48 protein-coding genes (1 of these 48 cut by a window edge) are annotated in these 55590 nt (G+C 34.2%); 30 read left to right on the top strand and 18 right to left on the bottom strand.

The genetic code is table 11. The features are described 5' to 3' along the window. Positions 1 to 314: 314 nt before the first annotated feature. Together E0W68_RS12450 and E0W68_RS12445 are read right to left on the bottom strand one after the other, a co-directional pair. Positions 315 to 1166, bottom strand: a complete 852-nt coding sequence (locus E0W68_RS12450; RefSeq protein ID WP_135219766.1) for a hypothetical protein — start codon at positions 1164 to 1166, stop codon at positions 315 to 317. Positions 1167 to 1354: 188 nt separating this feature from the next. Beyond that, positions 1355 to 2191 carry a universal stress protein gene (locus tag E0W68_RS12445; RefSeq protein WP_135219765.1) on the bottom strand — a complete coding sequence of 279 codons (837 nt, stop codon included), beginning with the start codon at positions 2189 to 2191 and terminating at the stop codon, positions 1355 to 1357. Positions 2192 to 2408: 217 nt separating this feature from the next. Between E0W68_RS12445 and mnmE the strand changes: the two genes are divergently transcribed. From mnmE to E0W68_RS12415, 6 genes are all read left to right on the top strand, one after another. Then, positions 2409 to 3806, top strand: coding sequence for a tRNA uridine-5-carboxymethylaminomethyl(34) synthesis GTPase MnmE (gene mnmE, locus E0W68_RS12440; RefSeq protein ID WP_135219771.1), 1398 nt, complete (start codon positions 2409 to 2411; stop codon positions 3804 to 3806). 618 nt (positions 3807 to 4424) lie between these two features. After that, positions 4425 to 5507 carry a tyrosine-type recombinase/integrase gene (locus E0W68_RS12435; protein WP_135219764.1) on the top strand — a complete coding sequence of 361 codons (1083 nt, stop codon included), beginning with the start codon at positions 4425 to 4427 and terminating at the stop codon, positions 5505 to 5507. 48 nt (positions 5508 to 5555) lie between these two features. After that, the gene (locus tag E0W68_RS12430) at positions 5556 to 6356 is read left to right on the top strand and encodes a hypothetical protein (protein ID WP_135219763.1); all 801 of its coding nucleotides are present in this window, start codon (positions 5556 to 5558) and stop codon (positions 6354 to 6356) included. Positions 6357 to 6524: 168 nt separating this feature from the next. Continuing rightward, the gene (locus tag E0W68_RS12425; RefSeq protein WP_135219762.1) at positions 6525 to 6830 is read left to right on the top strand and encodes a helix-turn-helix domain-containing protein; all 306 of its coding nucleotides are present in this window, start codon (positions 6525 to 6527) and stop codon (positions 6828 to 6830) included. Then, entirely contained in the window at positions 6827 to 7714 is an 888-nt protein-coding gene (locus E0W68_RS12420; protein ID WP_135219761.1) for a hypothetical protein, read from the top strand. Before E0W68_RS12425 ends, E0W68_RS12420 begins: the two co-directional genes overlap by 4 nt. Before the next feature lie 12 nt (positions 7715 to 7726). Next, positions 7727 to 8986 carry a VapE domain-containing protein gene (locus E0W68_RS12415; protein ID WP_135219760.1) on the top strand — a complete coding sequence of 420 codons (1260 nt, stop codon included), beginning with the start codon at positions 7727 to 7729 and terminating at the stop codon, positions 8984 to 8986. A 70-nt stretch (positions 8987 to 9056) separates the two neighbouring features. Here the strand turns inward: E0W68_RS12415 and E0W68_RS12410 are convergent, their stop codons facing one another. Continuing rightward, on the bottom strand, positions 9057 to 9296 hold the full coding sequence (locus tag E0W68_RS12410; RefSeq protein WP_135219759.1) for a helix-turn-helix domain-containing protein: 240 nt from the start codon (positions 9294 to 9296) through the stop codon (positions 9057 to 9059). Between the two features lie 107 nt (positions 9297 to 9403). Between E0W68_RS12410 and E0W68_RS12405 the strand changes: the two genes are divergently transcribed. From E0W68_RS12405 to E0W68_RS12370, 8 genes are all read left to right on the top strand, one after another. Continuing rightward, positions 9404 to 10261: an energy transducer TonB gene (locus E0W68_RS12405; RefSeq protein WP_135219758.1), complete on the top strand. Its 858-nt coding sequence runs from the start codon at positions 9404 to 9406 to the stop codon at positions 10259 to 10261. 19 nt (positions 10262 to 10280) lie between these two features. After that, positions 10281 to 10772 carry a hypothetical protein gene (locus E0W68_RS12400; protein ID WP_135219757.1) on the top strand — a complete coding sequence of 164 codons (492 nt, stop codon included), beginning with the start codon at positions 10281 to 10283 and terminating at the stop codon, positions 10770 to 10772. Between the two features lie 202 nt (positions 10773 to 10974). Beyond that, the gene (gene dndC, locus E0W68_RS12395) at positions 10975 to 12315 is read left to right on the top strand and encodes a DNA phosphorothioation system sulfurtransferase DndC (RefSeq protein WP_135219756.1); all 1341 of its coding nucleotides are present in this window, start codon (positions 10975 to 10977) and stop codon (positions 12313 to 12315) included. Continuing rightward, positions 12315 to 14417, top strand: a complete 2103-nt coding sequence (dndD, locus tag E0W68_RS12390; RefSeq protein ID WP_135219755.1) for a DNA sulfur modification protein DndD — start codon at positions 12315 to 12317, stop codon at positions 14415 to 14417. The genes dndC and dndD overlap by 1 nt, the downstream gene beginning before the upstream one ends. Continuing rightward, entirely contained in the window at positions 14389 to 15948 is a 1560-nt protein-coding gene (locus E0W68_RS12385) for a DndE family protein (protein WP_225990300.1), read from the top strand. The genes dndD and E0W68_RS12385 overlap by 29 nt, the downstream gene beginning before the upstream one ends. A gap of 12 nt (positions 15949 to 15960) precedes the next feature. After that, positions 15961 to 16407 (top strand): hypothetical protein, encoded by a 447-nt coding sequence (locus tag E0W68_RS12380; protein WP_135219754.1) that lies wholly within the window; start codon positions 15961 to 15963, stop codon positions 16405 to 16407. Beyond that, positions 16358 to 17713, top strand: a complete 1356-nt coding sequence (locus tag E0W68_RS12375; RefSeq protein ID WP_162845839.1) for a DGQHR domain-containing protein — start codon at positions 16358 to 16360, stop codon at positions 17711 to 17713. Before E0W68_RS12380 ends, E0W68_RS12375 begins: the two co-directional genes overlap by 50 nt. A 59-nt stretch (positions 17714 to 17772) precedes the next feature. Then, complete coding sequence (locus tag E0W68_RS12370) at positions 17773 to 18441, top strand: RipA family octameric membrane protein (RefSeq protein ID WP_135219752.1); 669 nt, start codon at positions 17773 to 17775, stop codon at positions 18439 to 18441. 213 nt (positions 18442 to 18654) lie between these two features. On the opposite strand, the gene E0W68_RS12365 is transcribed toward E0W68_RS12370, so the two are convergent. From E0W68_RS12365 to E0W68_RS12345, 5 genes are all read right to left on the bottom strand, one after another. Further along, positions 18655 to 19371 carry a LytR/AlgR family response regulator transcription factor gene (locus E0W68_RS12365; protein WP_235831834.1) on the bottom strand — a complete coding sequence of 239 codons (717 nt, stop codon included), beginning with the start codon at positions 19369 to 19371 and terminating at the stop codon, positions 18655 to 18657. Continuing rightward, positions 19361 to 20122: a sensor histidine kinase gene (locus E0W68_RS12360; RefSeq protein ID WP_162845838.1), complete on the bottom strand. Its 762-nt coding sequence runs from the start codon at positions 20120 to 20122 to the stop codon at positions 19361 to 19363. The genes E0W68_RS12365 and E0W68_RS12360 overlap by 11 nt, the downstream gene beginning before the upstream one ends. Before the next feature lie 317 nt (positions 20123 to 20439). Then, on the bottom strand, positions 20440 to 20745 hold the full coding sequence (locus E0W68_RS12355; RefSeq protein WP_135219750.1) for a DUF4907 domain-containing protein: 306 nt from the start codon (positions 20743 to 20745) through the stop codon (positions 20440 to 20442). 18 nt (positions 20746 to 20763) lie between these two features. Further along, complete coding sequence (locus E0W68_RS12350) at positions 20764 to 21750, bottom strand: Kelch repeat-containing protein (protein WP_135219749.1); 987 nt, start codon at positions 21748 to 21750, stop codon at positions 20764 to 20766. A gap of 3 nt (positions 21751 to 21753) precedes the next feature. Then, positions 21754 to 22635, bottom strand: a complete 882-nt coding sequence (locus E0W68_RS12345) for a DUF6268 family outer membrane beta-barrel protein (RefSeq protein ID WP_135219748.1) — start codon at positions 22633 to 22635, stop codon at positions 21754 to 21756. A 219-nt stretch (positions 22636 to 22854) separates the two neighbouring features. On the opposite strand from E0W68_RS12345, the gene E0W68_RS12340 reads away from it, so the two are divergent. The 10 genes from E0W68_RS12340 to E0W68_RS12295 all read left to right on the top strand — a co-directional run bounded on the left by E0W68_RS12340 (position 22855) and on the right by E0W68_RS12295 (position 40027). Then, a complete protein-coding gene (locus tag E0W68_RS12340; RefSeq protein ID WP_135219747.1) occupies positions 22855 to 24183 on the top strand; it encodes a DUF4270 family protein in 1329 nt (442 codons plus the stop codon). Next, complete coding sequence (locus E0W68_RS12335) at positions 24173 to 25414, top strand: hypothetical protein (RefSeq protein ID WP_135219746.1); 1242 nt, start codon at positions 24173 to 24175, stop codon at positions 25412 to 25414. The genes E0W68_RS12340 and E0W68_RS12335 overlap by 11 nt, the downstream gene beginning before the upstream one ends. A gap of 215 nt (positions 25415 to 25629) precedes the next feature. Beyond that, positions 25630 to 26520 (top strand): GLPGLI family protein, encoded by an 891-nt coding sequence (locus E0W68_RS12330; protein WP_135219745.1) that lies wholly within the window; start codon positions 25630 to 25632, stop codon positions 26518 to 26520. A 47-nt stretch (positions 26521 to 26567) separates the two neighbouring features. Continuing rightward, a complete protein-coding gene (locus E0W68_RS12325; protein ID WP_135219744.1) occupies positions 26568 to 29321 on the top strand; it encodes a TonB-dependent receptor in 2754 nt (917 codons plus the stop codon). A 488-nt stretch (positions 29322 to 29809) separates the two neighbouring features. Continuing rightward, complete coding sequence (locus E0W68_RS12320) at positions 29810 to 31057, top strand: HEAT repeat domain-containing protein (RefSeq protein WP_162845837.1); 1248 nt, start codon at positions 29810 to 29812, stop codon at positions 31055 to 31057. A gap of 61 nt (positions 31058 to 31118) precedes the next feature. Then, positions 31119 to 32573 (top strand): glycosyltransferase family 2 protein, encoded by a 1455-nt coding sequence (locus tag E0W68_RS12315; protein ID WP_135219742.1) that lies wholly within the window; start codon positions 31119 to 31121, stop codon positions 32571 to 32573. Continuing rightward, positions 32566 to 35454, top strand: a complete 2889-nt coding sequence (locus tag E0W68_RS12310; protein WP_135219741.1) for a tetratricopeptide repeat protein — start codon at positions 32566 to 32568, stop codon at positions 35452 to 35454. The genes E0W68_RS12315 and E0W68_RS12310 overlap by 8 nt, the downstream gene beginning before the upstream one ends. A gap of 16 nt (positions 35455 to 35470) precedes the next feature. Then, a complete protein-coding gene (locus E0W68_RS12305; protein ID WP_135219740.1) occupies positions 35471 to 37603 on the top strand; it encodes a DUF4838 domain-containing protein in 2133 nt (710 codons plus the stop codon). A gap of 25 nt (positions 37604 to 37628) precedes the next feature. Next, entirely contained in the window at positions 37629 to 38195 is a 567-nt protein-coding gene (locus tag E0W68_RS12300; RefSeq protein WP_135219739.1) for a DUF1573 domain-containing protein, read from the top strand. A gap of 59 nt (positions 38196 to 38254) precedes the next feature. Then, a complete protein-coding gene (locus E0W68_RS12295) occupies positions 38255 to 40027 on the top strand; it encodes a MutS-related protein (protein ID WP_135219738.1) in 1773 nt (590 codons plus the stop codon). A 21-nt stretch (positions 40028 to 40048) separates the two neighbouring features. On the opposite strand, the gene E0W68_RS12290 is transcribed toward E0W68_RS12295, so the two are convergent. The 6 genes from E0W68_RS12290 to E0W68_RS12265 form a co-directional block, all read right to left on the bottom strand. Next, positions 40049 to 40873 carry a toll/interleukin-1 receptor domain-containing protein gene (locus E0W68_RS12290; RefSeq protein ID WP_135219737.1) on the bottom strand — a complete coding sequence of 275 codons (825 nt, stop codon included), beginning with the start codon at positions 40871 to 40873 and terminating at the stop codon, positions 40049 to 40051. Positions 40874 to 41004: 131 nt separating this feature from the next. After that, complete coding sequence (gene dnaN, locus E0W68_RS12285; protein WP_135219736.1) at positions 41005 to 42123, bottom strand: DNA polymerase III subunit beta; 1119 nt, start codon at positions 42121 to 42123, stop codon at positions 41005 to 41007. 95 nt (positions 42124 to 42218) lie between these two features. Then, positions 42219 to 43922, bottom strand: a complete 1704-nt coding sequence (gene gldG, locus E0W68_RS12280; RefSeq protein ID WP_135219735.1) for a gliding motility-associated ABC transporter substrate-binding protein GldG — start codon at positions 43920 to 43922, stop codon at positions 42219 to 42221. Further along, on the bottom strand, positions 43922 to 44647 hold the full coding sequence (gene gldF, locus E0W68_RS12275; RefSeq protein ID WP_135219734.1) for a gliding motility-associated ABC transporter permease subunit GldF: 726 nt from the start codon (positions 44645 to 44647) through the stop codon (positions 43922 to 43924). Before gldF ends, gldG begins: the two co-directional genes overlap by 1 nt. Positions 44648 to 44737: 90 nt before the next feature. Continuing rightward, positions 44738 to 45034: a putative quinol monooxygenase gene (locus E0W68_RS12270; RefSeq protein WP_135219733.1), complete on the bottom strand. Its 297-nt coding sequence runs from the start codon at positions 45032 to 45034 to the stop codon at positions 44738 to 44740. 40 nt (positions 45035 to 45074) lie between these two features. Further along, positions 45075 to 45902 carry an SAM hydrolase/SAM-dependent halogenase family protein gene (locus tag E0W68_RS12265; RefSeq protein WP_135219732.1) on the bottom strand — a complete coding sequence of 276 codons (828 nt, stop codon included), beginning with the start codon at positions 45900 to 45902 and terminating at the stop codon, positions 45075 to 45077. A 104-nt stretch (positions 45903 to 46006) separates the two neighbouring features. On the opposite strand from E0W68_RS12265, the gene E0W68_RS12260 reads away from it, so the two are divergent. From E0W68_RS12260 to E0W68_RS12250, 3 genes are all read left to right on the top strand, one after another. Then, positions 46007 to 46954: a PhoH family protein gene (locus E0W68_RS12260; protein ID WP_135219731.1), complete on the top strand. Its 948-nt coding sequence runs from the start codon at positions 46007 to 46009 to the stop codon at positions 46952 to 46954. A gap of 147 nt (positions 46955 to 47101) precedes the next feature. Then, positions 47102 to 48052, top strand: coding sequence for a phosphoribosylaminoimidazolesuccinocarboxamide synthase (locus E0W68_RS12255; RefSeq protein WP_135219730.1), 951 nt, complete (start codon positions 47102 to 47104; stop codon positions 48050 to 48052). A gap of 226 nt (positions 48053 to 48278) precedes the next feature. Beyond that, positions 48279 to 48662, top strand: coding sequence for an ankyrin repeat domain-containing protein (locus E0W68_RS12250; protein ID WP_135219729.1), 384 nt, complete (start codon positions 48279 to 48281; stop codon positions 48660 to 48662). A 75-nt stretch (positions 48663 to 48737) separates the two neighbouring features. Here the strand turns inward: E0W68_RS12250 and E0W68_RS12245 are convergent, their stop codons facing one another. Next, on the bottom strand, positions 48738 to 49829 hold the full coding sequence (locus tag E0W68_RS12245; protein WP_135219728.1) for a M42 family metallopeptidase: 1092 nt from the start codon (positions 49827 to 49829) through the stop codon (positions 48738 to 48740). Positions 49830 to 49910: 81 nt separating this feature from the next. On the opposite strand from E0W68_RS12245, the gene E0W68_RS12240 reads away from it, so the two are divergent. The 3 genes from E0W68_RS12240 to E0W68_RS12230 all read left to right on the top strand — a co-directional run bounded on the left by E0W68_RS12240 (position 49911) and on the right by E0W68_RS12230 (position 53422). Continuing rightward, a complete protein-coding gene (locus E0W68_RS12240; protein WP_306786161.1) occupies positions 49911 to 50573 on the top strand; it encodes a DUF4294 domain-containing protein in 663 nt (220 codons plus the stop codon). Positions 50574 to 50670: 97 nt separating this feature from the next. Next, positions 50671 to 51027 carry a hypothetical protein gene (locus E0W68_RS12235; RefSeq protein WP_135219727.1) on the top strand — a complete coding sequence of 119 codons (357 nt, stop codon included), beginning with the start codon at positions 50671 to 50673 and terminating at the stop codon, positions 51025 to 51027. A 181-nt stretch (positions 51028 to 51208) separates the two neighbouring features. Continuing rightward, the gene (locus E0W68_RS12230; protein WP_135219726.1) at positions 51209 to 53422 is read left to right on the top strand and encodes a DUF7619 domain-containing protein; all 2214 of its coding nucleotides are present in this window, start codon (positions 51209 to 51211) and stop codon (positions 53420 to 53422) included. Positions 53423 to 53480: 58 nt separating this feature from the next. Here the strand turns inward: E0W68_RS12230 and E0W68_RS12225 are convergent, their stop codons facing one another. The 3 genes in view from E0W68_RS12225 to rlmD are tightly spaced (at most 21 nt apart) and all read right to left on the bottom strand, a layout consistent with a single transcriptional unit that may run on beyond the window. Continuing rightward, on the bottom strand, positions 53481 to 54218 hold the full coding sequence (locus tag E0W68_RS12225) for a DUF6048 family protein (protein ID WP_135219725.1): 738 nt from the start codon (positions 54216 to 54218) through the stop codon (positions 53481 to 53483). Further along, positions 54199 to 54729 (bottom strand): DUF6452 family protein, encoded by a 531-nt coding sequence (locus tag E0W68_RS12220; protein WP_135219724.1) that lies wholly within the window; start codon positions 54727 to 54729, stop codon positions 54199 to 54201. The genes E0W68_RS12225 and E0W68_RS12220 overlap by 20 nt, the downstream gene beginning before the upstream one ends. 21 nt (positions 54730 to 54750) lie before the next feature. Next, positions 54751 to 55590: the 3' portion of a 23S rRNA (uracil(1939)-C(5))-methyltransferase RlmD gene (rlmD, locus tag E0W68_RS12215; protein WP_135219723.1), read on the bottom strand. 573 nt of this gene lie beyond the right edge of the window; only the last 840 of its 1413 coding nucleotides appear in the window; its start codon lies beyond the right edge, outside the window; its stop codon occupies positions 54751 to 54753.

The raw sequence follows: 55590 nt of genomic DNA, 5'->3' as shown, positions 1-55590 counted from the left end.
CCATAGTTAACTTGGTTCAATGAAAAGCCCCTGCATTGCAGGGGCTTTTTTTTATATACGATATACAAAAATGGTAACAGCTTTTAATTAGACTGTTTTTTTATTTTTTGATAAAGAGTACTGCATTATGAAACAGCTTCTTATCTTGTTTTTATTAATGTATGGAAGAGGTTAACAATTTAACTATCATTAGATATAAAATAAAAGTCTCCGCAATTGCGGAGACTTTTATTTTATATTGTTATTATTCAAGATATTTTTTAGTAGTGTGTAGAATCAGAAATAGGTTTGTGTTTTAATAGTATTTTTTACTTTTAGTTGAAACTAAAATCTATTAGATCTGTAAACATCATTTGCCATTTGCTTTTCTTTTTCCAAATGCTGTTACGCATTGATTTTACCAATGGAATATAAGGTTTTATTTTCTCTGCTTTTTGAGATTTTTCTTTTTCGAAAGTAATATTGGCAACATTCGTATCAGGAAATTCAATAAGTGTATATAGTGTATATTCTATTTCTTTGAAAATTCGTCCTGACAGTAGAGCATTAATATTGGTTTCTCCGTTATAGACAGGTATTTCAAAAATATTTAATATATTCCATATTCTTTTATTTTGGAATGTTTCGAATAAAGAATTTAAATAATTTTTCATTGATTTTTTTGCAGCAAGATCAAAATGAGAAGCAACTACCATGTATTGTTCATCAATAATTTCTGAAAAAATTAAATCATTGAATGTATATATGGTTTTATTCATAAAATTTTTAATCTTTTCTACTTTAAGGCTGCCCTGATTTTCGATTTTGTCAAGCGGGTCAGACTGGATAACACTTACTACCGATGATGTACGGGTATTATGGTTGTATATTGAATATACATTGTAATTTACGGCATAAGAAAACCCGTCTGAGGATTTATAGTTTTTAGCAAAAGAACTGTAGGTTAACAATAATCCATCATCAAAACGGTGGATTACATTAAGGCTTTCGTTTATCGCATTGCCTTCTAAATCAAGAACGGTATAAAAAATACTTCTATCTTCTTTGGCTAATACATATTTGTCGCCAAAGTATGAAACATCATTAAATAATGTTTCTTTAGTTTTCCCGAACTTGTCAACCAATAATAATCTGTTATTAGTTGACATTTGTGTTGTAAAGTTCATGCGCTACTTATATTAATAATTAAAATATTAAGTGATAGCACAGCCAATTGAGGCGTTTATTAGTAAATAATTGCGGTACGTGAGGGATGTGGGGGAGGAAGCGGTTTTTAATAATTTATTTATTTTTCATAGATGTTTATATAAAATTAATAATTAGTTAAGTTATTTTTAATAATATTTTATTTTTTTTAACATTTAAAAACGAGTATTGGTACTTTGCTGTGGTATGCCATCTTTTTTGTAAGGCTGCGATGAAAAAGGCTTTCAAAGAAACTTCTTTTATGTTTTAGCATTGCTACCATATCAATTTGTTGGTTTTCTATAAAATCGAGAATTGTTTGCTCTATATGATCTCCCGATATATTAAAAAAATCAATATTTTCATTTTTATAAAGCATTTTCCATTCATTTATCTTTTCGTCTATATCAGACGGGTCATCATCATTTTTAATATGTAGGCATGAAATATTTGCTCCAATTCTTTTTGCTATTTCTACTAATTGCTCAAGGGCTTCGCCATCTTCTTCTTTATACTGTGTTGTAAACACTATATTTTTTATTTGATGATGAAACTCTGCTTCTACAGGAACACCTAAAACAGTTGTCTTGGCATTTGCTATTACTGTTGCGGTATTGGAGCCTAAGAAAATTTCTTTTATTCCGCTTGCACCTGTTGTTCCCATTACTATCAAGTCCACATTTTCATCGTTGCAAACCTCATTGATGCTGTATGTAAGATCGCCACCCATAAGTATATTACGTAACTTTATTCTTTCCGGTTTTATTTTTTTTGCAATTTTTTCCAGTTTCTTTATTTCTTCTTCAAATTTCTCTTCCTGATTGTGCGCTACAATATCAAAAACTTCTTTAGCGGCTCCGGGCAATACAGGTGGTTCAACTATAGGAAGGCTATATACATGCAGTACGATTATATCTGCTTCAAAAATATCTGCAAATTTGAGTGCATAGGTAAATGCAGCGTTTGCAGTCTCAGAAAAATCGGTGGGAAAAAGTATATTTTTCATATAAAAGCGTATTTTTTGATTAAAATTACGAAATAAGGTTATTAACAATACTTAGTTTTCTTACAATTTCATGTAAATTAACCTAACCGTAATCTAATTCTGTTATGTTTACACCTTAAATTTACAATTTAAAAATGTATTTGGGGCTTTGAAGCCTAAAGTATATAACAAATGCATCATTAATTACTATACCTTATATTTGCAAAAAAAAATGTCAATGATCTTACAGGATACCATAGTAGCACTTGCAACACCTTCGGGTTCGGGGGCAATCGCGGTATTGCGTCTTTCAGGTTCAGATGCTGTTACTATAGCAGCGAGGATATTCCGTCCATCTACTAACAAAGATATTAGGTTGGTTAAATCGCACACAATTCATCTGGGAAATATCGTTGAAAATGATAAAATATTCGACCAGGTACTACTCTCTGTTTTTAAAGGATCTAATTCATATACAGGGGAGAACGTTGTAGAAATTTCGTGCCATGGCTCTATGTATATACAGCAACAAATAATTCAGTTACTTTTACGCAATGGATGCAGAATGGCAAATCCCGGAGAGTTTACTTTACGGGCTTTTTTAAACGGAAAACTCGATCTTTCACAGGCAGAGGCAGTAGCTGATTTGATAGCCAGTGATAATGAGGCTTCGCACCAAGTGGCAATGCAACAGATGCGCGGTGGGTTTTCGAGTGAGATAGCGAAACTGCGTGAAGAATTACTCAATTTTGCCTCGTTAATAGAGCTTGAACTCGATTTTGCTGAGGAAGATGTTGAATTTGCCGATCGTACGCAGTTTAAAGAATTATTGAATAGGATAATATTTGTTTTAAAAAGGCTGATAGACTCTTTTGCTGTAGGTAATGTTATTAAAAACGGAATTCCTGTAGCCATTGTGGGTGAGCCTAATGTGGGTAAATCGACTTTGCTAAATGCTTTGCTAAATGAGGAGCGTGCCATAGTATCGGACATTGCCGGGACTACCCGGGATACTATTGAAGATGAGCTTGTAATAGGGGGGATTGGGTTTAGGTTTATCGATACTGCCGGTATTCGTGAAACGCAGGATGTTGTGGAGAGTATTGGTATTAAAAAGACTTTTGAAAAAATAACACAGGCTCAAGTTGTTATGTATCTTGTGGACAGCTATCAACTGGTAAATGATGCGGAGCAATTATCACGTTTAAAAATTGAGATTGCAAAAATAAAAGAGCAATTTCCGTTGAAACCTTTACTTGTTTTAGCCAATAAGGCAGATAAACTTGATGATATTCAAAAAGAGATTATTTTAAGGGAAATTGACAATGTATATCTGCTGTCAGCAAAAGAAAACACGGGATTAGACGAACTTAAAGCAAAGTTGTTATCTTTTGTTAATACAGGTGCTTTACGCAATAATGAAACTATTGTTACTAACTCAAGGCATTATGATTCACTACTAAAAGCTCTGGAAGAAGTACAAAAGGTACAGTTTGGGATGCAATCAGGTATTTCTGCCGACCTTATGGCGATAGATATCCGACAGGCGCTATATTACTTTGGAGAGATTACCGGTCAGGTTACTAATGATGAGTTATTGGGGAATATTTTTGCTAATTTCTGTATCGGAAAATGACTATTGAAAACATCGGATAGAAAAAGAAAGAAAAAGCACTGTATATCAGTTAGTTAAAAACAATTAATTTTCTGAAATTTTCACATTTATAGTTGTTGTGTCAAAATAATTGTTTAATTTTGGACACAAATTTAATGGTGTGCCATTTTTTGTGACAGTATTGGTTTTTATAAAACAGCTTTGTCCACTTATGTCCCATCTGTATCGTAACTTGTCCGATTCTTATGCTTTTAACTGGCAAAACGTATAATAAAATATGCCTATTCTGTAGGAAAGAATTTGAAGCACAAAAAAGGACTACTAAATATTGTAGTCATCAATGTAATTCAAGGGCGTATAAAGTGCGGAAGCGTGATGAAAAAGATGTTGAGGTTAATTTTGAAGAATTTGTAAAAAGGGAACTACAATACCAACGTGAATTAATGAGTCAAATTCAGGTTACGTTGAGTGAACTTATCGAATCTCAAAAATTTTCTTCAAAAGATTTTATCACACCTACTGAATACTGTAATCATTATGGTATCAGTAGGAAAACTTTAAGCCGATATATAAAAGATAATAAGGTAATCGTACATAAGCTCAGTAATCGGAAATTTTTAATTAAAAAAACATCTTATTATGACAGTAAGAACGTATTACCGTGAAACAAAAGACGGTAGAAAAGTAGTTTATGTGGATTATTCCATTGATGGCAATCGAAAAAGAGAACGAACAGTAATGTTTTATTACTCACAGCCAAAAAACAGTTCGGAACGTGAACACAACAAGGAAACAAAAAAATTAGAAGAAAATTATGTTTCTAAACTGACTTTGAAAATTCAAAGTGGAGAGTTGGGAATTCAAGTTTCAAAACACAAGAACAAAAATTTTATTGAATTTTTCAGCTACCTGACTCAAAAGCGTGAGAATACCGATAAAAATTATAGTACTTGGAGGTCTGCATTAAAACATTTAAAAGAATTTTGTCCAAACGGATTAAGTTTTAAACAGATGGACAAACATTGGTTGGAAGATTTTAAACATTTTTTGAGTGTTACACAAGGTTTGAAAAGTTCATCAGCCAATAATTATTTTAATGTGGTAAAACATGGTATTCACGATGCTTTTAGGGAACGATTAATCCCTATTGATTTTGCTACTTTGGTTTCAGCACCAACAGTTGAACACGCAATTAGAGTGTTTTTAACTCATGAGGAAATCCAAAAATTAAAAGAAACTGAATGTAAAAATCCAATACTTAAAAAAGCATTTCTTTTTTCTTGCATGACTGGAATGGCTTATGCAGACATCAAAAAATTAGAATGGAAAGATTTTAGAAAAGATGATGAGGGCAATTTCTTTATTGATTTTCATCGTAAAAAAACAAAAGGGTTACAAAATCATCCAATTTCTAAAGAAGCAAGAGAATTTTTGGGTGTTGCAAGTAAATTGCCAAACGAAAAAGTTTTTAGAGAATTGAACTATAACAGTTGGATGAATATGCAATTACGAGAATGGGTTTATAGTGCTGGAATTCAGAAAACCATAACGTTCCATTGTGCAAGACATAGTTATGCAACGCTACTTTTACACAAAGGAGCAGATATAACTGCGGTAAAAGAACTTTTAGGGCATAATGATTTGAAGACAACGATGATTTATGCTAAAGTTATGGATATTGACAAACGAAATGCAGCCGACCTTATTCATTTCGGAATTTAATTTTTTGGGCTTTTTTTACATATAGTTAAATGGATAAAATGAACAAAAATGAGTCAAGACATAAATAACATTAACAGATTCCTCGATAGCTTATGCTTCGAGGAGTCTTTAATATACAAGTTCCTTTTTAGCGATAGAAGTGCAACAAGTTTTTTTAGTGATGTATTATCTAATTTAAGAAGTGATGTTGAAAGAATAAAAACCTTAAACCAACTCTTATTTTTACTAAATGAAAACAGTCAAGACAGAATTATTGAATTTTTTCATCAAAATGAGTTGAGTTTAATTCCTATACAACCTAACAAATACCTAACATCATCATTTACTTTTGAAGAAGAAGAAGCATATAACCATGAATTGATGATAAACGCTTTGTCGAGAAAAGAAAATGAACTAATAAAACTAAAGGAAGATAACATTCCAAAATTAATACAAACCTATACTAAAGACAACAAGAATTCAGTAGTAAAGGGATTAAATTATGTTGGAAATAAGGTAAATCTATTGAATTTTAGAAATTATTTAGTTGATAAAGGACTAATAGAAAAAGCTGATGATGAAACCTTCTTCAATATTTTTAGTGAAGAATTCACACCTAATAGCAAACTAATTCATTGGAATGCAAGTGTAAGTGAGTTTAAATATTTTATTAAAAAAATTAAAGAATCAAAAAGATGTTCATTACCAAAGCGGTTTACAATAAATTTATGTTACATGTTTAGTTGGCGAAATAAACATACTGGTATAAAAGCACCTATTACAAAAGAAAATTATACAAATCACAATGAACGAATTAATAAAAATATAAAAACATTTATTGATAATTCTATTAAGCACATACCAGATTAGTTTAGTCCCTACCAAAATTTGAAAAATTTAAAATAATTTTTCGTTTAAACTTTAGATTTTATAGGAATAATCAAAGATTGGAGCTACCTCGTAAAAGGGGTAGCTCCTTTTTTTGTAGCTTATTTTCAGAGCTTTGAATCAAATTTTAACAAATAAATATTTTAAATTATGTTACAAGAAGAATTAAAAAAAGAGTTTGAAAGTATGAAAGAAATGCTTTCAGAAATGAGTTTAAACACTAAAGAATATTTAGATGTAGAAGAAACAGCAAAATTTTTACATCTGTCTGTATCTTCTGTGTACAAATTGACTCATAGGTCAATTTTAAGGTATTCAAAATCAGGAGGTAAAAAAATCCTTTTCAAGAGAAGCGATTTAGTGGAATATATTGAGAAAGGATTTTCCTCGACTAGTGAAGAATACCAAAAACTAACGGATAAAATGATTGATAGAACATTCAAAAACCGTAGATGATATGTTATACCAGTTTATTTGCAATTATTCAAGACTATAAGGAATATTTAAGTAGTAATGAGGTAGATTATATAGAGGGTATTGCTCATCAATCAAAAAAACCATTAGAATATTTTTGGCATTACAACAAAAATACACATGGAGAAACCAGAATAGGTTACAATCAATGGCTGTCGCATAAAGTTTCGTTAGCTAAACATTTTTATCATAATAATTATTGGGATTTAACTTATTCTGACCTTGGTTGTGCAATCTATGATTTGGCTGATAACCTAAAATTACGCCCAAACGAGCTGAAAATAAGATCGATTGAAATGGGATTGAATTTACCCATGACTTTTGATTTTGATGCTCTTAAACTCACTACTATGATGCTCAACTTTAAAAATAGATTTTTTGAGGATATGACTAAAAGTAATACAAAAACAAGTGTAGGTAAAGAGTGCCTTTTGCAAGAATACATCATAAAAATGTATAGTAAAACTAAAGAAGCAGACCTTGATTGGGAATTATTACGCTATGAAATTCGAGTTAAAAAAATGAATTATCTACAAAACTCGACAATCAGAACCCTCGAAGATTTATTGGACAAAAGAAATTTACTCTACTTAAAGGACAAATTAGTCGAGAACCTTGAAGAAATAGTGTTTTTTGATAATACAGTTCCTATTTCGGAGTTGAAGCCAAGCGAAAGAGAAATTTACATGAATTGGCAAAGTGAATTTTATAGAAAAGAATTATTTGAAGCTGATTCACGACACCGAAAATTTAATTACCAAAAGCAAAAGTTTGAAGAAATTATTGAAAAACACGGAGAACATAAAATTAAACCAACGCTTATTAATCAAGTTTCAGAAACTTGGCAAAATTTATTAGAATCTTAAAATAAATACATCATGCAACAAATTGACCTTTTTAAAAATTATCTAAACAATCATTACAACTTTAGATTTAATGAAATTAGTAGTAAAGTAGAGTTTAAACCAATAAGCAGAAGTGATTTTAAATATATGACAGACAGAGATTTGAATTCATTATTACTCGAAATGAATCATCAGCGTCTTAAAATTAAATTCCTTGATTTGAAAACAATTATCGAATCCGATTATGTTCCAATTTTCAATCCAATTAAAGATTATTTTAAATCCTTACCTCAAATGACTGGAAATGAAAATATCAAAAAATTATTAATGACTATAGACACTCACGATAATGATTTTTTTGAGTGGGCATTTACAAAATGGTTGGTGGCTTGGGTGGCTTGTATGGTTGAAGATAATGCAATTAATCAACAATGTGTAATATTAGCAGGAAATCAAGGTATTGGTAAAAGCACTTGGGTTGAAAAATTGATACCGAACGAATTAATGCCATATTATTTTGCAGGAAATATTAGATTGGGAAATAAAGACACGCTTGGTTTTCTTTCAGAAAAATGCTTAATCAATTTAGACGAATTGGCGAATATGACGTACTCCAATGTTGCCGAATTAAAAGAATTGGTAACAAAAAGTAAAATCAGTTTTCGTAAAGCGTATGCTCAATATACAGATAATTTTATACGGAGAGCATCGTTTATAGGTTCAGTAAACGGAACAGAGTTTTTGTATGACCTTACAGGAAATCGTAGATTTTTATCATTTGAAGTAAGTCGTTTTGAAAACTACGGCAATCATAAGGTTGATATGAATTTAGTATTGGCAGAGGTTTACAGTCTTTTTAAATCAGGGTTTCAATATTGGTTTGATGCAAACAACCAAAAAAGAGTTGAGAAAAACAACGAAAATTTCAGAGTAATTTCTCCCGAAGAAATAAAGATTTTAGAATTATTTTCATGCACTCCATTAGAAGAAAATGTAATTGAAAGCATTAAAGAAAAACATTTAAACTCTTTAAGAACCAGTTGTTATGTACCCTCGGAAGATTTTAATAATCGGAAAAAGAAAATGGAAGAAGAAATAATGAGTTTAAAATATCCGAAATCAAAATTGACCTTCGAACTTTATCAACTCACAACAAAAAAAACGCCAACACAAGGCGAATTAGTAAAGTTTGGTAAAATCCTTACCAAAAACGGATTTAAAAGAAAACGAGCAAATAATGGAACTTTATACGAAGTATATTATTTAAAACCTGACTTATCAAATTTAGATTAGTGTAAGATGTGTAAGAACTTCAACACAACTTTTTAAAAACTCTATTGTTAAACAAAACAGTAGAGTTTTTTTATAGAGGTTGTTCAGGCAAAAAATCCTTTGGCGAACATTCTAAAACATCAGCCAATTTATTCAAATGTGAAATATTGTACTTTGCTCTCGATTTTGGACTTTCAACATCGCCAATAAATCCGATGGATAAATTCAACATAAAAGCAAGGTCTTTTTGAGAAATACCTTTTTCCATTCTTATTTTTCTAACAGTATCAATAACATATTGTTCAATTGGCTCTAACTCAATATTTTCCATTGTTTAAAAATTTTGAGTTAAATTCCCTTATTAAGCACAATAATTCACTCGCACAGGTACGAGTGTTTTTGATTTTTTGTTTAGATTTGCTTCATAAAAAGCAAATTATGACAACAAAAACCTTAAAATTTCTAATTCTTCTATCGTTTTCAATTACAATCAATGCTCAAAACGATACAACCCAAAGCAACGATTCTATTCAAATTTTAGAATGGAAAGCACCAGTAAAAAATTATGCTCCTTCAATTAAAAAAGAAGAAAAAGAAGCATTAACCGAATTTGTGAAATTTTGTAAAACACAATTTGAAATTGATAACCTTTACAAAGACAATCAACATTATTCAGTAATAATTTTGAATGCTTTGGGTTATGATACAGGTGCGATTAATGTAACAAAAAATGAAGTTTTCAAAAAATTAGATGAAGTATTAAAAAATGATGAAGCAAGAAAATCATTCTTGTCATTCTTTGCTAAAATTGGAAACAACGATTACAATCTTGTTTATTTTTCAATAAAACCTGCAACAAATAGTTATTACCGAAGTAAAATTGAGTTAAGTGCAAAAAATGCAGATATTTTAACTTCATACATTATCAACCACTACTATTACATTCCAGAAACGCCGAAACAAGCCGAATCCGACAGTAAAAAGCAAGAATCAATAAAATATATTGCAATTGAAAAAGAAGCGGTTTTTAAAGGTGGAGATAAAAAGCTACAAGAATATATTTTTCAAAACCTCAATATTCCCGAATCTGCACAAAATTTTTCGGGAAAGGTTAATGTGAGCTTTGTAATAATGGAAGACGGTAGCATTGATAACATAGGTATTAAGCCAAATGTTCCCAATGAATTACAAACAGAAATTGAAAGGGTTTTTAAAAATATGCCGAATTGGACACCTGCACAATCACAAGGAACAAATATAAAAATGAAAAAATCATTTCCTCTAACTTTCAGATAATCAATTAAAATAAAGAAAAATGAAACAATTCAATTTACTATATTTCTTCATTTTAGTGAATCTAATCTCATGCAAACAAAATGAAAAGCAAAATGAAAACAATATTATTAAAAATGATACTTTAATAACAACTCAACAAAATACAATATCAGTCAAAAATGAAAATGAGACCACCGATTTAATCGGTAAATACTTTTATGTATGCACTTCTTTAGATAGCCAATTTGTTAATTTTTTTAACGAAAATGAATACTATAATGTGTTATTTTTTAAAGATGAAAAAACGGTTGTACATTTCATGAATACTGGGGAATGGACACCTGCAAGTGAAGGAATTTATGATTTTTCAGAAAATAATTTATCTTTAGAAATATCAAGTCTTACAAGTGGACATTCAATTTTGAAAGGAAAATTACAAAAATTGACAGATAGCAACTTTATTCTAATTGATTTAGGAGTAAGTGGACAAGAAATCGAAAAATTAAAATTAAAACACTTTATTCCTGACTAAGGTTAAGTCGTGTTATTTTAAAATTTGAGGTATAGAAGAAATTCTGTACCTTTTTAGCATAAAAATAATTTTAAAATATTTTTTTTAACACACTTGCTAAAAGTTAAAAATCACTATATTTGGCGGTTTAGGGTTTAGTAAAAAAAGTCCTAAATATTATTCACAAAAATCATTTCAAATTATCTTGAAATGCAAATCAAAAATGAGCAAAAGAATAAATTATATAATAGAAGAAATCGCTGACCAATACTCTATTGACGATAGCAATAGACCTTGGATTATTGGTTTTAGTGGTGGAAAAGATTCTACCGTTTTACTTACTCTTACTTGGTTGGCTCTGCTAAAAATTAAAACCGAAAGAGGAAAATCGTTTTTAAAACGTGAAGTATATGTAGTATGTAATGATACGTTGGTTGAAAATCCAATTATTACGAATTATGTAAATAAAATTTTAGAGAAAATCAAAGAGGGTGCTTTAAAACATTCACTTCCCGTTTTTGTTCAAAAAACAATACCAAGATTAGAAGATTCTTTTTTTGTTAACCTAATAGGAAAAGGTTATCCAGCACCTAATAATAGTTTCAGATGGTGTACAGAAAGGTTAAAAATAAAACCAACTGCTAAATTTGTAACCGAAATTGTTAAAAGTGAAGATAACGACCACCACGAAGCAATTATTTTAGTTGGAACTCGAAAAAGTGAAAGTTCTTCAAGAGCAAAATCAATTAAAAAGCACGATATTAAGGGAAAACGTTTAACAAAACACCCATTACAAAATAATGTTTTTGTTTATTCCCCAATAAAAGAGTTGCAATTAGAAGAGATTTGGTATATCATCAATACTTTTCAATCGCCTTGGGGTGCAAATAATAAAGAATTGTTTGATATTTATTCAGATGCAAGTGCAGATGATTACGAATGCCCCACAATGGTATCAGATAAAGAGCATAAATCTTGTGGACAAAGTCGTTTTGGTTGTTGGACTTGCACCGTTGTAAAACAAGACAAATCAATTTCTGCACAAATTGAGAACGGACAACAATGGTTAATTCCTTTAAGAGATTTGCGAAATTGGATTCAAGAAGAAAGAAATAAACCCGAAAATCGTTCGCATTTCCGAAGAAACGGACTTGAAGCAACAATCCCTCACGGTGGTGTTGTGGAATTGAAACATAGAGCTGAAATTCTTGAAAAAGTTTTTGAAGCACAAAAACAAATTAATGAGTTGGGTTATGAAGTTGAGTTAATAAACAAACAAGAATTAATAGCAATTCAAGTTATTTGGTATCGTGATTTATTTTTTCAATACACGGTTTCAGATATTTACAATAAAGTATTTAATAAACATCTTGATATGAAACAGCACAATGAACTCGTAAAAAAAGAAGAAGAACTTCTGTTGTCTGCTTGTGAAAAGGATAAAAAACAATTCACTTTAATACAAGACTTGCTAAAATTAGAAAAGTCTAAAACTATTATGATGAAACGAAGAGGATTGATTGAAGATATTGAAAAACGATATAAACAACATATTTCAGCATAATGACAATTAAAGAAATTGAATTAAATAACTTTAGAATTTATAAAGGTTATAACAAAATTGATTTATCTGTTAATAATGATGAAAACATTGTCATTGTTAGTGGTAAAAATGGTTATGGAAAGACAACATTTTTGATGTCATTGGTTTGGTGTATGTATGGACGACAAATGAGTGATGTCGATGAAATCTATAAAAGAGAAATCGAGAGCAATGGTAACTATAAAAAATACATCAAGAATAGTTTAAATCGTCAAGCAGAGTTTGAAGGTAATACCACATTTTCTGTTTCGGTTGTATTTGCTAATGTTACGACAATACCCGATATTACTTGTAATGAATTAAAAATTACAAGAACATACCACACAGAGGGAAACAAAGAAGAAGAATTAGAAATTTTAATTGATGGTATGGAAAGCGAGTTAGCCGAAGAAGTTGGAAAAGAAATATTTATCCGTGATTTTATCATGCCGAAAGAAATTGCGAAATTTTTCTTTTTTGATGCGGAAAAAATAGTTTCACTTGCGGAAATTCATACTGCGGAACAAAGAAAAGATTTAAGTCAAGCATATATAGAAGTTTTAGGTATTAAACATTATCAAGATTTAAAGGAAGATTTAGAAAAATATCTGAATGATTTAAAGGAAAAAACAGCAAGTACAAAAGATAAATCAAATTTAGAGCGAATTAAAAGAGAGTCTTTGGATAAAGAAGAAGAAAATGTTGATTTTCAAAGCCAAATTGACAATTTTAATGAAGATGCTTCTGCTTTAAAGTTCGATATTGCTAAACTTCAAGAAAAATTAATTAAAAACGGTAGTGTAATTACAGTTGATGAATTAAACGAACTTCGTAATAGAAAAGAAGATTTAGATAAACACGTTAATCAAATTCAAATAGAATTAAAATCATATTTTGAAATAATACCTTTTGCTATTGCAGGAAAACTACTTACCCAAGTTTTTGAACAAATTATTGATGAAAGAAATTTTATCAACAGAAATTTTGATAAAAATAAAGTTGATGATATTTCTACAAACATAATCAACGATTTAATCAATTTACCAAGACCAAAAGATATTTTAATTACTCATGAAGTTCAAGAATATTATATTAAGAGTTTTAAAGAATTAGTTAAAAAGCACCTTGGAGAAGAAGAAACGCAAAATAATGAAGATGTTGAACTTATACACAACTATTCAGAATCTGAAAAAGCTGAATTAGAGCAATTTATAAATAATATTAGGTTATCATTCAAAGAGAAATTCAGTAGAATAAATACGGATTTCATACGCTCAAAAAATGAACTAAATGATATTAATAAAAAAATAAAACTTGCTGAAGAAAAATCTGAAGATGCTTTAGTTGTTGCCGATAGGAAAAAGAAAAGTGAACTTGAACAACAATATGAAGGAATTCAACAAAGAATTGGCGTATTAAAACAAAAAATAGAAGAAAATGAGAATACACTTATTCAGCATAGAAAAGAAATTAATAGAATTACCGAAAGACTTGATTTAGGAAAAGAAAATATTGAAATCGGTAAAGAAGTTGAAAATACAATAAAGACTTTAAAGCGATTTATTATAGATTTCAAAAACGAAAAATCAAAATCACTTTCAGAGCGAATTAAAAACGGTTTAGATACTTTGTTGCATAAAAAGTCTTTTATTAAAGATGTAAATGTAGAAATCATCGGAGAAGATATTGATATTAACTTGATTGATTCAAGAGGTAATATCATCAATAAAGATTCACTTTCCAAAGGAGAACAACAGATGTATGCTACTGCTTTATTAAAAGGTTTGGTTGATGAGTCTAATATTAGTTTTCCTGTTTTCATTGACTCGCCAATGCAAAAATTTGATGTAGACCATTCAAATAGTATTGTGAAACATTTTTATCCGAAAGTATCAGAGCAAGTTATCATTTTTCCATTGCTTAAAAAAGAAATGTCAGAAGATGAATTCAATATTTTATTACCAAATATCAGCAAAACCTATTTGATAAAAAATATTGATAATGAACAATCTGCATTTGAAAAAGTAGAGAACAAAGAGGAATTATTTAAAATATTTGAACGAGATTATCAAGATGCAATTTAATATTAAAACTTCATCAGAACTTGTTAAGAAATTAACGAATAGAATGCAATTAGGCGAAGAAAATCATATCGCCCGAATTTCATTAGCGTATTCATTAGCAAAAGGTGCAACTTACACTTCTGAAAGTAATTCAACTTCTGAAAAGCAAAAAGAGTATAAAGACAATACCTTATTTGGAAACTATAAAGAGTATTACATTTCTTTAATTTGTCAAAAATATCAAATACATAAAGACGATACCGATGTTAGAAAGTATCTGAAATGGCATATTGATAGCGGTTTAGAAATGATAAACCTTTATTTTGAAGAAAACAAAAATGTATCAGGTATTGAGTTTTTATTAGACCATATCGAAATTGGAATTGATGCAATAAATGAAAATGAAACCAATTTTGATTTTGTTAAAAACAAAAATAATTCTCTTAAAGAAAAAGAAAGTTATTTAGCACCTATTAAAGTATTAATTGGAGAATATAAAGGGAAAGATATTTATTTCACTCCAAACAATACATCAATGTATGGAAACTGTCATATTGCCATTGCAGGACAATCAGGAGCGGGAAAATCTTATTTTGCAAGAAAGTTTTTAGAAAGAATTATTACAGAATCAAAAGGTCAGGTCAATTATCTTTATTTAGATTTTAAAGGAATGACTGAAAGTGATAAATCTAATAAAGATTTCAAAGAATTTTTTAATAATACCAATGCAAAATTAATTGATACACCAACGGATTCATTCCCAGTTAATCCTCTATCATTTATTAACAATGTAAATGAACGAGATAAAATTGTTGGAATAGGTCGATTTGTTGATATTATAGTTAAGTATGCTAATTTAGGAAATGTTCAAAAACAACACTTAAAAGATGCAACAAGAAAAGCATTTGAAGATAAAAAAGACGGTAGTTACCCAACATTGTCAGATATATTAGAAAATGTATATGAGATTGCCGGAGATAAACCTACATCATTAACGCAAATATTGATTGGTTTAACTGAAATAGAATTGTTTGATAATAATAAATTAGGCGATTTTATTAATGAAAATTACTATTTAAGTCTTTCGGGAGATTTAAGTAAAGAAGTGCGTTTTACAGCCACATTTTTAGTTATTTACTACTTGTACAATATATTTATGAATATGGATAAAGTGCCTATTGAAGACAATTATAGCGGTCTTCGATATGTATTACTTATTGATGAGGCACATAATGTATTCAAGGAAAAGAAATCACAAGAAATATTGGAAAAACTATTGCGTGAAGTTCGTTCACAAGGTGTTGCAGTAATGTTAGTTTCACAAGGAATTGAAGAATTTAACCAACCAACTTTTGATTTTTCAGAAATGTGTCAATCAGCATTTTTAATGCAAATTAAAGACGGTAATAATTGGAAATCTATCAGTAAATTTTTAGGTGCTGGAGAAAAACAAAGAAGTAAAATAAATCGTTCAATGGAATCCATCAATCCAAGACAAGCAATATCAAATATTCGTGAGTTTGAGTTTGGAGAAATTTTTAATACGAAGTAAAAAAATCTAAATATGTTTAATTTTAAATCGATTAGAACAAAATATTTTTGGATAGCGATAATTTGTATAGGAACTATTGGAATTTGGCTACCATTTATATTAGGTGATAAAATAGGACCAAAAGAATTACCTATTTTATTTACAACATATTATGTTTCAATTTATTTTTCAGGGTGTTTGGATAGTGTTTTAAGTAAAATAAAGAATTTTCAAGATTCTAATCGTGAAGAATTAATTAAAAATTTCCTTGATGTCATTGGTTTAATATTACTCTCCATTGCATTAGTAGTTTCTACAATTTTACTAAATAAAGAATCATATCACAAAATCGCTTTAGTTTTATCTTTAATTGGTTCACTTATAGGACTACGTTTATGGTGGGTAAATAATAATGATAAACCTACTTTTAATGAAGTTATTAGACAAGAAAGTAATGAAACTCATGGAAACAACTGGTAAAATAGAAGCAATTGCTGTTAGGCAAAATAAACAAGATTTTCTAATAGGTGTATATTCTATTCAAGAAATTTTAAAATTCACAAAATATACAAAACGCCTCATTGTTAGTTATGATGAAGATGATGAACCAATTTATAATGAGCAAATTCAAAGAAATATTGAAAATCCGAGAGTTCAAAAAATTGCGGATTTTTTAATTAATGACCCTGATGCTACTTTTCCAACAAATATAGTGCTTCATATTCCTATTGAAGTAATTGATGAATATTTTGTTGATGAAAGAAAAAGAGTTAGTATTACACTTAATCCAAAGGTGTTTTCTGAACTAAAAAGAGAGAATGGTAATATATTTATTTCTATAATAGACGGACAACATAGAGTTAAAGGAATTGAAATTGCAATTGAGAGATTGAAAAATGAAATAGATTTTCTTATTAAAAACTTAAGAACTAATAAAAGTGAATCTCTTGAAGAAAAATTAATTTTTTATCAAGATAGATTAAATGACTTATTAAACATTCAATTAGTTGTTACATTTTTCATTGACAAAACTTTAGAATATCAAGCTATGATATTCTCTACAATAAACAGAACTCAAAAAAGAGTATCACAAAGTTTGGTTTATAGTTTGTTTGGTTTAGATACCGATGACACTCCTCAAAAAACTGCTTTAGAAATAGTTTTAAGACTAAACGGACATAAAAATTCTCCATTCTATAAAAGAATAAAACTATATGGTGCCTCATATAGTAAAAATGATACACCTCCTTTATCTCAAGCAACAATGGTAAAATCTATTGTAAATTTAATTTCGGAAAATTTAAGAGAATCAGAAAACGATAGGTACAAAAAAAGAAAAGAATTACAAAATCGTAATCCAAGTTCAACGAGATTTCTACCTTTTAGAAAATATTATGCTAATGATAGAGATAGTTTAATTTCAGATATAATGTTTTTCTATTTTTATGAAGTAAAAAATATTTTTCAAGGATTATGGGATTTTGAAGAAAATAATAAGCCAACTAATATTTTACATACAACTGTTGGATATGAATCATTATTAAAAATTTTGGTGGATATTCTAAAAGAAGAAAGAAATATAGAAAAGCTTAACTATGAAATGTCTAAAATAATATTTAGAGATAAATATTTAAAATTTATTCAAGATATGGATATTTCTAATATTAACCGCTATTCTTTTAATCAACGAGGAAAGAAATATTTTTATTTAGATATGAGTTTAAGAATTTTTCCACCTTCAAACAATGATGATTCAAGATTGATAGAATTGAAAAATTTAGAATAATTTATTATTCAATTTTGATAATATCAAATGATATTATCAAAACAACATATAATAATATTATGGCAAGTAAAAAAAACAAAAATAAGTATCAAAAAGAGGATTTGATAAATACACTTAACAAATTGTATAAATGTCGAGATTTGGAAATTTCTAATCTTTGGCAAAGGTCTATTTTTTTATCTGTTTTTCTAATCCTTTGCTTTACTGCCTACGGATATTTAATGTTAGATTTAGTCAAAGTAAATTATAATGTGAATATTCTAAATAAGTATAATATTGCTTGTTTGTTACTGTCTTCAATAAGCATAATTTTTTCGGTAATATGGATATTAATGGCAAAAGCGTCAAAAGCTTGGTATGAAGTTTATGAGTCTGCAATTTCAAAGTTTGAATATCAACATTTTAAAAGAATAAATCTTCCTTATGAAAATATTATGGGAGAAATGATATTTCAAAAAGACCAAAGAAACGATAGTATTTTTACAACAAAAGGCGGTGCGTTTTCGCCATCAAAAATAAATATTGCGATTGGACAAATTAGTTTGATTATTTGGATTATCGTAATGATTTCACATTCAGTATATAATTTTACTCTCATACATTTAACAGGAAATCATATAATTAATACAGTTTTGACAATAGCATTACCTTTAATTACAATTATAATTGTATTGTATATTAACTTGTCAAAATATGTAAAAAGTGGATTTTTAATACATAACGAGTAGTTCATATTTTGACCAATATTTTCGCCTATTTTCAAAGCTTTTGACAATCATTTGGCACACGAACCCTTATAACGCTGAAAATTTCAAAATAATGCAAATTTTGTATCGTAAAGTAAAGTTGATAGCAATTGCTATTACAGATAGTAAAATAAATCAACAAGTTTTTATAATTGGTGACTTACAAGTCATATTGCAAGACAGTATCGGGAGTAATTATATATTGATACGTTCAAAAAAACTCTTTTTGTATGACTCGCTGATTGGTATTCTATACTCATCAATCACTATGCGGTTACGCTGTACGGAGGTTATGTACTTGAGGTTAACCACATAAGAGTTATGTACTCTGATGAATGTTTTTTCAGGTAGTTTATCCATCATGTTCCTGAAGTTGGATAAGGTAAGGATGTATTTACCATTACTCAAGTTGACTTTAAGATAGTCTTTAAGCCCCTCTATATATTTAATTTCGGAGATGAATACTTTTATACTTTCGTGTTCTGACTTGATAAACAAAAAATTATCCTCGTTATTGCTTGTAAATGTAGAGGTGTTTACGGTAAACGATTGATTTTGTCTTGTTTTGTTTACTTTATTAAAAGCTTTTAAAAAACGAATATACGATATGGGTTTTATAAGATAATCGGCTGCTTCAAGTTCAAAACCATCTATCGCAAATTGAGGATAGGCAGTGGTAAAAATAAACTGGCATTTTAATTTTAGAGCATCTATAAACTCAATGCCTGAGAGCAACGGCATTTCGATATCAATAAAAATAAGGTCAACAGGATTTTTATTAATAAAACCCATTGCCTCTACAGGATTGGTAAAACAGTTAAGAACTTCGATGTCCGAAATGGTATCGCAATAGTTTTTTATAACATCTATTGCCAGCGGTTCGTCATCTATTATAACTGTTTTAATCTTCATTAAGTTTTAGGTTTAAATCAACATAAAATTTGTTATCCTCCACATACGTTTTTAAGGTATGACTTTCCGGGAAATAAAGAGCTATCCTTTTCAGGGTATTTTCCATACCAAGACCCGAAGCTTCGTCGCTTTTTGGCTGTTTATTTATATCGTTAACGATAAAAAAGTTTATTTCTTTTTTAGAGATATTAAATTTAATGTAAATTTCGCTATTTGTTGCTGTACTTATACCATGCTTAAAGGCATTTTCTATAAACGAAATAAAAAGCAGCGGGGGTATTGTTACGCCATTTGGGTTTCCTGTTACCTCATATTTTATTTTGTTGTTCTCTGTGAGGCGAAGCTTTTGCAGTTCGATATAATTTTCTATATACAAAAGCTCTTCGCTAAGTAATACTACTTCTTTATTGGTTTCATAAAGCATATAACGCATTAGGTCAGATAGGTTGAGGACGGCAACCGATGTTTTATCTGATTTTTTAATCGCCAGAGAAAAGATAGTATTGAGCGAATTGAAAAAAAAATGTGGATTTAGCTGTGCTTTCAAAAAGTTGAGTTCGGATATTTTTTTCTCCGTCTCGGCTTCTTTTTGTTTTTTAAAACTATCATTCCATTCTACATATATTTTAAACATTGCACTAAAGGCAAGGTGTAATATAATCATTACCACATTAGGAAAAAACCGCATAAAGAAAAGTCCTCTCTCCGGTTTTTTCATTCGAGGTAGTCTCTTCTCTATTATTTCTTTCATCTCTTTAGGGGGGCTAAAATGATCGAAATAGTTTGAAAATATGAAAGTAAAAACTACGAGTATAACAGTTACAACAATAAAATACAGCAGCAACTTTCTTTTCAGCAAAAGCCTGGGAACCAATATGAAATAATTAAGGTAAAATATACCGAAAGAAAAAATAGTTTTAATAAATATGTCAGCCGAGGAATCACGATTCCCCACAAAATAATTTGCTAAGGGCAGAAACAGAAATAAAAGCCAAAAAAAGAAATGCAGCAGGAAAAACCTGAACGTAATGGATTGTTCTCCAATAGTAAAGTGATATGGGATTTTTTTTAGCATTTCGTTTTTATGTTTAGCGCTGTCAAATCAGCCTTAGTGATAGTAGGCGATTTTTTATTTTCAATTAATTTCCTTACAAAATTGGCTGTTTTTACAGCGTCAATACTATCGCAAAAAACTTTATTACCTTCAATACCCGGCATATAGGCTTGGTTAATGAGTATTTTGTTGTTATATGTTATTTTATAGCCATACCCGTTTTCTACAGGATATACAACACTTTGCAAACCCTTTTCCTTTTTAGTATTGCACGAGCATACCAACAACAAAATAAGCACTATTTTATAATAAAATTTCATTAAGATAAAATTTAAAAATTAATCCTCGTCGTCATATTCTTCAAATGGTCTAAACTCATACATATCATCAAAGTAATAGTTACCATATTTACCTAATAAAACAAATGCTCGAGAATCAGTATTAAATGCTGTACCATCCTGTCTTAACGTTCCTTCAAAGTTAGTCTTTTCATCCCATTCATCAGTACTTGGGTCATACTCCCATACACTATTCCCATCGCCACCTGCAATATAGCCATAACTACCTATAGAAAATCCTACGGCACTGGACCGTTCTACAGAATAATTATCGTTGTCGTCTAAGTCTTTCAGCTTAGTCCATACTTCTGTATTGGTATCAAAAACCCAAAAGTCATCAACATTCAACCCGTTAGATGAGCCTGTACCAAAATATACATTAGTACCTATCGCAAAGGTTACACCCTCTCTTCTTTTATTACCGCCAAAACCAAACATCTCTTCCCAAGTATCAGTATCGGGGTTATATTTCCAAAAATCTTTTTTGTCGTTATCCCCATCAAAACCTGAACCTACATAGCCGGTTGTAGCCGAACCAAAGCCTACTGCCGCACGTCTTGTGGTTCCGCCAAAATCGGCTATTGGTGTCCATGAATTATCCGTAGGGTTGTATTTATAAAAATCGCCCAGCTCATCAGTACCGTTATAGCCTGTGCCAATGTAGCCTGAATTGTTTACAGAAAAACCTACGGCAGAGCTTCTGCCTTCGCCGGGAAAATCAGCCTTTTGTACCCAGTAACCCCCGTTAATGTCATATTGCCAAAAATCGTTAAGGTAATCATCCCCATCATAGCCTGTTCCTACATAGCCATAATCACCTATCACGAAAGATACCGCACTGCTTCTGGGAGCACCGTCAAAAATGGTTCCTGTAACCCAGTTGCCTATTGTAGAGCTGTCATCATCAGAGCAGCCTGTTACAAGTGTTGCACATAGCGCCAAACCGAAAAGTATTGTGTTATTTTTTCTTAAAAAGTACTTCTTCATAATTTAATTAAAATTTATATTATATATAAAACCTACTGATATTTTTATATCATTATTAAAACCTATTTCATGTTTTTTATCCTGCCCGTCAATAGCATCAAGACTGTTATATAAGTTATGACCTACCTTAAAGGAAGCTATCCAGTTGTCATCTGATGTATAGTTGTACTCAACACCTCCCGTAACCATAACCATTTGCAGGGCATCAATTTTAAGTTCGGTGCTTTGCCCAATGTTATAGAAATAATTATCTCCTCTTATTCTGGAGTAAAAACCATCGGCTGTAATTTCTGATTTTATACGGTGCTTTTGGTTTATGGTATAGCTAAGGCTTGTGGCAGGAATACCTATAGTATAAAACAGTTTTTCGTTTACTTTTCTACTAAAGTTTACTATGGGCAGTAGCCTGTATTTACCAAAATAACCTTTGTATCCTGCTCCAAAAGTTAAGTGCGATTTTTTATCACTTGTTGTATAGCCTGCTCCTGCAAAAAAACCGGGATATATATCCTTTAATGCAATACCGCTCTCAAAATCGGCAACAACCTCGGGGGTAACAGCAGCTATAATGCTCCAGTTGTTGCCTGTTTTTTGAGTGTAGGTTATACCAAGCTCTAATGAGTTTATATTTTCTAATCCTGCAACAGTAAAAGGCACATCAGCCATAGCATATTCAAAACCATAAGCATTAAAAGTGCCGGTGTAGGCAATACTGCTTTTGGAGAAGTTTTGCTTAAAGTTTGCTACTGCATTATGGTTTACTAATGTTGTTGAGGAAGCATCATAAAAAGCACTATAATTATATTTTATTGCACTTGCCGTTTCCTGTGAATAACCTTGCATTGCAAAAACCAATAAAATCAGAACAGCAAATAATCTCGACATAGTAACAAAATTTCACACAAACATATCTTGATTTTAATGGGTTGGAAACAAGAATATACCAATACCTGTTTTTAGACTGCAAAATGCTGAATGTTATCTACGGGTTGAATTAAAGGCATTAGTAGTCTAAAAGAGCCATTTTATAGATGTATGTATATCAGTTATATATATCTTTTTTTACGACATACGAATAAGGGTACTTTCGGTGTTTAATTTTTTATGATGAACAGATTATATCCTATTATTTGTTGTTTTTCCATATTTACCGCATTGATTTTTATATCGTGTAATAATGATGCACTTGATGATGCTTATGACCCCGGCACTGGTTTTACCGAAAGTAATGTTAGGGTAGTAGCCATAGATACCTTTGCAGTAACAATGAGTACTTTTCGGTATGACAGTATCGTAAACCAAGGGCAAAGCAGGGTTTTGGTAGGGCGGTATTCCGACCCTTATTTTGGTATAGTAAAAGCCACCGCCTTTGCCGATTTTACTCCTGCAACCTACAGTTTGGACGAGGAGGCTGTTTTTGACAGTATCGTGGTTAGTTTAAAGTACGACGGGTTTTATTATAACGATACCCTGCTGCAAAAAACAATAAAAATACAAGAGCTTGCCAAAGAGATACGATTCAGGAACAACCAAAGTTATTTTTACAATACATCTGATGTGGAGGCGAACAGCGCTATAATAGGAGAGAAAACATTTTATCCCAGAATAAGCAACGACTCCTTAACTATACGACTTACGGATGCTTTTGGGCAAAACCTTTTTGATAAGATACAGAGTAATATAGTTAACGACCAAGAGCAGTTTACAGATTATTTTAAAGGGCTGAAAATAGCTCCTGATGATACCGAAGACGCCTCTATAATAGGCTTTAATATTGAAGATACTTACATAAGGATATACTATTCGTTTCCGGACCAGTCGAGTTCCGAAAGTGAGTATATGGATTTAAACTACAGATCCGATTCAGATAAAAAGTTTTTCAGTAAAATAGAGAGTGACAGGAACGGTACTCCCATACAAAATGTAAGCGGTCAGGAAAACGAGTCCTCTTCCGGAAGCTTAAACAACCTAACCTATATACAGTCAGGCATAGGGATAACTACAAAAGTTACCTTTCCCAACATTCGGGATATTCGGTATATAAACAATAACAATGGCTCTATTTTTAAAGCCAACCTTAAAGTGAAACTCAATAACACGTATTATAATAAAAAGTTGTACCCGGGAGATTCACTTTATGTATATGTGCTGGATCAGAACAACGATATACTTACGCCATTGTATAACGCAGGAGGGGACCAAGTAGCGGGGTATATAGATTATAGTAACGAGGAGGTAAACCAAGTATATCTTTATGTGCCTGTCGAAGACTTTTTAGAAAAGGTAATTACAAACAGTACCTATCTTAACTACGGGTTGGCATTTATTCCGCGACATTTCAATTCTACAACAGAAAGGCTCATTTTAAACGGCGAAAATAACAGCGATTATAAATCGAGACTGGAATTAACTTATATTATATATGATAAATAAAATAACAGTGCTGAGTTTACTGTTTTGTACTGCCAAAATATTTTCGCAATCAAACAACCAAACAAGTTCGCCCTATTCCCTTTTTGGTTTAGGCAGGCTAAATGAGGCGGGAGTAGGCAAAACAAATGCGCTGGGCAAAAGCGGTATTGCCTATTCCAGCGAAACAGAGCTTAATAATCTCAATCCGGCATCATATGCCGGCATCCTTAAAAACTCATTTCTTTTTGATATAGGAATAAAGGGAGAGAAAAATAATATGGCAACTATTGATGACCAAAAAACCACCACAACGTATAATTTTTCGAATATCAGCATGGCATTAGGGCTTACCGATAAATCGGCAATAGGATTTTCGTTGTCCCCTTATTCAGATGTTGGTTATTTTTTACAGGGCGTAACAGGAACAGTAGAAGGAAATACAGACGTTTATTCCAGTGATATAGAAGGTTCCGGAGGGCTTAATAATGCCATGTTAACCTATGGAAGAAAATTTAATAGTAAGCTCAACTTGGGCGTTAATGCAAGTTATTACTTTGGTAAAATAGAAGAAACCGAAGTGATAACTATTAATAACGACTACCTGTCTATAAACGAAAAAAGTTATTACAGAGGCATCCGATTTGGTGTTGGTGCCCAGTATAAAGTAAACGAAAAATTAGATGTGGCAGCGGTAGTAAACCTCCCGGTATCGCTCTCAGGCAAGCAGGACAGGCTGGTAAACAAAATAGTAAATTACTATGGTGCGCAAGTTGAGGATACCGAAGGCAGAGATATTTCAAGTTTTAAACTCCCGCTCGAGTTTACCATTGGTGCTAAATATGTATTTGAAGAAGTCCTTACGGTAAATGCCGATTATAAACATTCATTTTGGAGTGCTGCCAATATGGAAGATAATTTGGGCAGTTTTACAGACCAAGACTTTATAGGAATAGGTTTTGAATATTTCAGGAATAAAAACAGGTATAGCTATTTTGACCGCATAAGGTATCGACTGGGCTTTAATGCCGATAACGGCTACTTGGAGGTAGCGGGAGCAAGAGTGCAAAATGTTGCTGTTACATCAGGCATAGGGCTACCGCTCAGCAGGAGTGTTAATTCGTTTCTTAATCTATCTTACAGTTATGGACAGAGGGGAGTAATAACTACAACGCTTACAGAAGAGAAATACCATCTATTTACAGTAAATATAAGTCTTTCGGATATTTGGTTTAAGAAAAGAAAATATGATTAATAAAAGTTTGTTAAGTTAAGTTTTTTATGTTGGCTGCGGTAAGCACAGTTAGTATAGTTTGTAAACACCAAAGCACCTTTACAGATGAAATTACTTTGTTTACCGCCTTTTTTTGTTATTGCCATACCTCTTTCATTACTTTGTTGTGCTTTTTATGATATATTGATGTAACCAAAACACGCTTTAATAGTCTATAAGGTATAAAGTTTATTATTATGAAAAAAATTGCAAGTTTTTTAATAGCCGTTATAACAACCGTAAGTGTACAAGCACAAGATTTTCAGGGGATGGCAGTATATGAATCCAAAACCAGCCTTGGCGACGACATGATGAAATTTGGCAACAGGGAAATTACACCTGAAATGAAAAAGATGATAGAAGCGCGTATGAAAGAGATGTTTGAGAAAACATTTATACTCAATTTTGATAAAACCGCATCGATATATCAGGAAGAAGAAAAACTGGATGCACCCAACCAAGACGGGGGCAGGATGCGAATGATGATGTCATCAATGACCGGAGGCGGGGGCAAACACTACAAAAATATAAAGGACAAAGAATTCCTTATCGAGAAGGAAATTTTTGGTAAAGAGTTTTTGGTTTCTGATACATTACCCACAATTGTCTGGAAAATGGAAGGTGAGAGCCGAAAAATAGGCAACTATACCTGCTATAAGGCAACAGCAAGCGTGCCTGTAGATAAATCGAACATGATGAACTACCGACCTAAAAAAGGTGCAGAAGAAGAGATGGAAGCCAAAACAGAAGAGGAGCAAAAAAGTACCAACTTTATGGATATGATAGAAATGCCAACAGAGAAAATAATAACCGCATGGTATGCTCCCGAAATACCCATAAGCCAAGGACCTGAAAACTACTGGGGGCTACCGGGGCTTATACTTGAAGTTTCGGATGGTAAAACTACTATATTATGCTCTAAAGTGGTGCTTAACGTAAAAGAGAAAACAGAGATAAAACAGCCTAAGAAAGGGCAAAAAGTTACACAGACAGAATTTGAAGAGATTATGGCGAAAAAAGTACAGGAAATGCAAGAAATGTATGGCAATCCCGGAGAAGGACGTATAAGAACGCCTATGGGTGGCTAATGCCTGTTTTCAATAATTTATTAATACTTACAACACGTACCTCTTAAATGACCAAATTTTTTATCTCGCTGTTATTGCTCTTATCAGCAGTTTCTTTTGCACAAAATATTCGCATAGAGGGTACTCTTAAAGATGACCAAGGCACAGGGCTGGAAATGGCAAATGTAATGGCTGTAAATAAAGCTACCAATGCGATGGACTCCTATGCTATTACTAATGATGAGGGTAAATATCAACTATCGCTAAAGCCTAACACTACCTATATACTCAAAGCCAGCTATATTGGCTATACCACATTTGAAGAAGAAATTACAACCACTACCGAAAATATTGTAAAAAATATTACACTGGAGCAGGGGGTAGAGCTTCAGGAGTTAGAAATAGTACACGAAATGCCTGTAACTATAAAAGGCGATACTATTGTATATAATTCTGATTCGTTTACCAACGGGTCTGAGCGTAAACTGGAAGATATACTCAAAAAGCTGCCTGGTGTTGAGGTAAACGAGGATGGAGAAGTAGAGGTAGAAGGCAAAAAAGTAGGCAAGTTGATGGTGGAAGGGAAAGACTTTTTTGATGGCGATACCAAGCTGGGGGTAAAAAATATTCCTGCCGATGCTGTGAGTAAAGTAGAAGTACTGCGCAATTACAGCGAAGTAGGACAACTTAGTGGGGTGCAAAACAATCAAGATAATCTTGCCATGAACATAAAACTAAAAGACGGTAAAAAGAACTTTTGGTTTGGTAATATCAATGCAGGAGCCAGTATAGGCGAAGGCGAACGCTATATAGCAGCCCCAAAAATATTTTACTACAACCCCAAATATACATTCAACTTTATTGGTAACATGAACAATACGGGCGAATTGCCACTAACAATGCAGGATTACTTTAACCTTACGGGTGGTTTTCGTAATGTAATGAAAAAGGGAGGTACGTCGTTTAACATTGGTTCTAACAGCTTGGGACTTTCTTTAATGCGAAACAATAAAGCAAAAGAAATTGAAACTAAGTTTGGTGCCGCCAATTTTAGTTATAACCCAACGGAAAGCTGGACAATTAGCGGTTTTACTATAATTAATTCCAGTGATACCGAGATGGAAACAGTGAGCCGTACCACACTACTGGATACGGAAACAGGCGAGCCTGAAACAATACAGGATGTCGAAGAAACATCACAGCAAACCAATGAGTTTGCTCTTGTAAAGATGAGTTCTACTTATAAGCCCAATAAGAATCTTCAGTTTGATTATGATTTTTTACTAAAAACATCCAATCAGGAGGAAGCAAACGGGTTGTTATCGTCGGTTACTCCCGAAACAGCACAAAGTCAGGATATTTATACAAAGAAAAAACAGAAACCTTTTTCGTTCAATCAAAACCTGAACTTATATTATACGTTGAACGACAAGAATATATTTGCTTTTGAAGTGCAGCACTTGTATCAAGACGAAGACCCCTTGTATAGTGCCAATTTGGGTAATAATCCATTTCCGGATGTTGCGGGTAGCGATTCTTCACTTTCGCTTGGGCTACTCGAAGCCGATAGGTATGATATAACGCAAGACAGATTTGTAACTACTAATAAACTGGATGCGAAACTGGATTATTACTATATGGTTACTGCAAAAAGCAATATAAACCTGACGTTGGGAAATACTTATTCCTATCAAAATTTTAACTCAGCTATGTTTCAGCTACTGGATGATGGCGAATTTAACGGTATGAGTGATAACACGAAGAATGACGTTAATTATGTTTTTAACGATGTTTTCTTGGGAGTGCACTACAGGTTTATAAAAGGTAAGTTTGAGTTTAATCCGGGTGTCAGCCTGCATAGTTATACTACATATAACGAGCAGTTAGATAACAAGATTAGTAACAACTTTATCAGAGTACTGCCCGATTTTTTTGCTCAGTTTCAGATAAAAAAAATGGAAAGGCTTATATATAACTACTCTATGACTACCAATTTTACGGATGTGTCTGATTTTGCAAGAGGGCTGGTACTCAATAGTTACAAATCGTTGTTTCAGGGAAATCCTAATTTAGATAACGGTTTGTATCAAAACCACTCTTTAACCTATTTTAAATACAACATGTTCAACTTTACCCAACTTTATGGTAATGTAAACTATATCCGCCAGATGGACGCTATAAAAAGCCTTTCTTCTTTTAGTGGTATTAATCAGATAGGTACAGTGGCAAACTCTAATTTTGCCGATGAGAATTTTACCGCATCCGCAGGATATAACAGGAGTTTTGCCCGATTTTATAAAGCAGGGCTTAATGCCAGCATAGCGTGGAGCAAGTTTAATAACTTTAGGAATGATGGGCAGGATCTATCAGAGCCTGCTACTATAGAAAATTCCGTTAGGCAGGTAAACGAGCAGTTTACACAAAGTTACAGGACAAGTTTTTCTACCAATTATAAAACAATGCCGAATCTTGAAGTAGGATACTCAATTAGTATTAATGATTATGCCGACAGTAAGTTCTATAACAGCAAGCCATTTGCTAATGTCAATTACTATTTCTGGGATGCCTTCACGGTAAAAGTAGATTATGAGTACAATCATTACTATAACAGCGATAGGACATCGGATAACGAATATGACTTTTTGGGTGCAGAAGTAATGTATCGCAAAAAAGACAGCCATTGGGAGTTTAAAGTAGAGGGCACTAATCTTCTTAATACAACATCGCTTAACGATGACAGCTTTAACCAATTTTCTACCTATACTTCACGCTATAGGGTACAGCCGCGTTATTTATTATTAACAGTAAGGTATAATTTGTAAAACCAAACAGGGAATAAAAAGAGTGGATTTATAAATACAATTGGAGTTATAAATAACCGCAACTTTTGTGCAGGAAGATAACCTGTGCAGTGTGTATGATGTACTCCCAAAATTTAAAAAGAAAGTAATCTGATTTAGTAGTATTCAGCAGATTTTGCAGTTATATAATTGCTTTTTACATAGCTGTCTAAAGCTATGCTTACTGTTTAGAGCCAAATAAATTAATTTATACTTGAATTTAAGCTGTATAGAAAACGAAATATTTATAAAAATAGTTAAAATATATGTTTTTTACTAAAAATAAAAAATATTCAAAATGTAATTTTTTGTTAAAAAAAATATATACTTTTATAGCATAAAAAATATACTAACTGAAGGTTAAAAATTTGATATAGAGATATATAATTCAGGATTCAGAAATTGTTAATTACTATTTCGGCTAAAACGGGGGGCCATTAGTTATTTAATATATTTAAAATCATTCTATAATGAACTATTTTTTCGATTATATCGAGCATTTTTGGATATCCTTGAGTTCTTTTCCTTTCGTAATACAAATTGCGATATTTTTTATCTTTTTTAGCTGCACAGCTACCCTGACTTTCATGATTGTGGTATTTGTTGTTAGAAGAGATAAAGCAAGACGCGAAAAAATTGTTCGCGAATTGCGCCCGCGTATATTCTCATTTTTAAGAAACATACTCATATCCAAAGATTCTTATACAGAGGCAGAAGTATTAGAAATGTTTGTGGAAAGTTTCGGGGAAATAAACAAAAAAACATATATATCGCTAATACCAACACTTGAAGATGTTGTTAAGCAAGAAAAACACCAATTAGAGTCGCAAAATTATGATAGCATAATATCCGGTTTAAAAATAGACGATTACCTTGAAAAAAGACTCGATTTTTCTAATACCAGAGTGCGTTTAAGAGCTTTTCAGTCACTTTCCAGATTAGACCTTACTATTTCCGATTCTAAAATACTTCCGCATACCTATTCCAGAAACTCGTCGCTTCGAAAAGAGTCCAGGTCATCCTATGTAGGAGTTAGTAATAATGATCCGTTCAAGTTTTTCGATCAGGATAACGATCTTAACCAATGGGATCAGATAAGTTTGTTACAACAATTTGTATTACACCATCAGGATAATCTGCCCAATTTCAGTAAATGGATTAAGTACTCTAAAGACGAAGAGCAGATAAAGTTTTTTATAAAACTTGTAGCTTACTTCAGGCAATCAACATCAGTAAATGCGCTTACTGAATATTTAGATCATGAAAACCATTCGGTAAGAAAAGAAGCCATACTCGCCATAGGGAAGATGCAGGTTAAAGAAATGGAAAATAAGCTGATAAAAATGTACTTTACTCAGCCTGCGCCGTGTCAAAATGCAATAGTGGAAGCAATTTCATATATAAACTCAGGAAAATCTATAGGTTTTCTTAAAAATGCCTATGAAATGGCAAACAGCCATGATTTGAAAAAACTTATTGCCGAAGTAATTTATTTATACGGTAAGCCCGGCAGAGCCTATTTTGACGAATTATATAAAACAGAAATAGGTTTTAACCTATTGATATTAAAACATGTAGAAAATCCTCTTATACCTTCGGCTTTACGCAATTATCACAAGTCGCAACAAGTAGCGGCGAACGATTTTTCAGGAAGCGGAGAATTGAGAAGTAAACTGTATGAGGAAAAAAACAAACCGCCAATTATTCCTCACGATTAAGATCAATAGCCTCCAAAAAAAATGAACCCCACCCTCCCCACCCTAAAATTATTGCTAGTCTATGGGATTGACCTATAACTTTTTTGAGTACTTTGTTTTCTTCTACGCCTCATCCATGTTTGTAGTTTACTTGGTACTGGGCATACTTTCTTTTATCAATATTACCCGTTATCGCACCTATAATTCAAGAATAGACGATCAGTTTCTTATAGACTCTCCTTTAACGCCCGGAATATCAGTAGTAGCCCCGGCCTATAACGAAGAAAAAACCATTATAGTAAACGTAAAATCGCTACTTACGTTAAACTATCCTCTTTATGAAGTTATAATTGTAAATGACGGTAGTAAAGACAGCACATTAGAATTGCTCATAGACGAATTTGAGTTGGAAGAAACTCCTTATGCCTATGTAGAGCGTATTAAAACAAAACCATTTAAAAGAATATTTAAATCTGTAAACCCAAAATACAGTAAGCTCACCGTAGTAGATAAGGTTAACGGCGGTACAAAAGCAGATGCTTCTAATGCGGGTATAAATGCCTCGCAGTATTCCTATTTTCTGTGTACCGATGTAGATTGTATATTAGAACGTAACACCATGTTACGAATGATAAAACCTGTACTAAACTCTAAAGTAAAAGTTGTTGCCGTAGGCGCTACACTGCGAATGTCTAACAGTTGCGAAATTAAAGAAGGAGTTATAGAAAGAGTAAAACCGCCTAAAAAGCTTATACCACGATTTCAGGAATTAGAATACCTGCGAGCTTACCTTTTCGGTAAAATGGGGTGGAGCCTTGTAAACTGTGTGCCCAACGTTTCAGGAGGTCTTGGTCTTTTTGATAAGGAAGTAGCTGTAAATGCGGGAGGATATGACGGTGCATCGCATGCTGAAGATATGGATATAATGGTAAAGATGGCCGCCTATATGATTAATAACCATCAAAAATATAAGATAGATTATATACCCGTATCCTGCTGCTGGACAGAAGGACCACCCAACGTGAAAATTTTAGGACGTCAGCGGGTAAGATGGGCAACAGGGCTGGCACAAATATTCTTTGTACACCGTAAAATACTTTTAAACCCAAGATACAAATTGCTGGGAATGGTAACATTTCCGTTTCAGCTGATATATGAGTTTCTTGCACCCGTTATAGAAGCTACAGGAATAATATATTTTATATACCTGGTTTTAAAGGGAGATGTAAACTGGCCTATGGCAGGATACATCTTTTTATATTCCTACTCGCTGGCAATAATGTTTGGCACGCTGGTAATACTATTGGATAATTTTGTGAAAAGGCAATATATGACCTCTCGCGAAACCTTTAAACTATGGCTTGTAGTATTTCTTGAGCCATTTTTATACCACCCGTTACTTATTTACTTTTCTTTAAAAGGTTACTTTAATTTTTATACATCCAGACAGATGGAGTGGGGCACAATGACAAGACAGGGATATGAAAATACGAGTACAACTAAAAATTTAAATACCGAAGAAAGTACAAATGCATAAAAAATCACCCCCCTTAATATTTAAATTTATTTTTGCCTGCCTGCTTTTTATAAGCACAGCAGGCACTGTGTATTCACAGGAAAGTGATTTCCCCAAAACATCCGATGAATATTTTAAGAAAGCCAAACTGGAAGGAAATAAAAACCAAAATTTTAAGCGCGCTGCCGCATATTGCGAGAAGGCGCTGGAACTTGCTCCGCTGGATATGGATATAAAGGAGTATTTGGGTAAATGCTATATGGAAATAGGTGAACTGGAAAAAGCACGCATAACACTACTGGAAGTATTGCAAAAAAGTCCCCGACGTACAGATGCCAGGCATTATCTATTAAATATAGAAACTCAAACCAAGCGGTATTCGAGTGCAGTATGTTATGCCAACGAATTGCTGGAGATAACGCCATACAGCAAAACATTATGGATGCGCAAAATAGGGCTTTATAACCTTATGGACAACAGGGTAGAGGCAAACAGAGAAACCAAACGACTGTACCAAATATTTCCGCAGGATGAGGAAATAAGAACAATGTACAACAATGTACTTAAAGAAGATGCGCTTAAAAATAATAAAGAGGGCGACCTTGCCAGTGCCGTGCAGCAGTACCAGGAAGCCCTGAAAGTAACTAAAAATGATGCGGAGTTATACCTAAACCTTATTAATTTGTACTTAAAACTGGGCAATACTACAGAGGCACTCAATACGGCTGATATGGGTTTGTACCACTTGCCTGATAATACCGATATACTCAATAAAAAAATAGGAATACTACAGGAGCAAAACCGCTACCAGGAGGCCATTGGGTTAGTACAAAAGCAACTGCAAAAAAGACAATCGGCCTATTATAATGAGTTGTTGATATACCTTACCGTAGAAGCTGCGCGATACTACAGAAATTCTGACCCGTATGTACTTTACGGACAACTATATGAGCGAAATAAAGGAAATCAGGAAGCGCACGATTACTTGTTGAATACTGCCTTGAGCAAAGGTTACTATCATGATGCTCAGTTAATATTAACACAAGATTTGAAATCGAATCCGAATTCCAAAGAACTATTATCCAAACAATTGTTTGTATATGAAAACTTAGGAGATACTAACGGCGAAAGGCGTACACTGGAAAAATTATACAGCCTGTATCCTGAAGATTATGATATTGCTGCAAAATATAATGAGCTTACCTACGAAGATGCCAAAATAGCATATAACGATAAAGATTATAACACAGCTTTACCGATATTTATAAGGCTTTCAAATAATCCTGATTATGGTAAATCGGCAAAAAATTATATCTACTCCATTTATGTAGCCAAAAAATCATATACGCAGGCTATGGATCTTATCGAATCAATGATAAGAGAAAATCCGGGCGAACATCAGTATATTTTAAAGAAAATAGACCTCTTGACAGCAATGGAGGATTATGCCAATGCATACGACCTTATATTAGAATACAAAGAACGATATCCTGATGTTTTGGAGTACTCATATATGTTTAAAGACTTTTCCATAGCCTATATAAAATACCTTAACGAGCGAGAGGCCTATGATACCGTTGCACTGGTTGCCGATGCGCTGGTAGCTGACGACCCCTACAATATGTTGGCTTACAATTATGCCATAGGAGCACGCATATCTATGGGTAAGTATGCCGAAGCAATGGAGATGATACAAACCGCACGCAGTAATTTTCCCGAAGATAAAGGATTTCGTTTAAAAGAAGCAGGAGTTTATTCGCAAATGGGCGACCACGAAAAGGCGGTAGCTGCATTGCGCTCATTAATGGAAGATTATCCGTATAATCCTGATATTAAAGGAGCGCTTATAGAGGAAATGTATGTACAGGCAAAAAAACTGGAGCTGGATGACGAACCTTTTCAGGCAAAAGCCATTTATCATGAAATATTACTTATAAAACCTAATGAGGTAGATGCAGCATTAAAACTGGCCAATATATATATAGACAGGCAGGAATATATAGAGGCAACGGTAGTAGTAGATGACTGCCTGGTATTTAACCCCAATAACACTGACCTGTTATATAAAAAAGGAGTTATTTATGAAAAGCAAGGCGATTATAAACGGGCACGCTATTATCAGGGTATGTATGTGCCGCCGCCACATAAATATGAAGAACATTTGGATCATTTAGAGTATCTTGATTCAAAACTACTGAAAAACCAAATAAACATAAGCTACCTGAAAGCCACATCCGATTCTATATTGGTAACCACTTCGATTGCTTCACTCGAGTATCTTCGGTTTGAGAACAGAAACACCTATGTTGCCCGGTTAAATTATGCTGCAAGACCAACGGGGGTAGGCATACAGGGCGAAGCCGACTGGTATCATACCTTTAAAGATAAATCTTCTTTTATAGCTAATGCAGGTATAGCCAATAAATTTTTTCCGGCAATGAAAGTGAGTTTCTCCTATTATGAGCCATTTAAAAAGAATTGGCAAGGAGAAGTTGGCGCACGATATACCCAATTGCTTGATGCTACAAATTTTTATACGGGAATACTGGGAATAGAACGCACTTTTGATAAAGTATGGCTAAATGCAAGAGTATTGTTAATGAGCGATACCGATGATTTTTACAACAGTGTGTTTGCACAAGGCAGGTTCTATATGCGTAACGGCAGGGACTACGCTACAGCTATGGCATCCATAGGTACTGCGCCCGAAGACCAAAAACTGGATTTCCAGATTAATACTTTTACATCCTATGTTAATACTATGGTAGGAGCGGGTTATTTTCACTATTTTAGTCATCGCACCAGTTTTGGAGTGTTGGGTAACTGGTATAATTATCGTGTTACCCCGGAGAGTTATATCAATCAATATAATTTATATTTAACCATACGAACAAAATTTTAATCCTCAGGAAAGGGATATGATAAAAAAGTTAGTAATAGTACTGGTTATACTGGTTAGTTTTGGATGCGACAGTAATTCGCAAACCTATACAGTATATGAAAAAAATGCAGTAGAGCCGGTTATACTTATAAACGATACGGCTTTACGCCCGATTGCCGAAGATCTTTGCGATTTTTTTGAGCAAACTGCGGGTATGCGCCCTGTTATTACAGATAAAATATCGTCTAAAAATGTGCCTGTTATAGCAATAGACATACTAAAAAAGACAGATGATAATAGTGCTTTTACAATTACGCATAAAAAAAATACCATCACAATAAAAGGAATTGATATAGAAGCACTTTACAATGTAAACAGATATTTTTTTGCCAATTATACTGCTGTAAACCAGTTCTCTGTAAAAACGACAGATACAATAACTAAAATTAATATTCCGATTAATCTTGATTATAAACGTACTAACGATTTTGAATATCGTGAACCCTATTTTCCTGATAATTTTAGTAAACAATTTCGCAGATGGAATGCTACCCAAACCCTCGAAGAAGAATGGGCTTTATGGGGGCATAATATAGGCAAAGTAATAAAAGTTACCCCCGCAATGCTTGCCAAAGTTGACGGAGAGGTAAACGAAGAGCAATTATGTTTTTCCAGTCCCGAATTGGAAACCGCGCTCAAACAGTATATCAAAAAGCAGATAAAAGAAAATCAGGAGCAGGATAAGTTTATGATTATGCCCAATGATAATGCTGTAGTATGCCGGTGTGACCGATGTGAGGCAGTGGGTAACACTAAAACTAATGCCAGCCCTGCTGTATTTTCGTTACTCAATAAACTGGCTAAAAGTTTTACAGAGCATCACTTTTTCAGTACGGCATATATTACCACCCAACAACCCCCGAGTTTTAAGTTAGAGCCAAATGCGGGAGTAATGATAAGCACTATGGCTTTCCCGAAAGGAGTTGTTATGGAAACCTCAGATAAAAAAGATGTCGTTAAGACCACTTTTGATAAATGGAAAAATGTTACCGGCAAGATATATTTGTGGGATTATGCAATTAATTTTGATAATTATTTTGAATTTTACCCCACGGTAAGTACAGCGCAGCAAAACCTGCAATTTTATAAGAACTTGGGCGTAACCGGTGTTTTTATGCAGGGGAGCGAAGACCGTTACAGCGCTTTTTCCGATTTGAAATGCTACCTCTATGCTCTTTTATTGCAAGATGTAGAACTGAATATAAATAAAGAAATAGCTTTTTTCTTCAGTAACAAATATCCTGATGCTGTTAGCACATTGCTAACGGACTATTATACCAAAATAGAAAATTTATCGCTAAAATCAGTCAGAACAATGGATATTTACGGAGGTATAAGTGCCTCCAAAAAGAAATATTTAAATGAATCGGGGTTTGAACCTTTTTATGACAGGCTAATTAAAACCACAGACACATTAAATGACGCGGAAACAAAAATGACAGAACCGCTTTTATTGGCATTTACCTTCCAAAAGCTCGAAATATTACGAACTTCGCCCAATTTGGATGACACAGGCTATGCTACCGTAACGAATGACAGTATTGTAAAATTAAAGCCCGAAGTGAATCAGCTTTTGGAAAGGCTGAAAAAACTAAAAGCGACTACCGGTATTGATATATATAACGAATCAGGATATATGTTGAGTGATTATATACATTATTGGGAAAAACAGATAATTGGTAAAACATACAAAAACCGGCTTTTCGGTAAAAAAGTACAAGTATTATCGGAACTGGATGAGGATTATCCTGACAGCAGAATGCTTACGGATGGTGCAGTTGGTTTTAACGATTATTACAATAACTGGCTATTGGTTACAGGCGATACGCTTTCGGTACAAGTTACCGCAGCAGATGTAAAGGGCAGTACAGAAGTAGAAATGAATTTTTTGAATGATAGTAAGCATAAAATATACTTGCCTCAACGTGTAGAAGTAATTATTGATGGCAGGAAGTATGAGGCTGAAATAAAGGAAACAAAATCGGCTATATGCAAAGTTGTTATTCCTGTAATAATAAAGCCGGAAGATAAAAAGATAATAGTTAATGTAGTGAAGCAGCCACAATATGCCAATAAATCGATAGCGTGTGATGAGTTGTATTTTAAATAAAAATTAAATAAGCATACAAATACCCATGAACCAATTTTTAAGCCTTCAATATAAACACCATATTATTGCGGCATTCTGCTGCATGCTTGGTGCTGTGTTACTACAGGGGTGTAAAAGCGATAGGGAAAATGCTTTTCTCGAATTGACTACTATGGAAATAGAAGACCCGGTAAGACACTATTATCCTATTATACAGGGATTGGAACAAAACATTGTAGTAAAAATTACCAATACGGGCGAAAATCCGCTAAAGCTATATAAAGTGCTCCCCTCTTGCGGGTGCACCATTGCCACATTTACCACCCATGCAATTGCACCGGGCAATGACGGCTTTATAGAACTAAAATACAACAGTACAAAAAATATAGGCGATGTAGGTATATATACCACTGTGTTAGCCAATACTAAGGAACGCTCTCACACCATATTTTTTGATATTCATGTAGTGCCCGATGCTTTATATACAAAAGACTATGAGGAGCTTTACCATATAGAACAAGAAAAGAAAGGTGGCTTGCAGGAGATGGTGGAAGGTAAAACCAACGAACGGGGTTATATAGTTGACTCTACCGGGGTGCAAAAGTATAAGTAAACTATACTGCTTCAGGCAGGATGTTTTATGTGTATATTTGTTTCTTTATACTTTTTTGAATGGAATTTTACACCTCACAAAGAAACAGTTATTCAACCGCCCTTACATCTCTTAAAAAACAATATAACACTATAAGTACACTCAGGCTGGCAATAGCTGTTATTGCTATTGCCTTAGGCTATTATGGCTTAAAACAAGGCAATTTTAATACTTATATTGTACCTATACTGGGCTGTGTTGCTGTGTTTGTCTATTTAATGAAAAAGCATGCTGATGTAGCCAACAAAAAACTGAGGGCCGCTACACTTGTTGCAATTAACAAAGATGAAATTACCCATTTAGAACGCAAAGGAAATAACTTTGACAACGGTGCAGAGTATATCGACTTTAAACACTCATACTCGTACGATTTAGATATTTTCGGACAAAATTCGTTGTTTCAACATATAAACCGTACCGAAACTTATAAGGGCAAAGAAAAGCTGGCAAACATGCTGCTTGCTACCTTGCCGATTGATAGTATTTTGCAAAATCAGGAAGCAGTAAAAGAATTAGCCGATAAACCCGAATGGCGACAAGAAGTACAGGCATTAGGGCGTATGAAAAAAGATAGCAACACAACTTACAGCAAGCTGATGGAGTGGTGCAGTGGTACTACCGGAGCAATCAACAAAATTAGTTATCTTTTTGCTGTTATAGCGCCATTGGCACTTGCAGGCTGTTTTATTACCTATATGATAACGGGCGAAAGTTCGTTTTTTAACGGGTGTATTTATATTTTTATATTCAACTTGTTTATGGTTGGAGGTAAAGCGAAACTATTTAAAAATGAGATAAGTAATACTACCGAAACCGACGAAATACTACACCAATACAGCCTTATTATAGCACAAATAGAGCAAACCGAATTTCAGTCGGAAAAGCTTAATGCTTTAAAACAAAAATTATCCTCAGAGGGTAAACCTGCGGGACAGCTTATTAAAAAGCTGGCTACACTGTTCGGGCAAATGGACAGTATTAGTAATGTATTTGCAGCATTGCTTTTTAATGGTTTTTTTCAATATCACATTCATGTTTTCAGAGGATTACAAAACTGGAAAAAACAACATTCATCAGCCATTCCCGTATGGCTCGATGTTATAGCGGAGTTTGAAGCCCTAAACAGTCTTGCTAACCTGTATTATAATAATAAAGACTATACTTTCCCTAAACTCAACACCAACGAAACCATTATATTTAAGGAGTTGGCACATCCGTTATTAAACCCTGCCACACGAGTAGGTAACGATGTAATATTCCAACCACAATTCACGATACTTACAGGCTCTAATATGTCGGGAAAGAGTACTTTCCTGCGCAGTCTGGGCGTTAATATGGTATTAGCAGGCATTGGTGCACCTGTTTGTGCAAAGGAAGCTACAGTACATCCGTTGCCTGTTTTGGTTTCCATGCGATTGTCCGATTCACTGTCCGACAGCGAATCGTATTTCTTTGCCGAAATTAAACGCCTGAAACAAATAATGGATGCGTTACACGAAAAACGTTCGTTTGTATTGCTTGACGAAATATTACGTGGTACAAACTCCGACGATAAGCGTACAGGAACTATAGCCGTAGTTAAAAAAATGATTGCAGGGCAGGCAATAGGTGCAATAGCTACGCATGACGTAGAAGTCTGTAATATTACCGCCGAACACCCCGAACAGCTCATTAACCGATGTTTTGAAGCCAATATAGCAAACAACAACCTCTATTTTGACTATAAACTGCGCGATGGTATTTGTAAAAATAAAAGTGCGACTTTCCTGATGGAAAAAATGGGAGTGATATAGTTATATTCTGATATAAATCATTTATCCTATTTCTGCTAAAAGCTCTGTTTCAAAATTTAATATTAAACCAATACGGATTTTTAAAATCACAGCATTACCATTAATGCTTTTTTGATTAGTTACAAAAATTCTTATTCCTTTATCTATTACAATTACATTGTTTTGTAGATTTTCTGAAACTATATTATTGATTTTATAAAATATATCTCGTTCTATTATGAAATCTAATTCAATTACTGTTTTTCCTTTTTCTTGTTCTTCCTTACATTTTTGGATTGTAGTCAAAAGACTTTGTTTAGGGTATTCTAGAGTGTTAAAAAGTGAAATTAAACTATTACCTAAAGTGTAGCTATTCTGAAAATTAATTATGTTCTGAGCCAATTTTTCAAAATCAGTTTTCAAATTTCCACTTCCACCCACAGCTGTTTGAATACTTTTAAAAGTAAATTCTAAATGAGCTGAGTTTTTTGCCTCAATAGCATTTAGGTGTGTTAAAGGCATCGGTAGTTCACTAGGTGTTATTCCGCTATGGCAAAAAGGTATTATGGGTAGCTCTTGACTGCCATTTCTCTGATTTAAAACATTTCTAATCCAAACAGCTCCTAATTCAAAATTTATCCAATTTCGCTTGACTGATTTGGGACTGATTAAATAAATTCCGACAATGCATTCTATTAGTCCGTCTTCAATTCGTTTTAAAAAATTTGCACCTGCTGGGATTGTTGAGCCATCAGAAGAAACAAATACTTTTACAAATCCGCTGAATTCATCTTCAATTGCTTTTTGTACAAGAACAGCTAAATCTTTTTCTTCATGTATATGTGATAAAAATATCAAATTTTTCATTTTTTGAGTATAAATTTGGTTTATAAGCAAATATAACTTTTTAATCAACCATTTATATAAAAAATAAAAACCCGATGCACCTAAATGTATCGGGTTTTGTGTATAGAAAAGGTTGATTAAATAGCTTTTTATTAACTATTAAGCATAACCGGCATAACCAGCATGGTAACTGTTTCGCCATCATCCAGTCCGTCAACAGGAGTAAGGATACCTGCACGGTTGGGCAGCGACATTTCCAGCATAATCTCATCGCTGTGCAGGTTGTTCAGCATTTCGGTAAGGAAACGTGAGTTAAAACCTATTTGCATATCATCACCCTGATAGTCGCATGTTAAACGCTCTTCTGCTTTGTTTGAATAGTCAATATCCTCAGCAGAAATGTTTAATTCAGTACCTGCAATTTTCAGGCGTATCTGGTGTGTGGTTTTGTTCGAAAATATAGCCACACGACGTACAGAGCTTAAAAACTGTACACGGTTTATTAATAATTTATTCGGGTTTTCTTTGGGTATAACCGCTTCATAGTTAGGATATTTACCATCTATAAGGCGACACGTAAGTATGTAGTTGTCAAAAGAAAAAGTAGCATTCGAGTCGTTATATTCGATTTTTACCTCTGTATCTGATGTGGCAAGAATACCTTTCAGGATGTTAAGCGGCTTTTTCGGCATGATAAAATCAGCTACCTGCGAGGCAGTTACATCAGTACGTGCATATTTTACCAGTTTGTGCGCATCGGTAGCTACAAAAATAAGCCCCTCCGGAGAGAACTGGAAGAACACCCCCGACATTACGGGGCGAAGGTCGTCATTACCCGCTGCAAAAATAGTTTTGCTTACGGCAGTTGCCAATACTTCGGCAGGAACTAAAGTAGCCGAAGGATCCTCAAGTGTTACCGCTTTCGGGAACTCCTCGCCATCAGCATACGCTAAGGCATATTTACCCGAATTTGAGCTTATCTCGATAGTATGATTGTCTTCTACGGTAAAGGTAAGCGGTTGTTCGGGGAACGTTTTTAGTGTTTCCAGTAGCAGTTTGGCAGGTACGGCAACACTTCCCTGACTTTCTGAATCGATTTCCAGCGTAGCCGACATGGTTGTCTCAAGGTCAGAAGCCGAAACGGTAAGCTGGTTATTATCTAATTCAAAAAGGAAATTATCTAAAATAGGGAGCGTGTTACTACTATTGATAACACTGCCCAATACCTGTAATTGCTTTAGTAAATAAGAACTGGATACTATAAATTTCATCTTGCTTGTTTTGTTTTAAGGGTAAAATGATTACATTTTACGTTTCACAAATATATCGTAATCCGATTGAATACTGAAATATTTTTTATTAACACTTACTTAGCATACTTTCTTTTTCTCAGGTAGGTAAACAGCAACCCGAACAGTACTAAAATAAGTATTGGTAACCCGACAGTTATAAACTGTGCTTTGGTATAGTTTTCATACACTTTTTCTTTATCCAGCATCGGCAGTTCCACATCTTTACTGCGGATGTTGATAAGTCCGTTGTCATCCAGCAGATAATTGACACAATTCATTAAGAACTCTTTATTATCATACCTGTTTTTTGTCCATTTGTCATACCCAAGTTCCAAAGGCTGGTAATTTGTATCCAGTTGGTTTTTTATAATATCTCCATCCGATATTATAATCATTTTCCCCTCTTTGCCTGTGGTTTTATAGGCACTGTCTTTAAATGGTACTATCCTGTTTTCGTACATCGAATGGAATTTACCTTCGAGCAGTACCGATACAGGGATGAATCCGAAACCTTGATAATCTTGTGGTGAAGTTTCTTCGGCAACCATACTGAGTTGTACTTCTATAGGCGTGCCAATAGGTTTAGAATATTGCGACGTAGCAAGTAGTACTTTTTTATTGATACCATTTTTCAGTGTGTCTATCGGGTTGGCAAACTCAAACTTAATACCGCCAAGATTTTTCACAATAGGATGATTGGCTCCCTCATATACAGTAGGATCAGGATATACAAAAGGGGAGTATCGCCACAGGTATTGCTGGTATTGTGTACCGCTGCCTTCAGCTCCCGTAGCAAGCTGTATAGGTGTTGCCTGCTCATCTTTAATAATATCAGGATTAAGGCGGAAGCCGTATTTAAAGAACATATCGGCAAGGTTCAAATCACGCGGAAATGCCAGTGTTGCTCCTGTATCATTATACAGGCTGTCCATATCTATCTGTACCGCATCAACCATCCAGAGGGTTTTACCGCCATTTACAATGTATTGATCCAGTACTTCTTTTTCCTCTTCGGTAAAACGTTCCGTAGGCTTGGCAATAATGGCAAGGTCATACGCTTTCAGGTCAGCCATTGTTTTTTGCGGATTAACCGCAACCGAATCGAGTGTAAAAGGCGCAATGTAATAGCTTTCGCGTACCTGCTGTAAAAAGTCGGCCATAAGCAGGTCGTGCAGTTCACCATTACCTTTTATTATCGCAATTTTCTTCTCTTTAGCTTTTGTTACTTTGTTTAGTGCGTCGGCAAAGGCATATTCTAAATGCTGTACCGAGCTTACCACTTTTTCGGCAGTAGTAGCGCCCATTTGGTTTTTCAGCAGTTGTATTTTTGCCCCTCTGTCACCGTAGGAAGCTACAGCCCACGGGAAAACCATTTCCTGTGTTTGTTTGCCCTTATCATCAACGGTTACACTTACAGGAGTAAGCCCGTTTTGGTAAAATTCCTGTATAACCTGTTCGCTGCTGCTTTCGTCTTCCAATGGGTTTACAAACTGGAAAATAATATTCGGGTTGTAGGCATGAAACTCATCCAGTAATTGCCTTGTTTCATCTTGCAGTCGTTTAAACTCACCCGGAAATTCTCCTTCAAGGAATACATCAATGTATAACGGCTCTTCTACACTTTCTATTAATGACAGGGTAGTAGGCGATAGGGTATAACGTTTATCGTGAGTAAGGTCAAATCGTTTAAAGAGATAGCCTCCCGCAAAGTTGAGTATCAGTAATACAATTACTGTAATAATGAGCTGCTTAATGCTGTTTTTCTTTCCTGTTTTCATTACCATTTCAGCGATTTAAGTTTGAACACAGTGAACGATAAAAACAGTATGGCAACAGTAAGGAAATAAATAATATCTCGCGTGTCGAGTACCCCACGGCTCATACTTTTAAAATGAGAATCCATACCTAATGATGATACAAAACCGCTAGAACTACCTGCGTAGGTTGCAATACCTTCGAAACCAAAGTAGAACACAAAGCATAGTAATACTGCTACTATAAAAGCCACAATTTGATTATCGGACAGGGTAGAGGCAAAAATACCGATGGCGGTATAACCTGCTATCAGGAACAACAACCCAAAGTATGACCCCATTGTACTGCCCATATCAATATTACCTTGCGGGCTGCCAAAATCGGAAATGACAAAAACGTAAACAATAGTAGGTATAATAGCCAGGATGATAAGTATGAATGCCCCAAAAAATTTACCGTTTACGATTTCCCAAACGCTGAGAGGCTTGGTAAAAAGTAATTCTATAGTGCCCTGTTTTTTTTCATCCGAAAAACTGCGCATGGTTACGGCAGGGATAAGGAAAATTAATATCCAGGGGGCAAGGGTAAAAAAAGGGCTAAGGTCGGCAAAGCCACTATTCAGTATATTGAAGTCGCCCTCAAATACCCAAAGGAACAACCCATTGAGTAACAGGAATACCGCTATAACAAGGTAACCTATGGGCGAGCCGAAAAATGATTTTATTTCTCTTATTAATAAGGCTTTCATCAATTAGTATTAAGTCTTATATGTTTATAAATTATTTTTTATCTGTCTTTTATTTGTGTCATTCTGACGCAGGAAGAATCTTTTTCTATCTTACTCCAGTGTTACCAGTTTATCTACACTCCAAGCCTGTGGCTTGTCGTTAAACAGTTGTTTGGTAAACGCCCATACTTCATTAAAAAGTTCCGATTTGCGGTAGTTTTCCAAATCACTTTCATTTTCCCAATAACTGTAGGTAAAAAATACCGAAGGGTTATCTTTATCCCTGTACAATTCTAAAAAACGGTTTCCGGGATAGTTTCGTATGTGCTGCTTTACTTCATGGAAGTTATCCAGAAAAGCAGTTACTTTATCTTCGTGAAAACTCATTTTTACAATTCTTACAAACATACTGTTTTTTATTCTTTTATAATTACGGTTAACTTTTCTATTATCTGAAAACAATATTTACCACATCCCTGTACTTTAATCCCAGTAATGAGCGTGCTGTACCAACAGTTGAAGGGTTACTGCGGTATATGGCAATTTCCAAAAAACCGGCTTCGTTAAAAAGGGCAAGTTTTTCGCCCTCATAATCTTTTAGCGAAAAGCGTTCATTTACCGTAAAATCAGAATAACCGTCTTTGATGCCTTTTATAACCTTGTTATTAAAGGTAATTTCATAATCACGTCCACGCCCAACATCTTTAAACAGCCTTTTGGTAATGTTGGTTACACAGTTGCCAAAATGGTCTATATACACTATGTAACCTTTTATAGTCGAGTTGTCGTTACTCACCACAGGTTGCAATTGGTTTATTTTTCTTATTTCGCTTATATCCCTGCCCACTACGTTTAGCAACCCTCCGCGTGCTATATGGGCTGCTACTTTTACAAAAACATCCATTTCGGTAGCCTCTTCGCCAAAGCGGTCGTGTATGGTTATTTCCACAATTTTTTGCGGTACAATTTTTTGTGTCAGTATGCTGAGGATGCCATTGTCCGAACAAATAAAATAATGATCGTTCCATTGCATAGCTATATGCCTGTTTTCTTTAGTATGTTCGGCATCTACACCTATTAGGTGTACCGTGCCTTTAGGAAAATTGGCATAGGCAGCCCCTATGATGTAACTGGCTTCGGGTATGTTAAAAAGGTCAATATCATGAGATATGTCAACAATAATCGCCTCCCTGTATTCAGAGAGTATTTTTCCCTTTAGGGCACCTACAAAATGGTCTTTCAGCCCAAAGTCGGTTGTGAGGGTAATTATTGACATAAAATTGTGCAAAACTTTTATAAAAGTGAGATTAAAATTTCACTAAATTTGAATGCAAAGCTAATAATTATATAGCTATTATTTTTAATTAAAAAACACAGCTTTTGAACGAAAGAATAATCGAACTAACCGACATTGCTCCGAAAGATTTTTGGGGCGCACAGGACTCTCACCTCGAAACAATAAAAAAATACTACCCTAAACTTAAAATCGTTGCCCGAGGTACTACCCTGAAAGCTTTTGGCGAGAAAGAAATACTCGATGAGTTCGAGAAGCGATTTAAAAGGCTGATGTTACATTTTTCACGCTACAACAACATTGATGATAATGTTATAGAGCGCGTTATACAAAGCGACCAGCAGGTAGAGCAAATGAACCCGAGCGATAATATACTGGTGCACGGGCTGGGCGGAAAGCTGATAAAAGCCATGACGCCGAACCAGCAAAAACTGGTTGACCTGATGTATAAAAACGATATGGTTTTTGCCGTTGGTCCTGCCGGAACAGGTAAAACCTATACCGGTGTGGCACTTGCCGTAAAAGCCCTGAAAGAAAAACAGGTAAAACGTATTATACTTACCCGACCTGCGGTCGAGGCAGGGGAAAACTTAGGTTTCCTGCCCGGGGATATGAAGGAAAAGCTGGACCCCTATATGCAGCCCTTATATGATGCGCTTCGCGATATGATTCCGCCCGAAAAACTGGAAGATTACATACTGAAAGGCATTGTACAAATTGCCCCGCTTGCCTTTATGCGCGGGCGCACACTTGACCATGCTTTTGTGATACTCGACGAGGCGCAAAATACTACCCACTCGCAAATGAAGATGTTTCTTACACGTATGGGTAAGAATGCTAAATTTATGATTACGGGCGACCCCGGTCAGGTAGATTTACCACGCCGAACCATATCAGGATTAAAAGAGGCATTGCTGGTGCTGAAAGATATAGACGGTATAGGTATGATATATCTTGATGATAAGGATATAGTGCGCCACAGACTTGTTAAGAAAGTTATTGACGCCTATAAGGCTATCGAGAATAATGATTAACATAAGTCGAAAGTTTATAAAGTTTTAAAGTATAAAGTAGCCATTGGAGGTGTAAACTTTCAATGGTTTTGCTTTTTTATATAAAAATATAATAAGGAAAGAAAGTTTCTTATTTTTGCAGCTTAACTACAATAACACAACAACTGCATGAGCAATACTATAACCGGTACAGATTTTAATTTTCCGGGACAAAAATCGGTTTATCGAGGCAAAGTAAGAGAAGTATATAACATTAACGATGAGCTTTTGGTAATGATAGCTACCGATAGGCTTTCGGCTTTTGATGTTATTATGCCGAAAGGTATCCCCTACAAAGGGCAAATACTCAATCAGATAGCTACTAAGTTTATGCGCCTTACCGAAGATGTAGTTCCCAATTGGCTTATTGATACGCCTGACCCGAATGTGGCTGTGGGCTATGTATGCGAACCCTTTAAAGTAGAGATGGTGATACGCGGTTACCTGGCGGGACACGCTGCACGTGAGTATGCCGAAGGTAAAAGGGTACTATGTGGTGTAGAACTGCCCGAAGGGCTGAAAGAGAATGATAAATTCCCTTCACCTATTATAACGCCAACTACCAAAGCTGATAATGGTGAGCATGATATGGATATATCGCGCGCCGATATAATTACCAAAGGTATTGTTAGCGAAGAAGACTATACTGTACTTGAAAAATATACCCGTGACTTATTCCAGAAAGGAACTGAGATTGCCGCATCGCATGGTTTGATACTGGTAGATACCAAATATGAATTTGGGCGTACTAAAGACGGCAGGATTGTATTGATAGACGAGATACACACACCTGATTCTTCACGCTACTTTTATGCCGAAGGGTATGAGCAACGCCAAAACAGGGGCGAGGCTCAAAAACAGTTGAGTAAAGAGTTTGTAAGGCAATGGCTTATAGCTCATGGCTTTCAGGGGAAAGAGGGGCAGCAAATACCGGATATGGATGATGAGTATATAACAAGTGTATCGGAAAGATACATAGAGCTATATGAAAACATTATCGGTGAAAAATTTTCCAAAGCCGATATATCGGATATTCATAACAGGATAGAAAAAAATGTACTCGCATTTTTAAATAAATAATTTATACACAGTATAATACTTGTAATCGCCCTGCATTCGCGGGGCGATTGTATTTTCCTATGCAGTCATAGTGTTTTTTAGCTGTTAAACATTTGTTAAATGTAATTTTTTGCGTAACGTTATGCAACCTGCTTACGTCTATTATAGCAAACGACCTAATCAATCGTTGACAAGTAAGTGAAATTTAAAATCAATCATAAATCATTCATCATCAAATCATTTAATCATGAAAAAAACGATCATTTATTTAAGCTTAGCTCTTGTAGCTTTTAGTAGTGCAACATTTGCAACCAATGTTAAATCTGTACCAAGTTTTGAATTGGTAGGCGAGTACAACATGACTACCCCACTGGGTATGGCAATTTGTAAAGGCGACCTTGAAACCGTGAAGAAATTTATTGAGTATGGGGCAAATGTAAACGAGAAGTCTAACGGGTTGACACCGTTAATGCTTGCTGCCCGTTATAATCGAGTAGATATTATTAAAGTTTTACTTGAAAACGGAGCCAACATATCATTAGAAGACGAAAGAGGTTTTACGGCATTGAAATATGCCGAACTATCTAATGCTAAAGAGGCTGTTTCAGTACTAAAAGAAGCATCGGCATAAAAGCGCAATTATTAAAAAGCAAAAAGCACCATACTGTATGGTGCTTTTTGCTTTTTAATAATTTTTAGTTGATATCTATTCAAAATAAGAAAATGTAGCTTCATTTTTCATATTAAGCAGTGTTTCATATATCAGTTTTATTACATTTTCAACATCTTCACGATGTACCATTTCTACAGTAGTATGCATATAGCGTAATGGTAATGATATTAACGCCGATGCCACACCGCCGTTACTGTAGGCAAAAGCATCGGTATCCGTACCGGTAACGCGTGATGATGCCAACCTCTGGAATGGTATTTCGTTTTTAGCGGCAGTATCCAGTATCAGTTCACGCAGGTTGTTTTGCACGGCAGGAGCATAGGTAATAACAGGACCTTTACCTATTTTTGTTTCGCCCTCTATACGTTTTTCTATCATTGGGGTTGTAGTGTCGTGGCATACATCGGTTACAATAGCCGCATTGGGGCGTATGGTTTTAGTAATCATTTCTGCACCGCGTAAGCCTACCTCTTCCTGTACAGAGTTGGTTATGTACAGCCCAAACGGAAGTTTCTTTTTGTTTTCATGCAACAGGCGCGCCACTTCGGCAATCATAAATCCGCCAATACGGTTATCTATGGCACGACACACAAATTTATTTTCGTTAAGAATCATAAATTCGTCAGGATAAGTAATAACACAACCTACATGCACACCAAGAGCCTCTACTTCTTCTTTGGTATTGCAACCTAAATCTATAAAAATGTTTTCCAGCTTTGCAGGCTCTTCTTTTTCGCCTCCTTTACGGGTATGTATGGCAGGCCAGCCAAATACGCCTTTTACAATGCCGTTTTTGGTATGGATATTGACACGCTTGGAAGGGGCAATCATGTGGTCAGACCCTCCGTTGCGTATAACATAAATAAGCCCGTTATCAGTAATATAGTTTACATACCAGGAAATTTCGTCAGAATGCCCTTCTATAACTACTTTATAAGGGGCATCGGGGTTTATAATCCCTACGGCACTTCCGTAAGTATCTGTAATAAAAGTATCTACATAGGGTTTTAGATACTCCATCCATATTTTTTGTCCGCCGGATTCATATCCTGTTGGCGAAGGGTTATTTAAATATTTTTCTAAAAAGTTAATTGAATTATCGGTTAGGATAGATTTTGAAGACATATTTTATTGTATTTTTCTGCTAAAATATAAATTTGGCAACAGAGTTATGTATAAATGTATAATTTTGATATAAAATTTTTAATGATGAAAGCACGTTTACTATTCTTTCTTGTATTGGTATGTACTGTAAAAGTACATGCGCAGGAAGTTGTAACCGATACTGTAAAGAATGGCGTTGAGAATGACTCTATAGCTTTTAATTTACAAATGGAAGAAGTTGTTATCTCTAATGTAAAAGATACCATTTCTGCCGAAGAGCGAAAAAAGCTGCTTATACTGAGACGCAGGGTGCTAAAAGTGTATCCTTATGCTAAAATAGCTGCTGACAGGCTCACTTTGCTTAATGCTAATATGGCTAAGCTGAAAACGAGTAAAGAAAAAAAGAAATATTCTAAAATAGTACAAAAGTATCTTGAAGAAGAGTTTGAAGAGCAGTTAAAGAATTTATCTCGGAAAGACGGGCAGATTTTAGTAAAATTGATACACAGACAAACAGGCTATTCTACTTTTGATTTGATAAAAGAACATAAAAGCGGTTGGAAAGCTTTTTGGTCCAGTAAAATGGCACGTGTGTTTGATATAAATTTGAAAAGCACGTACAGCCCCGCTACCGTACCTGAAGATTATCATATAGAAGGCTTTTTGCTAAAAGCGTTTAAAGAGCACAGGCTACAGCGACAAGACCCCGCTTTTACTATAGATTATACCGCTATTACAGAGGCTTGGCGTGAGAAAGAGCGGTAATCATATTTAAGACTTCCTTAATGTAATCTTACCATAGTATTAATGTGTTTTCTGAAATTATATTACACTTTTGCATCATCTAAAATGGTAATAAATAATGGAGTCAATTACAGTAGTATCCCGCTACGATAAAGCTAAAAATGAACTGCAAAATAAAGGACTCGAACTACTACCGCTACTTACCTCCCGCAATATTGATATAAACAAGTATGAGCCTATAGGCGCAGGGTTTTATCATCAATATGAAGATTGTTTTGATGCATCGGTTATATGTATAGACCGAGAAAAATTTATAGCGCGCCAGCCGTATATCGTTAAAATTGTTTTGGAAGATTTTACTGATGAGGAATATAAGCGTTTGCATAAAAATTTTGAAATAATATCAAACTCTGATTATCGTAGTTATTACGACCTCAATATCAATACTGTTTTAATGCAAAGCGATGTTGTGTAATGCATTTATTAATAGTTATATAACACTTTTTATTGCTTTTTTTTACTGAAAAACGTATCTCTAAATTTCTTTATTTATAAGGTTTAAATAAATGTTGTTTTTACAAAATCCGCAAATTATTGGGTAGGGTAATTGCAAATAAATCTGTTTATGAGTTAAATAACCAAATAAATATTAACTTATGAAAAAGAAATTACTTACCCTTTTTGCTTTAGCTTTACTCACGGTAAATGGCTATTCTCAAGCAGAAGCGTTTGATGCTCCCGACATGTACCAGTGTGGTGTTGAAGTTTTTGATTTTACCACCCAAACACCCTACATATTGGGTAATCAAAGTCCTGATAATTTTACCGTAGCCTATTTTCATTCAGAAACTAACGCAATAGCTAACATCAATGTAATTGAAGATCCTACCTTCTATATTACTTTAGAGGGAGAGATACAAGAGATATTTGCCAGAGTAACCAATGATACAGATGAGGCTTATGACATTACCTCTTTTATGATAGGTTATGGCAGCACATGGGTTCCGGAGTTTACTGATGTTACTGTGTGTAACGAATATGTTTTGCAGGATTTACAACAAGGCAATTATTATACAGAACCCGGAGGAACAGGCACGATGCTTATGCCCGGAGATGCAATAACTGCTTCGCAAACTATTTATATTTATTACCAAGCATTACCAGATGAAACAAACTCTACATGTGTTGGCGAAAGCAGTTTCGAAGTAACAGTAATGACAAGTTTTGAGACAGCCTATATTCCTGAACCACTTGTAGTATGTGATGAAGACTTAGATGGCTATGCTGTTTTTGATTTGGCTTTAATTTATGAACAGGCATTGATGGGTATAGGAGATAATCAAATTTATGATATTACTATCCATGAAACGCAAGCAGATGCAGAAATGGGTATAAATGCTATAGGCAACCCTGAGTGGTATAGTTACACCAATGTTACTCAATATCAGCAAACAGTATATATTAGAATTCAACTTGTGGAAGGCGGATGTTTTGATATTTTAGAAGCTCCCATTGTAGCTTCTCCTTGTGTTGAAAGTACATTGTCAGGAACAGTACTATTTGATGCAGAGGGAGATGGTTGTGATGCTAACGACCTTCCTGCTGCGGGACTTACAGTGATATCCAATACTGATGGATATGTTAATTACAGCGCGGTTAATTTAAACGGAGAATATAGTTTTTCTTATGTACCTGCAGGAGAAACTACTGTAACAGTAGCCCCTGATGCTTATGTTCCGTTTACTGCTTCGCCTTCTGAATATAATGTTACTACCCCTGTAGTAGAAACAGATTTGAATTTTTGCCTTGAGGCAGAAGATGTGAATGATGTATTGGTATGGATAATGCCAACATCTGCAGCAATGCCGGGTTTTGAAGCAAGTTATACTTTAATATATGCCAATTATGGTACTCTACCATCCAGCGGTGTTATATCATTAACATTTGATGATTCCAGCATTACCTATAACGCTTCTGCACCTGCCATGCAGCAAAACGGAAATGCTTTATCATTTTCATATAATGATTTACAACCTTTCGCCACAAGCTATGCCTATATTACTTTTACAATAATGCAACCTCCAACAGTAAATATGGGAGATACATTAGAGTTTGAAGCCATTATAGACGCCGAAACAGATGATAATTTTTCCAATAATACGTATGCCCTAAGCCAGCTTGTAACAAACAGTTATGACCCTAACGATATCACAGTGCGTGAAGGAGCATCTATTACTCCGGAGCAAGCCGAAGGTTATTTACATTATACTGTTCGTTTCCAGAATGAAGGTACCGCCAATGCACAAACAGTGCGTATAGAAACACAGCTTGATGCTAATTTGGATTGGGATACCTTTATGCCAATGAATGCCAGCCATACGTATGAAATTATCAGAGATGAGCAAGGCGTCGTAGAGTTTATATTTAATAATATAGACCTTCCTTTTACAGATGCTGACGAGGCGGGTAGCCAAGGCTATATTATGTATAAAATAAAACCTGTTTCAACAATAGAATTGGGCAATTCAATGTCTGCCACAGCAGGTATTTATTTCGACTTTAATGAAGCTGTAATAACCAATACTGCTGTAACAACAGTGGAAGAAGCTACCGCAGGCGGCGAAGAAATTAATGATAATGCATTTGTAATATACCCTAACCCTGCATCAGATAATATAACACTAAGGATGCAAAATATAACCAATACGGGTAAAGTTACCATAACTGATGTGTTAGGCAAAACAGTACTTACCTCAACAATATCCGGTAATGAGTTAAACCTTAATGTTACGACCTTAGATAGCGGAATGTATTTCCTTACGCTTGAAACACAAGGAAAATCAATTACTAAAAAAGTCATGATTAAGTAAATTTGGAAATTGGGTTTAATTGTAGTTTTGTGCCTCCGCTTTTTGCGGAGGTTTTTTTTTATTGCTGTTCAGGCTTTACTTTTTCTGCTTTTTTATACAATGGTATAAAATAGGAAACGGAATAGTTAAAACCAACACCAAAGCTACCCTCATAAGTACGGTTAAACCCGGGGATATAGAGGTTATCAAAATTATCAGGTTTTTTGTCGGATATAAGACTGTTAAGCCTTACGCTGAAACCAAGATATAAATTATCAAAAAGCTCTGCTTTTATACCGCCTACTATTTCCACCCAGTGTGCCGTAAGTCCGCTATACTCTCTATCGGCATTAACGGTTACAGCATCAAGGTATCTTATTCCATTTTCATTTATAACCCTGTTATCGTATATGGTATATGAATTAAGGTTTTGACTGAATGAGGCAAAGCCATAGCGAGCCCCTACATAAATCATGTTTTCCATATCCAGCCAGTTCTCATAAGTGTTATAGTCAAAACCAACTTTAAAATAACTTCCTTTGGTAGTAAAATTAAGCTGATCTTCATCCAGCGTATAATCTTCATTACCCAGTTCTCCAGCTACATATATTTTTTTAGTTAGCCTGTAGTCGGCTACCAGTTCCAGCCCCCTGTAATCATCGGTATAAAAACCTTTGCTCAGTCGGTGCAAATCTATACCCACCCTCAAGCCATAACGCTCTGCTTTTACAGGAGCAACTATGGTATCTTTAGCTGTTTGTGAATAGGCTGATAGTGAGAGTGCTACAGCGCAAAGGCTAGAAATAAATTTTAACATGCGCTGATTGTTCATCTTCTATATTATTTCTTGTTATCACTACATCCCGTATCCACAAGTTGTCATTTGGCAGTGTATCGGTAAGTACAGGATTCAGATTTCCGGGTGTATTTTCGTTAAGGTAAAAAAGCGATTTATAGCCACAGGCACGCGAAACATATATTTCGTTATGAGTATATTTAAATTCAATATAGTCAGTATTATAATTGCTTGTACCGCCCGAACCTGTGGTAACAAGCGTAAAGCCCCATCTTACTATTTCTGCATCGGTGCGAAGCGGAACGACAAGGCTGTCTGTTATTCCTGCTTCAATTACTCTGGTAACATCATCTTCCATAAAATACTCAATGTTTCCAGACTTTTTTTCCGTTTGGTTGTCCAGGTTATACATGGTAATGATAAGGCTGGGAGTAGTAGCAGTACCGTCGGCACAGATATCATCTTTTTCGCAGCTCCAAAAGCAGCATAAAGTAAGTGTTATAAACAGTAACGAAACTAATATTTTTTTCATAACGGCAAAGCCTGTTTTTATTTATCGTTTTTCCAAAAGTACAACATTTTCCACATGGTGTGTTTGCGGAAACATATCTACGGGGCGCACACGGGTTACTTTATATTTCTCGTCCATTAATGCTAAATCGCGTGCCTGTGTGGCGGAGTTACAGCTTACATATACCACCCTGTCTGGAGCTATGTTTAGTATTTGCTGCACAACATCCTTGTGCATACCGTCGCGCGGCGGATCGGTAATAATAACGTCGGGCTTGCCATGTGTGGCTATAAACGCTTCGTTAAATACTACTTTCATATCTCCTGTAAAAAACTCACAATTGGTAATGTTATTGCGCTTTGCATTTTCTTTAGCATCGGCAATAGCTTCGGGCACAGCCTCAACACCAATTACCTTTGCGGCTTGTTTCGATACAAATTGTGCAATAGTACCGGTACCGGTATATAGGTCATATACCAGTTCGTTTCCGGTAAGCCCTGCAAATTCGCGGGTTATTTTATAGAGTTCATAGGCTTGATCGGAGTTGGTTTGGTAGAACGACTTAGCATTAATACTAAAATGCAATCCTTCCATCTCTTCCAGTATATACTCACGCCCTTTATACAGTAGTATATCTTGGTCATACAGTGTATCGTTAGCCTTTTGGTTCACTACATACTGTAGAGATGTTATTTCCGGGAAACGTTCGGCTAAGTGGTCTAATATCAGTTCTCGTTTTTCTTTATCATCTTCAAAAAACTGTATCAGCACCATAATTTCGCCTGTAGATGCTGTGCGCAGCATTAGCGTACGCAATAGTCCCGAATGTTCTCTCGGGTTAAAAAACGCAAGATTATTTTTATTAGCAAAATCCCTAACTTC

This window comes from Flavobacterium salilacus subsp. salilacus (genome assembly GCF_004634195.1).
In the GTDB taxonomy this organism is placed as follows: Bacteria; Bacteroidota; Bacteroidia; order Flavobacteriales; family Flavobacteriaceae; genus Flavobacterium; species Flavobacterium salilacus.
The sequence above is the reverse complement of the archived record's forward strand: the minus strand, read 5'-3'. Positions and strand labels throughout refer to the sequence as shown.

Bases quoted from the DNA above. Each gene is read 5' to 3' on its own strand.
- E0W68_RS12355 (WP_135219750.1), bottom strand. From the start codon at position 20,745: ATGAAATTTTATTATAAAATAGTGCTTATTTTGTTGTTGGTATGCTCG.
- E0W68_RS12230 (WP_135219726.1), top strand. From the start codon at position 51,209: ATGAAAAAGAAATTACTTACCCTTTTTGCTTTAGCTTTACTCACGGTA.
- E0W68_RS12430 (WP_135219763.1), top strand. From the start codon at position 5,556: ATGAGTCAAGACATAAATAACATTAACAGATTCCTCGATAGCTTATGC.
- E0W68_RS12420 (WP_135219761.1), top strand. From the start codon at position 6,827: ATGATATGTTATACCAGTTTATTTGCAATTATTCAAGACTATAAGGAA.
- E0W68_RS12240 (WP_306786161.1), top strand. From the start codon at position 49,911: ATGATGAAAGCACGTTTACTATTCTTTCTTGTATTGGTATGTACTGTA.
- E0W68_RS12415 (WP_135219760.1), top strand. From the start codon at position 7,727: ATGCAACAAATTGACCTTTTTAAAAATTATCTAAACAATCATTACAAC.
- E0W68_RS12255 (WP_135219730.1), top strand. From the start codon at position 47,102: ATGAGCAATACTATAACCGGTACAGATTTTAATTTTCCGGGACAAAAA.
- E0W68_RS12400 (WP_135219757.1), top strand. From the start codon at position 10,281: ATGAAACAATTCAATTTACTATATTTCTTCATTTTAGTGAATCTAATC.
- dndC (WP_135219756.1), top strand. From the start codon at position 10,975: ATGAGCAAAAGAATAAATTATATAATAGAAGAAATCGCTGACCAATAC.
- E0W68_RS12225 (WP_135219725.1), bottom strand. From the start codon at position 54,218: ATGTTAAAATTTATTTCTAGCCTTTGCGCTGTAGCACTCTCACTATCA.
- E0W68_RS12450 (WP_135219766.1), bottom strand. From the start codon at position 1,166: ATGAACTTTACAACACAAATGTCAACTAATAACAGATTATTATTGGTT.
- E0W68_RS12445 (WP_135219765.1), bottom strand. From the start codon at position 2,191: ATGAAAAATATACTTTTTCCCACCGATTTTTCTGAGACTGCAAACGCT.
- E0W68_RS12265 (WP_135219732.1), bottom strand. From the start codon at position 45,902: ATGTCAATAATTACCCTCACAACCGACTTTGGGCTGAAAGACCATTTT.
- E0W68_RS12380 (WP_135219754.1), top strand. From the start codon at position 15,961: ATGTTTAATTTTAAATCGATTAGAACAAAATATTTTTGGATAGCGATA.
- E0W68_RS12330 (WP_135219745.1), top strand. From the start codon at position 25,630: ATGAAAAAAATTGCAAGTTTTTTAATAGCCGTTATAACAACCGTAAGT.
- E0W68_RS12375 (WP_162845839.1), top strand. From the start codon at position 16,358: ATGAAGTTATTAGACAAGAAAGTAATGAAACTCATGGAAACAACTGGT.
- gldF (WP_135219734.1), bottom strand. From the start codon at position 44,647: ATGAAAGCCTTATTAATAAGAGAAATAAAATCATTTTTCGGCTCGCCC.
- E0W68_RS12295 (WP_135219738.1), top strand. From the start codon at position 38,255: ATGGAATTTTACACCTCACAAAGAAACAGTTATTCAACCGCCCTTACA.
- E0W68_RS12410 (WP_135219759.1), bottom strand. From the start codon at position 9,296: ATGGAAAATATTGAGTTAGAGCCAATTGAACAATATGTTATTGATACT.
- E0W68_RS12370 (WP_135219752.1), top strand. From the start codon at position 17,773: ATGGCAAGTAAAAAAAACAAAAATAAGTATCAAAAAGAGGATTTGATA.
- E0W68_RS12405 (WP_135219758.1), top strand. From the start codon at position 9,404: ATGACAACAAAAACCTTAAAATTTCTAATTCTTCTATCGTTTTCAATT.
- E0W68_RS12340 (WP_135219747.1), top strand. From the start codon at position 22,855: ATGATGAACAGATTATATCCTATTATTTGTTGTTTTTCCATATTTACC.
- E0W68_RS12235 (WP_135219727.1), top strand. From the start codon at position 50,671: ATGGAGTCAATTACAGTAGTATCCCGCTACGATAAAGCTAAAAATGAA.
- E0W68_RS12365 (WP_235831834.1), bottom strand. From the start codon at position 19,371: ATGAAGATTAAAACAGTTATAATAGATGACGAACCGCTGGCAATAGAT.
- dnaN (WP_135219736.1), bottom strand. From the start codon at position 42,123: ATGAAATTTATAGTATCCAGTTCTTATTTACTAAAGCAATTACAGGTA.
- E0W68_RS12335 (WP_135219746.1), top strand. From the start codon at position 24,173: ATGATAAATAAAATAACAGTGCTGAGTTTACTGTTTTGTACTGCCAAA.
- E0W68_RS12320 (WP_162845837.1), top strand. From the start codon at position 29,810: ATGAACTATTTTTTCGATTATATCGAGCATTTTTGGATATCCTTGAGT.
- E0W68_RS12290 (WP_135219737.1), bottom strand. From the start codon at position 40,873: ATGAAAAATTTGATATTTTTATCACATATACATGAAGAAAAAGATTTA.
- E0W68_RS12325 (WP_135219744.1), top strand. From the start codon at position 26,568: ATGACCAAATTTTTTATCTCGCTGTTATTGCTCTTATCAGCAGTTTCT.
- E0W68_RS12425 (WP_135219762.1), top strand. From the start codon at position 6,525: ATGTTACAAGAAGAATTAAAAAAAGAGTTTGAAAGTATGAAAGAAATG.
- E0W68_RS12350 (WP_135219749.1), bottom strand. From the start codon at position 21,750: ATGAAGAAGTACTTTTTAAGAAAAAATAACACAATACTTTTCGGTTTG.
- gldG (WP_135219735.1), bottom strand. From the start codon at position 43,922: ATGAAAACAGGAAAGAAAAACAGCATTAAGCAGCTCATTATTACAGTA.
- dndD (WP_135219755.1), top strand. From the start codon at position 12,315: ATGACAATTAAAGAAATTGAATTAAATAACTTTAGAATTTATAAAGGT.
- E0W68_RS12245 (WP_135219728.1), bottom strand. From the start codon at position 49,829: ATGTCTTCAAAATCTATCCTAACCGATAATTCAATTAACTTTTTAGAA.
- mnmE (WP_135219771.1), top strand. From the start codon at position 2,409: ATGATCTTACAGGATACCATAGTAGCACTTGCAACACCTTCGGGTTCG.
- E0W68_RS12250 (WP_135219729.1), top strand. From the start codon at position 48,279: ATGAAAAAAACGATCATTTATTTAAGCTTAGCTCTTGTAGCTTTTAGT.
- E0W68_RS12310 (WP_135219741.1), top strand. From the start codon at position 32,566: ATGCATAAAAAATCACCCCCCTTAATATTTAAATTTATTTTTGCCTGC.
- E0W68_RS12270 (WP_135219733.1), bottom strand. From the start codon at position 45,034: ATGTTTGTAAGAATTGTAAAAATGAGTTTTCACGAAGATAAAGTAACT.
- E0W68_RS12305 (WP_135219740.1), top strand. From the start codon at position 35,471: ATGATAAAAAAGTTAGTAATAGTACTGGTTATACTGGTTAGTTTTGGA.
- E0W68_RS12360 (WP_162845838.1), bottom strand. From the start codon at position 20,122: ATGAAAGAAATAATAGAGAAGAGACTACCTCGAATGAAAAAACCGGAG.
- E0W68_RS12315 (WP_135219742.1), top strand. From the start codon at position 31,119: ATGGGATTGACCTATAACTTTTTTGAGTACTTTGTTTTCTTCTACGCC.
- E0W68_RS12345 (WP_135219748.1), bottom strand. From the start codon at position 22,635: ATGTCGAGATTATTTGCTGTTCTGATTTTATTGGTTTTTGCAATGCAA.
- E0W68_RS12300 (WP_135219739.1), top strand. From the start codon at position 37,629: ATGAACCAATTTTTAAGCCTTCAATATAAACACCATATTATTGCGGCA.
- E0W68_RS12220 (WP_135219724.1), bottom strand. From the start codon at position 54,729: ATGAAAAAAATATTAGTTTCGTTACTGTTTATAACACTTACTTTATGC.
- E0W68_RS12435 (WP_135219764.1), top strand. From the start codon at position 4,425: ATGACAGTAAGAACGTATTACCGTGAAACAAAAGACGGTAGAAAAGTA.